Genomic DNA, 55322 nt, shown 5'->3' with positions numbered 1-55322 from the left:
CATTCTGTTTGGCGAGTTTTACGACAGCTACCACTCAACGGAAATGACGAGAGATTTTATCACCTTGGGAAGCTGGTTGGAAAGCATCGACGCCCGTATCCAGACGTTGAAGGAACATGGTCCGGAGCGCTTGCAAGCACTTGACGCCGAGTATGAATATAACTGGAGTCTGCTGGTGGAGAAATGGGAGGCCATTGATGACTTACGTGAGTCTTCCAGGCAGCAGGATGGACGGACGAACAGCCGCCTGGGCTTTTTGTCTATCGTCCAAAATTTTTTGCGAGAACAAGGTCTGATCGCGGATCTAGGGAACCAGGAGCTGACGCTCACGGAAAAAGCCAAGACGATTATTCAGCGCTACTACATGGACGTGGATTACAATCGGGGAATTCTGGACTTCATTTCCGGGCAGGAGAAGCAGAAGGAGGGAGCGTAAATGCCTGTCATTTCCAAAATTCGCTTTACCAATGTGATCTATGAGGGAGGAAGCAAGCGCTATAATGATGAGCTGTTCGTGTTTGACGGGCATAACGGCGCGATTTTGCTTGAAAATGGCGGAGGGAAAACCGTCTTCATCCAGACGGCCCTGCAAACCGTGCTGCCGCATCAAGAGCTGGCGGGACGCAAAATCAGGGAGACGTTATCGCTGGCAGGCACTCCTGCTCATATTGCTATTGAATGGATTATCAACGACTCTCCTCGCCGTTACGCTTTGACCGCTGTCACCTTGTTTTTGCACAACAACGACCTCGATTCGCTGCGCTATGTGTATGAATATGAAGAGGGGAATCCGCATGCGATCGATGAGCTTCCTTTTTCCAGAGAAGGGGCGTTTGGGAAAAAGCGACCGGCAGATAAAGGAGAAATGCAGGAATACTACACGCAGATGAGTTCTCGGCATATGAACGCGCGTACGTTTGCGACGATCAGGGAGTATCATGCCTATCTGGAAGAACACTTTCAGTTGATTCCCGCCGAATGGCGTAAAGTAGCGACGATAAACGGTGCGGAAGGCGGCGTGGAGATTTTTTTTGACGACTGCAAGACGACGGACCAATTGGTGTCGCAGTTGTTGATCCCTACGGTGGAAGAGGCAATCAGCGGCAACAATGGTCAGGCTTTTGCGGAAATTTTTGAAAAACAGCGAGAGCAGTTCAAGCAAAGCAAGCAGCTCCGCATGCAAATCCAGGAGTGTCAACTGCTGGAAAGGTCCGTGCAGCAGTATAAACAAGTGTTTGCCACGTATCAGGAATCGAGAGAGTTGCTGGAACGGGAAAAGGAATGGACGAAGGCACTGTTTCAGCACGCCCGGAACGAACTCTTGCTGGTAACAGCGGAAGCCGAGAAAATCGCAGGGCAACTTTCCGAATTGCAGAGAAAAAAGCATACTTTAAACTGGAAAAAGGCATCCCGGGATATTGCAGCCCAGGAAGCAGTCGTGAAGCAATACGGTGCCGAATGGCGCGAGGAATCGCGCAAGCTTGAAAAAATGACGCTGGAAGCCGAAAGGGCGGAACGCCACCAGTACACCCTGGAATATGCCAAATACCAGTCGCAAAAGCAAGTGGCCGAAGAAAAGCTGACATTGGCCGAATCCCAGATTGCGAGGCTGGATGAAGAACAGGACGTTTCCCAGATCAAAGAAGCGCTTGGGCGCACGAACAGAGAAATTCGCGGGTACTACGACCAGGCGGAAAAAGAATGGAAACAGCAGGAGAGCATGATCCGCAGCCAACTGGACAGTGTGCTCCAGCAAAAAAAGGCCAAACGAAACGAAAGCGAACAAGAGCGGGAACGTCTCGAGGCAAATAAGAACAAGCAAGCGGCCTTGCGAGAGCGGATGGAAGGTGCGTCCAAAGAGCAGCAGAGAATTGCCGGAAATATTTTGAGCAATCCACTTCGCGAAACGGTCGAAGAATTCATTCCTGTCTGGCAGGAAGAGCTGAGGAAAAATCAGGAGAACCAAAGCCTTTACCAACAGCACATCAAAGAGTGCGAGGAGCAGCAGGCCAAGCTGGAAAGCAGGCTGGAGGAAACTCGCAAGGAGCTTATGGCCTGGCAAGAGCAAGCGAACCAATGGATATTGCGGTGTACGGAAGCCGAGAAGCAGCAAAAAAGCGTCCTGACAAGCTTGATCGAGCACATCCCCAGGCTGTCCTACCTGGATTCGCTCTACACCAGACAGGAGAGCGTAACCCAAACGGTAATGGACAAGGTCGCGATTTTGGAGAAGGAAAAAGAAGAGGCATTTTCGCGGGAGCGACAAGTGACAAGGCTGAGCGATGAATACGCTGAAAGCGGCGTGTATGCGGCCGATCCCGAATTGGCCGCGCTCGTCGTCAGATGGAGTGAGTCGTTTCACTATTTGGAGACTGGACCGCAGTTTCTCCAAGAGGTGCTGCAACGTGGAGAGATCGCTCTGGAAGCGCTCACTGCCCGCTTCCCTTATTGGGCAGCAGCCTTGATTACTACCGAACAGGAAATCGAACAACTGGCAGCGAGGCTGCAAAAGCATGCCGACCAGCTCCGCAGTCCTGTCATCCTCCTTTCCTTGCAGGAAGCGCGCAAATGGCTGGAAGCAGGCGAAGAGTATGCATTCTCTTACCGCCAAATCGTCCCGAGCCATTGGCAGGACAATCTGGATCACGAACGGTTTGAGAAGTGGAAGCGGGAGTTGCAAGAAAAAGCGGCTGCAGTCATTCAAGCGCGCAAAGACAAGGAAACCGAGTACCAGAAGCTGTACCAGTTGAAAAGCGAGCTGCTCTGTTTTTACGCAGACTATCCGCAGGCACGGTACGCAGACTGGACGCGGCAGCGGGACGAATGCCAGGCGCAAAAAGAACGATGCCAGAAGGACATCGCGAATCATACGGAACAAATCAAGAAGATCGAACAAGAAAGGAAGCATTATACGGAGAAGCTGTCCGAAGAAAAAGGACTGGAGCAGACTTTGGGCTATCGTTTGCAAGAGGCGAACCAGTATATGCTGCAGAAAAAAGTATGGGAGGAGGCAAAAAGACAAGAGGATGAGCTCGTGCGCGAGGCGGAACTGCTGAAGCAAAACTTGCAGGCCCTGGACAGGGCGTTGAAAACGCTGGAGGCGCAAGAGCAAGAACTGCAGGAAGAGCGGGAAGAGAAGACCACGGCCCTGGCACATCTTCGCGGGGAATGGCTCTATGAACAGGTGAGAGAGTTCCCGCCGGCCACTCCCCGGTTCTCCTTCGAAAGGTTGCGTGCCGAGCGAGAGCAATTGACAGATAGGTTGCGGGAGCGGCAAGCGAGCCGGGCAGAATTAGAGAGGGAGGCCGAGCGTCTGGCGAAGGAGATCGAAGCGAATCAGCGCGGAATGAATCTGGTGCTGGCGAAGCTGGATCAGCCGCTGGAACATCCGGTCGTCTATCCGGTGGATGGAGACGTCCAGTACGAACGTATAGTCAGGAAGGTCGCAGAATTGAAAAAAGGGGTCGCGGCCCAGCGTATTGTGACGGAAGAGCGGAGCAATCGTTTGTCTGAGCAAAACGGCCGCCTTGTGACATTGATGGAGAAGTACGGAGAGCGATTTGGAGATGAGCCGCTGGAAAGGTTTGAAGGCGATCTCAACGACGCGCTGAAAAGGCTGAACCAGGAGGAAGCGGATACGGCAGCAAAACAAGAGTATTTGCTGACGCAGGAGCAGGGCTTCCGCCAAACAGTCAAAGAACTGGAGGACACGATCCGGGAGCTGGAGGCCAAGAACGAGGTTTACCGTTTTGCCGAAGCCGCCGTTACCGATGTCCCGGTACGGGAAGAAGAGTTGCTCGCTTTCCCTTACCAGCGCTTGGCCGTGGCGCGAAAACGAATCCGGGTGCTCTCCCAGAAACAGGAGACTGAACAGCAGGAATGGAGGAAGGTCATGGCTGAAAAGGACCGATTCAAGCAATTTTGCGAAAGGCAGATTCGGAATAACAAATTGCGGTACACAGCCATGGCCGGAATTCAGAACAAGCAGGAATTTTCCGAGGTACAGGAATGGGCAGACACCTTGACCAGGACGATCGCCACTAGTATCCGGGTATTGGAGGATAACTTGCAAGGGCGGGACAAAGAACTGCAAGATTTCATCACGATCGTGCACACCCACTTGCAGCGAATTGCCGTCGAACTGAAGACGATCCCGAAAAAAACGAGTGTCCAGGTAGAGAGCGGCAGGAAGGAAGTATACAGCTTCCACGTTCCGGAGTGGAAAGAGGAGATCGGAAAACAGCTACTCCGTCAGCACGTTGACTGGATGTTGAATCGGCTGGACGGGGACGAGTTTAAGGATGTGGAAGGGAAAGAAGACGCAGGAAAAATGAAGAAGTTTATCTACGCCTCCCTGCAGTCCAAATCGCTTCTCGGCATCGTCATGGGCAATGACAGCATTCGTGTAAAGTGTCGGAAGGTCAGCAAAGACGGACAAGTGAGCGGGGCGCTCTCGTCCTGGGAAGAGTCAAACAAGTGGTCTGGCGGAGAAAAGTGGAGCAAGAACATGACGCTCTTTTTGGGCATCCTCAACTACCTGGCGGAAAAGCGCCAGCGTATCCAGCAAACGGGCAAGCGTTATCGGACAGTCATCGTGGACAATCCGTTCGGGAAAGCATCCAGTGAACACGTGCTGGACCCTGTTTTCTTCATTGCCAACGAATTAGGCTTCCAGCTCATTGCCCTGACCGCTCATGCGGAGGGAAAATTCATTCGCGATTATTTTCCTGTTGTTTACAGTTGCCGTTTGCGCGCTTCTGCTAGTGGCGACGCTTTGATTATGACGAAGGAGCGGGAGATCAAACACGCTTATTTCCGTGATTATGATCCGTATTCATTGCTGCGGCTGAGTGAGCATGAACAGCTTACTTTATTTACGTGAGAGATTGGCAAGTCGCTGCCGAGGAACAGCTCGATGTACAGCCGAAGGGCTTCGACAACACCATCCGCTGGAATGTCGGTCACATGATCTATTGGATGGATCGGTACTCCACGCTCTGTTTTGATACTCCGTCCTTGATTCCGGATCAGTATGAAGGGCTGTTTGCCTCCGGTACAAAACCGTCTTCGTGGACGACAGAGCCCCCGAGCAAGGAAGAATTGCTCTCCTTGCTAACGTTGCAGCTTTCCCGCCTATCCGAGCTGACGCCTGAGAGGCTGGATGCACCATTGAAAGCGCCGTATGTCATGGGGCCTTTCCAATTCGATACCGCAGGCGAGCTGTTCAACTTTGCCCTGGTTCACGAAGGAATCCATCTTGGGACGATTTCCAGCCAGCGCAAGCTCATCCAGTGAAGATCTTGCACTCGGATGCAAAAAACGAAGCAGGGTCACATCATAAAAGGAGGGTGGTCAGGATGAAAACCCGTGAAGCGTTTGACGCCTTTAGATGTGCGCTGGAAACAGGATATACAGGTGATTTCCTTGACAAGGTGACGGATGACTTTCATTTCTTCGTTCCGCTCCCGTTGGATGGGTGGAATCAGAAGCAGGAGGGCCGAGAGCGGTTCGAGGAATTAGTCAGGTTTGAACGCTCTGTGTTTCAGATGAGCCTCGCTTCGCTGATCGAGCTGGAGAATGAGAACTACGGGATGGTCGTATTTCGCTCGGAAGGCTTGCTGAACGGCAAACCTTTCCGCAATGAGCTGTCCATCGTTTTTGAATTCGAGGGGGAGCGGATTCGCTCCTTCCGGGAATATGTAGGCATGCCGCTAAAAAACTACGAAAACCCGTAAAAAGCGTTCAAGCAAAAATGGCAGTCGGTTCGCGGGGAGCCGACTGCCTGTTTTTTGGCTGTTCCTGTCAGGGACGGCTTTCTCGCGTTCACGCCTCTCCGGCAGCGGACGGCTTTGTCGCGCTGCCTTTTGTTTTCCCGGAGGAGAACAAAAAACATCCGGCAATCACCATAATACCGCCCACTCCTTGCATCCACGTCAGTTGTTCCCCGAGGAATAGAAAGGCCAAAAGCGACGTGAAGATCGGATTGAAGTTGAGGAAAATGCCTGATGTAGTGGCGCCCAGCTTTTGCACCCCGATGTTCCACAGCACCATGCACACGACGGTGGAAATCACGCCGGTGTACAATAGGGAGCCGACGAAGGACGCATTCAGGTTGGATACGGTAAAGTCAGCCAGGTTAAAAGGCAGCAGGATCGCCAGCCCGAAAACAGCCGAATAGAGGATGGACATCATCGGACTCGTCTTGGTCATGGCCCATTTGCTGCAAATGGAATACAGTCCCCACACGCCAACGGCAGCGAGCATCCACAAATCGCCCGTGTTGAACTGCAAGGTGAGCAGGTAGTCCGCGTTGCCTTTTGACAACACAAGCAGCACGCCCGCGAGCAAAAACACCATGCAGCCGATCTGGAACAGGTTGATCTGCTCTTTTAAAAAGACAAAGGAAAACAGCGAGATCGACAGCATGTTCAACGTCGAAATCAGCCCGACATTCGTCGCGGTCGTCGTCTCCAGCGCGAGAAACTGGAACAAGTTGAAGAGGACGACGCCCGTAATGCCCATCAGCACCAAAGGCAGGATCGAGTCTTTGGCCGGCAACAGCTTTCGTTCCTTCCACCAGACCATCGGCAGCAGGCACAGAACCGCGATCAGCCAGCGCAGGCTGGTCAAGGTAAGCGGAGACGCGTGCCCCACGAGCGACTTGCCCAGGACAAAGTTTCCTCCCCACAAAAGACTGGTGAGCAGCAGCAAGACATAAGCTTTTGGCATAGCAGATAGCCCCTTTTTCGCGATAACGGAAGAATGGATAATCATCTTGTTAATGAACATAACATTTTCGTTAGACTTGCAAAATAAGATTCTGTATAATAGAAAAAATTCGAAATAAAAGCTTCATAAAGTGGATTTCGACAAAATTTCATCTGTTTTTCGCGAAAAAAACGTGCCGCTGTTCGAATAATCAAAAGAGGGGAAAATCAAATGGAAGCTTTTGTCAGTAAAGTGCTGGATCGGGTCGATCTGCACATTCTGGATCTGCTGCAAAAGGACGCGACGATCAGCAATGCCGAGCTGGCGCGGCGCGTGAATTTGTCGCCGCCTGCGACGCACACACGGGTAAAGCGTCTGGAGGCGGAAGGCTATATCAATCGGCAGGTGGCGATTCTCGACCAGGAAAAGCTCGGCTTTGATTTGTTGTGCTTTATTTTTATCAGCACGAACATTCACCAGGCAGAACAGTTGGAGACGCTGGAAAACGCCTTGCGCGCCATGCCGGAAGTGCTGGAGGGCCACTGCCTGACGGGCGAATACGATTACTTGCTGAAAGTCGCGATCAAGGATCGGAAGGGGCTGAACAGCTTTATTCGCCGGCTGAACCAGCTCGGCATTTCCCGGCTGCAAACGAACCTGTCCCTGCGAGAAGTGAAATATTCGACGGTTTTGCCGATCACAGAGGCAGAGCAGGCGCCGTCCGACAGTCGCTAACGGGATTTTTCCGATATCATGCCGACCGAGAATCCGGCTTTCTTTTCGCAGAAGTCTGTTGATAAAACAGAAGATTTCCGTAATCATAGAACAAGAGACAGATTACGAGGAGAAAAAGGGGAATCAGACTGATGGCAATCAAGGCGATTTTATTTGATTTGGACGATACGTTATTGTGGGATGAGCGCAGTGTCAAAGAGGCGTTTCAGGCAACCTGTAGAGAAGCCGCCAAGCATTACGAGGTGGATGCGGAGCAACTGGAAGCTGCGGTCCGCAAGGAAGCTCGGGCGATGTATGAAGCCTTCGAAGCATTCCCCTTTACGAAAATGATCGGAATTAATCCGTTTGAAGGACTGTGGGCGCAATTTGCGGAAGGAAAGCAGGAGGAGTTTCGCCAGTTGCAAGCGTTCGTTCCTACGTACCGGAAGGAAGCGTGGACGCGCGGCTTGCGCTCTCTTGGCATTGAGGACGCGGAGCTTGGGCAAAAGCTGGGAGAGATGTTCGTCGCGGAGCGGAAAAGCCGTCCGCTCGTCTATGAAGAAACGTTCGAGGTGCTCGATCAGCTCAAAGCCAAATACAAACTGCTGCTGCTCACAAACGGCTCGCCTGATCTGCAAAAACAAAAGCTGGCAGGGGTGCCGGAGCTTGCGGCTTACTTCGACCATATCGTGATCTCGGGAGATTTCGGCCGAGGCAAGCCGGCGGCGGAGATTTTCGAGCACGCCATGAGCCTTTTGGGCATCACGGCGGAGGAAGGCGTCATGATCGGGGACAAGCTGACGACCGACATCCAGGGCTCAAACGCGGTCGGCATGCGCAACATGTGGATCAACCGGCACGGCGCGAAGCTGGAGGGCGAGATTGTTCCGGCGCATGAGATTACGAGCTTGCGCGAGATTCAAACCGTGATTGATACATGGGAAAACTAGCAGACAGACAAAGGACAAGCCCGCCGGACGTTTCGGCGGGCTTTTTTCCTAGCGTCTTATACTTCCAAGTGGAAGGTTATTCGCAGCCTGCACGGTCACGTCACTGCGATGCCTGAAAGAGAGAGGCGGGAGGAGGGACCCGTGTGAAGCGTTATCAAACAGATGGAGAACGGCAGCTTAGTCAGTTGTTTTCCCGGGAACACGTTGTCCTGGGACAATATATGGAAAAATTGAAGAAGCTTGTCTATCAAAACCGAAGCAATCATTTGCTCTTGCTTTGCCTGCCCTTTTTGCCGCATGTCCCCGCGCTTGTCAGCGTCATCTTTTTGCCGGGAGTCGTCAAAATGGCGATTGCCGCCAAAGGGGTAAAGCTGCCTGTAAAAACAGTCGGGATCATGGAGATCGGCAATGTCCTCTGGTTTTGGGCGGGGGGATATGTGCTGCTTGCGGCGTGACTGCCCCCACGCGAAATATGATGTTTACAAACTGGTGAAGATTGGGAAAATAAGCTAAAGTCAGATCAACATTTGACGAAAACCAGACGTGGGGGAATGGTCAGTGTCTATGTTCGGCAGAAACGAGCCGTGTCCGTGCGGTTCGGGCAAAAAATACAAAATATGCTGTTTGCCTAAAGAGGAAGCAAAATGGTTGGCACTGTCCCAAAATCCTTCCCTTGCCGAAGTACAAGTGCAAAACGAATACTTCCAGCCCGCAACTACCTCGCACAACGCTTTGCAAGGAATGCGCGAATTTGCGTTGGCTGTCATGGACCAGATGGGAACGTATTTGAGACGGGAGCACAAGCGCGATGACATGATCCGCTTTCTGGCAACCGATCTGTTGAAGCTGGTGGATGAAGGCGAGCGCCATTATTTTGAGGCAGTCAGAGAGATACTGGAAATGAAAGGGTTGCCTCCAGCGGCGCGGAACCAGGTAAAGGCCGTACCTGCCTTGACCAGAGCGGAGCGCATTCTGGTCCGCAATGCAGCGCAGAGCATTTTGGCAGAGTATGCGTTTATGGGCGAACACGATACGGCCGATTACGGAGCGATGAAAGTCATCATGGAGTGCTGCTATCAGGCGGTTGCACGGGGCATCGAGGAACAGGCCGATTTGTGGAGCGTCAAGCTGTTTGTCGATACGGGCAACCAACTGGTCGATTGGGAATTGCAGTTCAGTGACGACATGGCGTTCGGGCTGGATCAGGAAGAGAGTGAGGTCATGATTTACTTTGACTGGCACTCGCTCGACGAGATTGAGAACGAATATGAATCCTACGCCCACACGCTCACCGGATTGCGCGAGGAGTCGTTGAAAACGTTGGCGACGGCTCTCGTCCAGGAATCGTCGACACCGCGCAAGTCAGCCGACAAAATCTCGTACACGGGACTGGCGATGAACTATTTCGGCTTGCTGGAGCAGGAGCTGCGGGATGTCATCTCTTTTCACGAAGGGGCGACCGCTCCGAAAAAACGGATGTGGCGAGAGCTGTGTGAATACTTGCAAAACGAGCACGTTCCGATCGTAAGCGACGGCATCGAGCTTTTGGGGGACAAGCTGAAAGCGTTGCACGGGCTGCGCAATCGGGCTGCACACGGGGAGTTCATTACGCATGAGGAATTTGCGGCAGTAAGAGCGCTGGCGCTCGACTCGAACTTGCTCGCGTACATCTCGCAGGCAAAATCGGCGTATGCCGAGCAGCGGGCTCAAGGCTAGGCCGGGCCAGAGTGCTGCTACCCGCCAGCCACGGAGACGTTTTGCACCAAAAAAATTGTCAGTAGCCACTATTTGCGAATAGTGGTTTTTCTGTTCGGCTCAGTGGTGCCGCGCCCCTCGCCTTGCCTGCTATAATAGACAAAAAATCGGTACAGACGATGAACTTTTGACCTGGACTGACCATGCTTTTCGCGGGAGGAACAGGCCAAAAGCGAATGCCAGAACGGCGGAACAAAAGGAGGTCATCATGTTCAAGATCACGCTGCCGCAGCTAGAATCCCATTTGTGGGAATGTGCCAATATTTTGCGCGGGAGCATTGACTCCGCTGACTATAAAAACTACATTTTCGGCTTGTTGTTTCTCAAGCGGCTGCACGATGTTTTCAGCGAAGCCGAGCAGCATCCCCCGGAGCGCGGAGATGGCGTCGGCGATGGCGACAAACACACTCGGGACGCTCACCTGTTTGTCGTCCCGGAAAACTCGCGCTGGCACAGACTGCAGGCGCTGACAGAAGGGATTGGAGCCGCGATCAACGAGGCGTTTGCCGCGCTCGAAGCGGAAAATCCCGTGCTGCGCGGCGTTCTGGCGACAATCGACTTCAGCGATACGGAAAGGCTGCCGGACAAGCTTTTGCAGCAGTTGATCCGGCATTTTTCCGCGATTGACCTCGGCAATGGCAACTTGTCGGAGCCGGATATTTTGGGACGAGCCTACGAATATTTGCTCAAGCAGTTTGCCGCTGATGCAGGGAAAAAGGGCGGAGAATTTTACACGCCGAGCAAAGTGGTGGAATTGATCGTGAGGCTCATCAAGCCGGAGGAAGGCATGCGCGTGTGCGACCCGACGGCAGGCTCCGGGGGGATGCTAATTCAGGCGGTGGACTACATCAAGGCAACAGGCGGCAATCCGCAGCGCATTACGCTGCACGGACAAGAGCGCAATTTGAAGACGTGGGCGATTTGCAAGATGAATTTGCTGTTGCACGGCCTTTGGGACCACCGGATCGAAAAAGGCGATACGATCCGCGAGCCGAAGCTGCTCGAAGATGGCGAGCTCATTTTGTACGACCGCGTCATTGCCAACCCGCCGTTTAGCCTGAGCAACTGGGGGCTGGAAGAAGCAAGGACGGACACGCTCGCCCGGTTTCGCTTCGGACTGCCGCCAAAAGACAAGGGCGATTTCGCTTTTGTGCAGCACATGGTGGCGACGCTTGCGCCAAACGGCAAGGCCGGGGTGGTCGTGCCAAACGGGGTGCTGTTTCGCAGCGGGGCGGAGGCGGCCATCCGCAGGGGGCTGCTGGAAGAAGACTTGATAGAAGCAGTGATTGGCTTGCCGCCCAACCTTTTTTACGGCACGGGGATTCCCGCTTGCATCCTGATTTTGAACCGCAACAAAGAGGCGGCGAAAAAGCGGAAAGTGTTTTTCCTGAATGGCGCAAGCGGCTATCAGGAAGGGAAAAACCAAAATTTCCTGCGCGACTCCGATGTGCAGGACATCGTGTCCGCCTATGAAAAGTGGGAAGCGGTCGACCAATACTGCCGGGTAGTCGAGCACAGCGAAATCCAGGCCAACGACTACAACCTGAACATGGCCCGCTACATCGACTTGTCCGAGCAGGAAGCGCAGATCGACGTAGGGGCAGCTCTGGCCAAGCTGCGCGCGCTGGAGGCAGAGCGTGGCGAGGTAGAGGGGAAAATGCTCCGTTTCCTGAAGGAGTTGGGGTACGATGCCTGAATGGAAAAAAGGGCCGCTCGGATGGGCCGTGCGCGTGCAAGGCGGCTATCCGTTTTCCTCGACCGCGTTTGTGGACAAAGGGGTTCCTGTCGTGCGGATGAGCAACATGAAAAACGGCCGCCTGGACTTGTCGCAGGCGAAATGCCTCGATAAAACCGCTCTTGAGAAGTTCAAGTCGTTCGTGCTCCAGCCAGGCGATCTGTTGCTCGGGATGTCTGGCAGTATTGAAAATTTCGCCGAAGTGCACGCAGACGATCTGCCCGCGCTGCTCAACCAGCGCGTCGGGAGATTGCAAGTCAAGGATGACGCGCTCGTGTGCAGAGAGTATTTGAAATTCGTGGTGACCTCCAAACGGTTTCGCGACCAGGTGCTGACCATGGCGGCGGGCGTGGCCCAGCTCAACATCAGCTCGAAACAACTGGAGTCCATCCCGATCTGCTACCCGCCCCTGCCGGAGCAGCAAAAAATAGCGGCCATTCTCGCCTCCGTCGATGCCGTCATCGAGAAGACCGACGCGATTATCGCCCAGGTGCAGGTTGTAAAAAAAGGGTTGACGCAGCAACTTTTTACGCAAGGAATCGGCCACACGGCGTTTGTCCAGACGAAAATGGGCACGATTCCAGAAGGCTGGTCGCTGGTCAGGCTCAAGGAGATCGCCAAGGTCAAGGGCGGAAAACGAGTGCCAAAAGGCAGCAGCCTGACAGACACCGTTACTCCTTATCCGTATATACGGGTATCCGACTTTGGCGAGCATACGGTGCGGATGGAGCAGCTCAAGTACGCAACCGAAGAGATTTACAGCAAAATCAAGCGCTACACCATCTCCAGACGCGATATTTACTTGTCGATCGCAGGCATTTATTTAGGCGTGGCGGGCAGAGTCCCGGACGCGCTCGACGGTGCGCTGTTGACGGAAAACGCGGCGAAAATTACGCCGACGAGCGACCAGGTTGATCTCGACTATTTGATGTTTGCCCTTGGCTCGGAATTTTGCCAGCGGCAGATTGCAGTGCTAAAAGGCGTGACAGGAGTGCCGAAGCTGGGCTTGAAGCGCGTGGAGACGATGCTCGTCCCCCTCCCCCCTCTGGAGGAACAGCAAAAAATCGTGGCCGGGATCAAAAGCGTCCTCTCCAAGCGCAACATCGAGGAAGCGAGGCTGCAGCAGTTGCGGGCGGTCAAAAAAGCGCTGATGCAGATGCTGTTGACAGGCAGCGTGCGCGTGTAGCCGGACGAAGCGGCGGGGAAGAGCCGCCCGGCTTCCGTGCCATCACGCGTTTGACGCACGGGGCCGAGGCGTGCTGTGTCCTTGAGCCGCCGCGCGTACACCAGACTCAATCGCGCCTTGAATCCAGCCGTGGTACTGGGGAGAAGTGTGCTCCCCGGCCAAAGGCACAGGGCCTTCCTGCGCGGTCAAAAACGCGGACAGCTCCGTCTCCTGCAGCGGTTTGAACAAGGCAAAACCTCCTGCGGCAAAAGGCTGTGTCGCCCAATTGTGGACCACGCCTGTCACAAACGTCCTGTACACTTGCGCGTCGAAGAGGATAGCCAACTGGCGCAGCACCTGCCTGATTTGCTCGTCGTGGGACATGCTGATCCACGGCAGCGCGTCGTCTTCCCACGTGTAGCTCGCCAGGATGGTCCCGCCAGGCTGCTGAAACCCGTGGCTCGGATAATAGGCAAAGCGCAAAGGCAGGTCGCAGATCGTCTGTCCGCCGTACAGCCCTTCTTCTTCCCAAAATCTGCGCGAAAACTGCAAGCCGATTTTGGTCGCGGAGACGTAGTGGAGCTGGTGAATCGCCTTCCATTTTCCAAACGAAAACAGGCTCGTCGGCTCGACATCGACAAATTGCAGGACGGAAAAGGGAACGGTAACGATCGCGACATCTCCTTTCAGTTGAAACGAGCGGGAAGAGGCGAGGTTGATTCCCGATATGGCGATTTTTGGCCCGCGCTGGCTGATCTTGGTCATCTTGTGATGGAACAAAACGTTTTCCTGCAATTCCGGCGCGAACGACTGGGGAAGCTGGTCAAACCCTCTGCTTATTTCATAGAAGAGAGTAGCGGGCGAGAAAAGGATGAAGTCGCGCAAAATTTCCAGAAAAGACAGCTCGGGAAAGCCTTCAAAGCCGCTCATGACCTTGATTTTGTCGACCGCCGCCGCTGACAGGGACGCACCGAGCGGATTGTGGCGCAAAAATAGCTCCATCGAATATTTATCGTATTCCTGGATGACAAGCGGCCAGTGTTGCTCCGGATTTTGCCGGATGAAATCGAGGAGCGACCCGATGGCCATGAGGGCAAGGGCGTCAGCCGACTTGCCTTTTTCGTGTGGCGCGTCGGGGAAGCGCAGCATGTCTGGCTGTTGCTCGTACAGCCAGCGCCGTGTTTTGATTCCGTTTACGTAAAGGAGATCGTTCGGCGTGCTGTTGATGAACTTGTTGAGAGGCAGCCCGAACTTGGCGATGTAGGCCATCGTGAGCTGGTGGGTGCTGGGGATGCGCATGGCGCCGGCTTCCAGGTAGTGGCCGTCTGTAAAAGGCGCGCGCAGCGTGAGCACTCTGCCGCCGAGGCGTTCCGACGCTTCCACAATCGTGACGCGGTGCCCGGCTCGCTTCAACAGCGACCCGGCGACCAGTCCAGCCATGCCAACGCCGAAAATGATGATCTTTTTGGGCTGGTTCGTCGGTGGCAGCCCGTCGCGGATGATGGTCAGCATTTGCGATTCAGTCAGGGAGGATGAAGTGATCTCCATTTCGTTTCTCCTTTGTGCACTTGTAAAAATAAGGTATTCTCGCATGGCGCAATGGTGTTTGCCAGATTCCATTTTCATCCAAGTCGTGGTAGACTGGAATGGTAGGGGAACAAATGATCGGGGGTCGAGTCATGCTGCCAACATACGTAATCTGGAAACCAAGCACGGGAGCGGGGTATGAGCATCTTGCCATCAGCGAAAGCGAGGAGCAGTTGACAGTCGACAGCTTCGTGATCGGGGAGAGCGAACCGGACAAGCTCGCGAGAATCCAGTATGAAATCGTGCTCGATCGTAGTTGGGCCACGAGAAAAGTTTCAATTCGGCATTGGGGAGGGCAAAAAGCGCTCTGTCTTTTGTCCGACGGAAACGGACAGTGGACGGACGAGGCGGGACAGCCGATTGCCGAGCTGGCAGGCTGCGTCGATATTGATCTTTCGTGTACGCCGTTCACGAACACGCTGCCGATCAGAAGACTGGCGTTTACTCCGAACGTGCCGCAGGAGATCGACGTCGCCTATTTTTCTGCCTACGAGCTGACCTGGCGGCGGGTGCGGCAGCAGTACACGCTGCTTGCGTCTGACGCCGATACTGCGGTGTTCGAATATCGCGCGGGCGCTTTTGTGCAAAACATCACAGTGGATGCAAACGGTCTTGTCCTTTTGTATCCCGAGCTTTTTGTTCGCGAGAGGCCGCTGGCCGCAAGCGGTATCGAAGTGGAAGCAGGCAAGTAGAAAGGGGCCGTTTTGTCATGGCGGAGCGTTTTCTGGCGGGGCTTTTGGCCAGCTTTTTGTTTACGTTTGGCGCGGCGATCTTCTATTTCCAAGATCGCTTCATGGTTCTGCCGACGGCTATGTTCACATTCCCGACCGTCTTTGTATTGGGGCTGCCGCAATCTGTCGCGATCGACTGGCTCCTGCGGCCTTTGCGCAGTAGAAAAAGGAGCAGAGTGGTCGTGCTGCTGGAGGCTTTGCTCTACGCCGTAGCCGGAATCGCGGCGACCGCCTTGTTACTCTGGCTCGTAACAGGAGAGTTGTTCAAGGGGATTTCTTCTTTTTACTGGCTGGGGATGACGGCTTCGTTGCTTTACTATGCGTGCTTGCTCGCCCTCAGAAGGCAGAGGAAAAAGCGGGACACGCCGCATGCCAAGGAAGCCGAGAACGAATGAAGCGAAGGAGACGGGTTGAGCACATTGGAAAAGGCAATTGCACTCGCGGCACAGGCGCACGCGGGGCAAACAGACAAAGGCGGGAATCCGTACATCCTCCATCCGTTGCGCGTGATGCTGAACATGCCAACGGACGAGACGAAAATCGCGGCTGTGCTGCATGACGTGCTGGAAGACACCGCTGTCACGGTGGCGGATTTGCAGGCGGCAGGCTTTTCCGAACCGGTCATTGCCGCAGTGATTGCTCTGACCCGGCGCGAAGGCGAAGCCTACGAGGACTTCATCCGCCGGGCGAAGCAGGATGCGATCGCCAGGCAGGTGAAGCTGGGCGATATCGAGGACAACATGGACTTGTCGCGGATTTTGGAACCGACTGAACAAGATTACGAAAGACGCAAGCGCTACGAGAAAGCTGCCCTGCTGCTGACTTCGCAAGGGCAATACGAGGGGAACGGCTAGCGGCGGCAGCTTTTCTTGACGGCGGCTGTTTTGGTGAGCTATAGTGGGAGTAACCTTATCAGGGGAGAGATGTTGATGTCGGCGGTTGTTCTTAACTAACGCAATTCCATACAAAAGGCTAGGAGCAAGTTCACGAAAATTTTGCACGTTTGGCAAAGTTTATTTGTGATGGTTACTTTCCGGCCTTGGAATTTGTTAAGAACAGCGGATATCATCCAATGCTCCAGGGGTTTTTCCCCCAATCATTGCGCCCAAATCCGTGCTGTTTTCAGCGCGGTTTTTTTGCGTCCTTTTGACGGCAGCCCAGCCACTTTTTCGTGAGCGGATTGCCGTTTGGAAGAGAGGCTGTTTGCGCGCGCTTGGTTTGGGGTCACCCACAAAAAGGGCGGAGAATGACGTTTGTTCATTCTTCGTCCGTTTTTTGTTGATGAGCAAAAAAAGATGCGAAAAAAGATGCGAAAAAAGGAGCGATTCACCTTGAACGAAAAAGCATGGCAACGCCTCGAATACGACAAGATCAAAGCTGCGCTCATGGAGTACGCGGTGTCGTACGTGGGGAAAAAGCACGTCGCGCACATGCAGCCGCTCGACTCGGCCAAAGTTCTGCGCAAAAAGCTCGACGAAACAGCGGAAGCAAAAGCATTGCTTGCGCATGGCGCGAGCGTCCCGATTCCTTCGCTTGCAGGAATCGAGCAAATGATGTCGCTGCTCGGGACCGGGTATGTGTTTACGGAAGCCGATTTTTCGCACCTGCACCAGTTTCTCGCAAGCTGCGCCCAGCTCTCGAAATACATGGCGAGCAAAGCGCAAATAGCGCCGCGTGTCAGCTCCTACGCGCTGACGATGTACACGCTGAGCCGCTTGCAGGCGGAGATCGAGCAGTGCATCCGGCACGGGCAGGTCGTGGATACGGCGAGCAAAGATTTGCTGAAAATCCGCAAGCGCATCGTCGTGATGGAAGAGCGGCTGAAGCGGCAGCTCGATTCGCTCACGAACAAATACCGCTCGATCATGCAGGAGAACGTCATAAGCAAGCGCAACGGCAAATATGTCCTGCCGATCAAAAAAGAGCATCGCAGGCAAGTGGCGGGCAGTGTCGTGGACGAATCCGCGAGCGGCCAAACTGTCTACATGGAGCCGGCAGAGCTTGGCGCGGTACAGTTCGAGCTGGCGGCGCTCAAGGCCGAGGAAGCGCGCGAGGTGACCAAGGTGCTGATGCAACTGTCCGCTGTCGCGGAGGAATTTTCGCAGGAGCTGCATGTAAATGTGGAGACGGTCGGCATGTACGATTTTTTGTTTGCCAAGGCCAAGTACGCGCTGGCATTGGGCGCAGTCAACGTGGAACTGAACGAGGACGGACTGATCGACGTGAAAGAAGCGCGGCATCCGCTGCTGGGCCGGCAGATGGTTCCGTTGGATTTTCAGATTGGAAAAAGCTACAAGTCGCTGGTCATTACCGGTCCGAATACGGGCGGGAAGACGTTGGCGCTCAAGACGGTCGGCCTGTTGACCGCGATGGTGCAGTCCGGCTTGCTGGTGCCTGTGAGAGAGGGCAGTCGCTTCGCTGTTTTCCGCAATATCGCGGTAGATATCGGCGATGGGCAGAGCATCGAGCACGCGCTGAGCACTTTTTCCGCCCATATTCATCATGTGATCGAAATCTTGCGGGTCACGGACAGCTCGACCCTCGTGCTGATCGATGAAATGGCGTCCGGCACCGATCCGGGCGAAGGGGTGGGCTTGTCGATTGCGATTTTGGAGGAGCTGCACCGAAGAGGCGCGACGGTGATCGCGACGACGCATTTTAACGAAATCAAAAATTTTGCCGCCGCGACAGACGGTTTCCAAAACGCGCGCATGGAGTTTGACGAAGAGACGCTGCAGCCGCTCTATCGCTTGCGCATCGGCGAAGCGGGCCAGAGCTACGCGTTCGTGATCGCCATGAAGCTGGGGATTCCGCCGGAGATGATTAAGCGCTCGCGGGAGATTACGCAAAGCGGCTTTGCTGGTGCGCGAAGGGGCGAGCAGGGGGCTTTGGCAGCGGCGCAAGTCAGCGAGAAGCAAGCAGTCACGATGCGAGAAGCTGAGGGGCAAGCAGCCGAGCAGCAATCGAACCAAGACCAACAGCCATTGCCGCCCACCCCCGAGATCGACGGAGAGCCACCCGCGACAAAGAAAAAGCCGTTCGCCATTGGGGATTGCGTTTTCGTGTCGTATCTGGGCAGAACGGGCATTGTTTTTTCCACCGCGGACGCCAAAGGCAACGTCGGCGTGATGATCCAAAACCAGAAATTCAAAATCAACCAGAAACGGCTCAACCTGCACATCGAGAGCAAGGAGCTGTACCCGGCGGACTACGACATGGACATCGTGTTTGAAACGAAAGAAAACCGGAAGAAACGAAAGCTGATGAGCCGCAAGCACGTAGAAGGGGTATCCATCGAAACGAAGCAGGAGGGATAAGGGCATACACAGCCAGCCGTTTTTCGAGCGGTACAGGCATTTGAATAAATGGCAAGGGGATCAAGCTGCGCGTTTGGCAGCGGCTTGAGAGGGCATGGCGTGGGCTAGCCAGCATGCTGGTTTTGCTCCCTTTGCTTTTTCCGCCTTTTTCATCCGATTTGATTCCACTTCCACCCGGCTTTCATTCGGTGAGTAAAAGGAAGGGAGAATACAGCTCAATGAAGAGGGACAGGCGGAAAAAGGAATATAGACAGGTCCGTTCTTTTACTTATGGTGAAAACTTACATCACGTTTTCAGATAAAGTGGTAAGATGCAGGCAGGCGATTGGGAAACGAGGCGGCGAGCACACAAGTGGCAAGGGCAAAGGGGGCCATGAACTTCGCCCGGTTTTTGCTCATGCTGACGTTACCCGTAAAAAGCGGTCGGAAAAAAGGCAATCAGCCAAAAAGCAGAAAGTGACCCGCACATATCCGCCCGGCAGCGAATGGAGCAATACGAGCTGTACGCCGAGGCCGTTTGCGATATTCAAGAGCCCTGTGCCACAAACCACTACCAACAGAAAAAAGAAAGAAGGTGAACAGCAATGAGTCGTACAAATCCATGGGATGCGGAATGGCAAGTGACGGAGGACCTGGCTCAAGCCTTGATCTACAGCCAGTTTCCCGCATTGTCCTTGAAACAGGTAAGGCGTCTCGGGGACGAATGGGACAATATCGTCTATGTAGTTGGCGAGGAATACGTTTTTCGCTTCCCGCGCAGAAAAATCGCTGTGGAGCTGATCGAGCTGGAAGGCAGGCTTTTGCCCAAGCTTGGCCCGTTTCTTACGCTCCCGTATGCAAAACCGCTTTTTTACGGGGAGGGCAGCGCAGCGTATCCATTGCCGTTTCTCGGCTATACGTACATCGCCGGGAATTTTCCGCTTGGGTTGCCAGAGGAGCAGCGCGCGGCGTCTGCGCTCGTGCTTGCCCGCTTTTTGAAAAACTTGCACGCATTCCCCGTCCAGGTGGCCAAAGAAAACGGTGCGCCCACTGACCAGCGCGGATTGCTGGATATTCGGGGACGGAAAGAAAAAATGCAGCAGTTTCTGGCTGACACGGACATTCCTTTTGCGGAAGCCGATCGCGCGCTGATTGCGGATTATTTGCAGGGGCTTGGCGTGGAGCAGATTCAGCCGAAGGAAGTGTTGATGCACGGCGACCTGCACTTTAAAAACATGCTGGTGGCTCCCGATGGAAAAATCGCGGGCATTATCGACTGGGGAGACATGAACATCGGTCATCCCGGCTGCGATCTGAGCATTGCCTACAGCTTTTTGCCGCCACAGGCAAGGGATGGCTTTTTCCGCGCATACGGCGAAGTCGATGAAGAGACGAAGCTGTTGGCGCGTCTGATTGCCGTCTACATCCCGATGCTGATTTACATGCAGGCAAAAGACACGGGCGACGACCGCGTAGCAGCGGAAGCGAGCGCGGTCATCAGGCGCGCCTTGGCAAATTAAATTCGTAGCGGGCCGTCGGGCGAGCTGTCTACAAGCATAGGCGAGGCGAAGCCGAAGCGTCACACATGGCTTTCGCTGCACGGCCCAATGGCAAGTTCGCTCATCTTGCGGTACAGCGTGCTGCGGGCGATGCCGAGCTTTTTCGCGGCGGCGCTGATGGAAGGGGCTTCGCGGATCGCTTGCTGGATCGTTTCCCGCTCCAACGTGCGCAACAGAGGCGAATGGTCTGCCTGCGCGTCCGCTTCGTTCTGCCCGAGCCATGTCCAATCAGGCGGGAGATGCTGAACCGAAATTTGCGGGTCGGGGAAGGCATGCAAAAAGGCGCGCTCCAGCACATTGCGCAACTCGCGCACATTTCCCGGCCAGGAATGGCGATGCAGGGCAGTCATGGCTGTTTCGCACAGTTGCGTGGGGCCGCCCTCGTATTGCTCGTGCAACTGGTGGAGAAACTGCTCTGCCAAAGAGGCGATGTCTTCCTTTCGCTCGCGCAGCGGCGGGATGCGAATTTGCAGCACATTCAAGCGGTAGTAAAGGTCCGCGCGAAACAGGCCGTTTTGCACATCGTCCTCCAGAAAGCGGTTTGTGGCGGCGATGATCCGCACGTCCAGCTCTTTTTCGGTGTGCGAGCCAAGCCGCGTAATTTTCCGTTCCTCCAGCACACGCAGCAGCAAGACTTGCAGCTCCAGCGTCATTTCCCCGATCTCATCGAGGAACAGTGTACCGTGGCTGGCGGCTTCAAATTTGCCGGGCTGCCCTCCTTTTTTGGCCCCGGTAAAAGCGCCGTCTGCGTAGCCAAACAGCTCGCTCGCAATCAAATCTTTGGGGAGAGAAGCGATATTGACTGCGACAAACGGCCCGTTTTTGCGCGGGCTGGCGTCGTGAATGGCTCTGGCCAGCACTTCTTTGCCGGAGCCTGTTTCGCCCAGGAGCAGCGTATGGGAGAGCGAGTGGGCGGCGATTCGCGCCGTCTGCAACTGTTTTTGGTACAGCGGGCTTTTCGTGGCGATGGCTGGGAAAAGTGTCGGTTGTTGCTGGGCGGGCGAGGAAGCAGGGCGTCGGCGAAGAAGATAAATCCACATAGGGGCAGCTCCTTCTGTTGTCTGTTCCTCGAAGGTCCAGTCTTTTCGCAGCGCATCTTGCCAATGTTCGTCCAGCGTCATCCCGGCGCGGATGCCGAATCGTTCGCCAGCAAGCCGGGTGGCAAACATGACTGTCCGGGACTCGTCGAGGGCGATGAGGTGCTCGTGACTTTTTTCTGCCCAAAAAAGCAAGAGCCTGCGCCAATCTGCCTCGGTCTGCGAGAGAGGGCGCGAAGAAGGCGTGGCAGGTTGCGATAGATTCAAAGAATCGGCAGGAGGCTTGGCGACAGCGAGAGGTTGAGAGGCAGCGCGATGTTGCGAACGGTCGATGACGGATGAAGCCCCGATAAACGAGAGTGGCACGTCGGCTTCGAGAATGGTACTCGCATCCCTTCTTGGTAAATGGTTTGTTTTCGTTGTCCGATCGCAGGACAAGTGTTCGAAAGTGAAACACGCAAACAATTTTTCCGTTAACCAATGAGGCAATACAAGCAGGACAGGGGAGACAACGAGAAAAGAAAGCCAGTAGCTGACCCGTTTTGCGACAGGCTTCTCTTCCCTATTATACAGGAAAATATAGGCAAAAGAAGCGTGATGGGTAAATTTTGTGAATTTTCCGTCTGTTGGCATGCACGTTGCTTCCAAGGAGAGGGAGCGACACTCATTCTTCAGCAAAAAAAGGAGGATGCAGCATGCCAGAAGTATTATTTCGCGTCGACCTGAACAAACCGATGGAGGAACAGGATACACCCGGCCACAACCGATGGCATCCTGACATTCCCGCTACGGTATCGGTCAATCCGGGGGCGGTATTCCGCATAGAGTGCAAGGATTGGACGGATGGACAAATCAAGAACAACGACGATCCGGTCATCCCATAGACGCCCGGCGTTTTTTTCGTGGGCGCTTAGTTGGCGCCACGCGCTTTCCAGGCCAGCGCCTTTTGCTCCAGAGACCAGGCCAGCTCATGCTTGCCTGCGACATAGCTGGCAGCGTCGTACGGGAACTGCTCTGCCAACTGCTCCTTCAGCTCCCCGTACAGCCGGGCACAGTCAGGATGGGCGCGCAAGTAATCGCGAAACGCCAGGTGGCGCCGAATCGCCGGATGGTCTTGCTCGTAAACGTGGACGTGATGGGTGCGCTCGTCGCCGCCTTTGGCAAAATACCGTCTGCCGGGCAAGCCGAACTCGCCTTTTGGCAAGTAGCCTAGCGAGCGCATCTGTTCGTTTGTCTCATCGACGCGCCCGATATCGCGCACGACTGGCAACAGGTCGATGATCGGCTTTGCTTTCAGCCCGGGCACGGCTGTACTGCCGATGTGATGAATCTGTATGAGGTTGTCCTGGAATACTTGGCGCAGCAGCTCGGCTTCCGCGGCAAACAAGGCTTGCCAGCGCGGATCGTAGGGGCGGACTTCGACTTTTCGCATGACAGACTCCTTCCTGTACGTGAGAGGGATCGCTTTTTGGCGTGAAAAGGCCCGGACATTTGGCAAGGCGAGCAATGTCCGGGCGCGTTTTGGTTCTTTTCTAGTTATGATTTTCGGTTCGGCGACCATTCGCTAGGAGCCGAACCGAAAACTTGGTTCGGCGGTCCAGCGACTTGCACGCGCGCCGGGTTTGTCACTTCCAGCGTAATCATCGAGCTGACGACGGCTTGCATGGTCACAACCAGATACGTTCAAAAAAAGATAGCTTTCCAAATGGGTGATTCCAACGAAAATCGTTTCTCCTTCTCATTTTCACGGTGTTTTCCAACAGAAAAATGGCAGAAACGATACGGTTACACGTGTTTCACACTCTCTTTCCTGATCTTGGCGATCGTGGCAAATGATCGCTGCTCTGGTTATATTGTAAGGCTTGCCTGGGCCGGGATGCAAAGCTGCCATTTCGGCATTTTGGACGGTTTTCGGGCAGGCTGGGGCCGTTTTGCCTGAGCAGGTCGCTCGCTCATCGCGTACGTAGCCAGCGCTCGGCGGCAATCGCGCGCGTGATTGTCAGTTGTCCTGCGCAATGCCGCGCGCGGCGGCGCGAAGTGCTTCCAGCGCAAACGAGCCTGGCGCGACCCCAAACAAGTTTTCAAAAATCGGCTGGATCGCCTGCAGACGCAGGCGGCGTTCTTCGGGCGTCCATTTGAACAGGGCCGAGTCCGCCCAATGGTGCAAGGTGCTGAGAAAAAACTCGGCAGCAAGCGCCGGGTTGGCGACGCGAAACCGCTGTTCACGGTTGCCCTGGACGATGATTTCCGTCAAGATCGGCGTGAACTTGCAAATGGTTTGGATGTACAGTTTTTGCCGGAGTACGGCGTTGTTGTCATGCTGCAAATATTTGAAGTTTTCCACATGCCCGGTCGGAGCGTCCAGCTCGTAGACGAACACCCAGGCGATTTTTTCGTAGGCGGTAAGGTGTGGGGCGCGGGCAATCCGCGCATAGTGCTCCCGGATTTGCTCCAGTTGCCGCGCGATCAGGGCGCTGGCGAGAGCGTCCTTGGATTCAAAGTAATAGTACAGCGTCCCCTGCGCGACCTGCATCGTTTTGGCAATGTCGATCGTGGATGTTTTTTCATAGCCAACCCGGTTGAACAAGGCTTCGGCAGTGTCGAGAATTTCATTGCGGCGGACGAGAGGATCTTTCGAAATTCTTGGCATCGGTCATATCACCTCCTGTTCATTAAAGCATCCGACAAGTTATCAGTCAAACCTGTCACCGTAATTAAATGGTAGTCAGTCAAAAAGAAAACTTCACCCGTTGCCCGCCTGTTTCAACGGACCGAATCGGGGAAACGAAGAGGCGGCCGCATCGGGGTTCAAGCAGCGCGCCTTTTCGTAAAAAGCGCCCGGACCGCTGGAAAAAAATGCGCACCCGAGCAAACTTTTATGGTTTAATCTACGGTATCAGACCACATTTTGCACGATGTGTCATTGGGTATCGGCAGAGAGGAAGGCGTCAACATGAACCAGGCCAAAATATTACTGATCGAAGACGAGAAAAAAATCGCCCGTCTCCTGAAGCTGGAGCTGGAGTACGAAGGCTATGAAGTGAAGACGGCCGAGGACGGGGCAACCGGACTGGAGTGGTTCAAAAGCGAGCCGTGGGATTTGGTCTTGCTGGACGTGATGATTCCGCAGCTCAGCGGGATGGAGGTGCTCAGGCGCATTCGCGCATCGGACAGCGTCACTCCGGTGATTCTGGTCACCGCCCGGGATTCGCTTCCCGACAAAGTGAGCGGCCTCGACTTGGGAGCCAACGACTACATTACGAAGCCGTTTGCCATCGAGGAGTTGTTGGCGAGAATCCGCGCCTGCCTGCGTGTGGCGGCGGGCGTCAGGAAAAAGGAAGAAGAAGAGGCGCCGCTCAAGGTCGGCGATCTTTTTATCGATGAAAAAAAGCGGATCGTCATGCGCGGGGAAACGGTGGTGGAGCTGACGCCGCGGGAGTTCGACCTGCTCGTCTACCTGGCCAGGCACGTCAATCAGGTGCTGGACAGGGAGCAAATTTTGACGGAGGTATGGGGCTATGACTACTACGGCGACACCAACGTCGTCGACGTGTACATCCGGTATTTGCGCAAAAAGCTGGACGATCCTGCCCATCCGCCGCTGATCCAGACGGTGCGCGGAATCGGCTACGCGTTGAAGGAGTAAAAAACGATGACGATTCGCAGCAAAATCCATCTGTTCTCGACGGTGTGGCTCGTGCTGACTTTATGTCTCATCAACACGTCGATTTACTGGCTGTTTTACAAACAAACGACCGACCTGGAATTGGAAAGACTGCAACTCCAGACCGAAAACATCGCCCAGCGGCTGCATGAAGCGGGCAGTCAGGCCGAGCCGGCCGAGCTGTTGCAGGCGTATTTGTCCCCGATCGACATGATCCGCATCGTAAACGCCGAGTCCCGCGCAGTGGTGACGGCGACGAAGGAGCTGGCCTACGGCAAGTGGCCGCCTGCGTTCAGCCCGCAAGAAACGTACCGGATCGAGGAAAAAGACGGCGTGCTCTACGCCATCGGGCAGATGCCGCTGATCGCGGGAGACGGCAGCGTCATGTCGATGGAGGTGACGACGGCCTTGCCGCAGGTGCAGGAGACGATGCAGGTGCTGCTCGTCGTGCTCTTGATCGCTTCGCTTGTCGTGCTCTTGCCTTCGTTTTGGGCGGGCAAAATGCTCGGCAACCTCATCGTCGGACCGATTAACTCGCTCATTCGCACGATGGAAGAAATCCAGCGCAAAGGCCAGTTCAAAAAGCTGGAGCTGCCGGCCAGATCAAACGACGAGCTGTACCAGATGGGAAACACGTTCAACAAAATGATGGACATTTTGCAGCAACATTTTGTCAAGCAGCAGCAATTTGTGCTGGACGCGTCCCACGAGTTGAAGACGCCGCTCACCGTGATCGAAGGCTATGCGACGATGCTGAAAAGATGGGGCATGAACAAGCCGGAGCTGCTGGAAGAATCCGTCGAGGCTATCTACTCGGAAGCTGTGCGGATGAAAAAGCTGACCCGGCAAATGCTGATGCTGGCGAACCCGGACGAGGAGTCGAATCTGGACGTGCAGGCGGTAGACGTGGAAAAGCTGTGCGAGGAGACGAGCAAATGGATGCGGCGCACCTACGAGCAGGAGATTCGCGTCGAGGCGCAAACGCCGGGGATTCACGTGCTCGCCGACGAGCAGCGGCTCAAGCAGTTGCTGGTCATTTTGCTCGACAATGCGCTGACCTACAGCACGGAGGCGATCCGGGTAGAGATTGCCGAGCAGGCGGACACGGTGACGCTGTCTGTGATCGATCAAGGGGTGGGCATCCCGCCGGAAGACCTTGCCCACATTTTCGACCGTTTTTACCGGGTGGACAAAGCGCGCGCACGCGATACAGGCGGCACAGGGCTCGGCCTGTCGATCGCCAAGCGGATTGTCGACGTGCACGGCGGCAGGCTGGATGTGCGCAGTGAGGTCGGGGTAGGCAGCGCGTTTACCGTGACATTGCCGAGTGCGACCCAAAAGAAAGCGGGGGAGAGCGAATGAAGCGAAACCATGCGATCGGGATGATCGGACTGGCGCTGGTGGCGGGAGCCGTGTTCGGCGTGTCGCAGCTTGCGGCAGGCGAGCAGGACAAGAAACGCACGAGCGAAGAAATCACGAAGTCGCTGGAAGCCAGATACGGCAAGGCGAAGACAGCTTTTGAGCTGACGACAGAGGACGGCAGGGAGGTCTACGCGGGGACAGTGGAAAATCAAACCGGAACGTATCGCGTGCAAGCGGATGCGCTCACCGGACAAGTCACCCACATTACGCTGCTGTCGGCAAAGCCCAGGCCGCAGCCTGCTTCCGCAGAAACAGCGCCGCAGACAGCGGAGGAAGGCGGCAGCCGCCCGGCTTCGCCAGCGCCAACTAGCGAGATTGCCAAAAGCGGCATTTCCCTCGACCGGGCGCGAGAAATCGCTTTGCAACAAGTAGCCGGGACGTTTGACGGCATCGAGGTGGAGCAGAAGGATGGGATGGCCGTCTACGAGGTAGAGGTCGTCACCGCCGAAAACCGGGAAGTGAAGGTCGCCGTCGACCCGCTCACCGGACAAGTGCTGTCGATCATGTGGGAGGACTAAAGGCTTTCTCATCAAATTTTAATCTTTCTCTCGCTTTCTGCTCATCTGCCTCTTGTACGATGAGGTCAGTAGAAAAAAAGGAGAGAGAAACATGAAGAGAAACGTCATTATGATAGCAGCAGGTGCAATCGTCGTGGGGAGCCTTGGCGCGTCAGCCATGGCGAAGACATACCAGCACAATCCTCAGCCGAACCAGCAGCCGACCAGCTTCAACTATTTGCACGTGGATGACGACGTTCCGTTCGGTTGGGAAAAGCAAATCCGCATCACGTCTGAGCAGGCGCAAAAACTGGCCCTGGGCGTCCAGCCTGGCGTCATCAAGGAATGGAAGCTGGACCGCGCGGGAAAAACGCTTGTGTACAAGGCGGAGATTTTCCACAACTACCGTGAGATCGACGTCTACGTCGACGCGGTAACGGGCGAGGTTTGGCGCGAGAACGATCCGGTGCGCAAGCAGAAAACGGTGAAGATCACTGTGGAGGAAGCGAAAAAAATCGCGTTGTCCAAAGTAAACGGAAGCATCAAAAAAATCAAGCTGGACGAAGACGACGGCTACTACATCTACGAGGTAGAGGTCCGCACAGGCAACAGACAGGAAGCCGAGATGGACATATCGGCTACGACTGGCGAGATTTTGAGCATGGAGTGGGACGACTAAGTTGTAACGCGCGAGCACAGTCCGCAGCAAACCGCAAACCGGCCTTTGTCCAGACGATAAGGCCGGTTTTTTCATTTTCTGGCAATTCCGTATTCCCATTCATCAGCGTAGAACCTATAATGTTACTTGGGATTACCCGCTAGATTGTGGTATAATTTTGACGCCAATATACGACTAAGGAGTATGGATGATGGAAAAAAAGCTAATCTTCGGTCATAAAAATCCAGATACGGATTCCATTTGCTCGGCGCTCGTCTACGCTGATCTGAAAACGAAGCTCGGCGCAAACGTAGAGCCAGTTCGCCTCGGTGTCATCAGCAGCGAGACGGCGTTCGTCCTGAACTACTTCCAGGTAAAAGAGCCTCGCCTCGTGGAAACCGTGGCGAACGAAGTCAACGAAGTAATCCTCGTGGACCACAACGAGCGTCAACAGAGCGCAAACGACATCGAGCAGGTGCAAGTAGTCGAGGTAATTGACCATCATCGCATCGCGAACTTCGAGACAAGCAATCCGCTGTACTTCCGCGCGGAGCCTGTCGGCTGCACCACGACCATCTTGAAAAAAATGTACAAAGAAAACGGCGTGGAGATTCCAAAAGACATCGCGGGTCTGATGCTGTCCGCGATCATTTCCGACACGCTGCTGCTGAAATCCCCGACCTGCACAGAGCAAGACGTAGCCGCTGCCCATGAACTGGCGGAAATCGCAGGTGTGGACCTGCAAGCGTACGGACTGGAAATGCTCAAGGCAGGCGCAGATTTGAGCGACAAAACCATCGCCCAACTGCTCTCCCTCGATGCCAAAGAATTTCAAATGGGCAACGCGAAAGTGGAAATCGCCCAAGTCAACGCAGTAGACGTCAATGACGTGCTGGCTCGCCAAGGCGAACTGGAAGCGGCTATTTCCGCCATCATCGCGGACAAAGGTCTAGACCTGTTCGTGTTCGTCGTAACCGACATCCTGAACAACGACTCTGTGGCGCTGGCGCTCGGTACGGCTACACAAGCGGTAGAAAAGGCGTACAACGTCACGCTGGTTGACAACAAAGCCGTTCTCAAAGGAGTCGTTTCCCGCAAGAAGCAGATCGTGCCTGTATTGACAGATACATTCCAGGCTCTCTAAAAATACGCTACCGAAATACCAAAAAACACAAAGGCTGCCCGCGAAATGTGGGCAGCCTTTTTTCCTATCAAATAAAAACGGATCAGATTCTCATCCAGGATAAGGGCAACCAAGGCTGCGCCAAGTCATCGGCACAGCCTTTGGTTTTCTCATGGCGCTCAAAACGGATTGTGGTTGTGATGACTCAGATGGTTCATCGTCTGCTGCGCATAGGCGTCATCGTCGTAATGCCGGATTGCGTGTTTGTCTCTTGCCCGCAGGCTGATCGAGCCTGTCAAAAAGTAGGCGGCGCCGAGAACAGCCAAAATAACAACGAGGGTATAGAGCATTCGAAAGTCCCCCTTTTTCCAGTGGCTTACCAATAGGTTAACATATTTTTCCTGACAGAACTACGGTTGACTTTGACGGTGCGTAAATGTGTACGATGAATTTGTCAGGAGGGATGGAAGATGGAATATACGGTGCAAAAGCTGGGTCTCCTGGCGGGCGTCAGTACCCGGACGCTCCGATACTACGATGAGATTGGCCTTCTCAAGCCGGCGAGAATCAATTCATCCGGGTATCGCATTTACGGGCAGGCAGAAGTGGATCGCTTGCAGCAAATCTTGTTCTACCGCGAGTTGGGTGTGAGCTTGGAGGAGATCAAGGAAATTGTCAGCTCGCCGACCTTCGACGCCGTCCAGGCACTGCGGGAGCACCGCGCGAAGCTGCTGGACAAACGGGCTCAGCTCGATCGGCTGATCGCCAATGTCGATCTAACCTTAGCGCAAAGAGAGGGGACGAAAACGATGACGGACAAACAAAAATTCGAAGGCTTCAAGCAGCAACTGATTGATGACAACGAGAAGCAGTACGGGCAAGAAATTCGCGCCAAATACGGCGACGAGCAGGTGGACCGTTCCAACCGGAAATTCAAGGAAATGACCGAGGAAGAGTACAACCGGCTTGAGCAGTTGAACGCAGAGTTGCACAAGACGCTGGAAGAGGCGTTTGCCACGGGAGATCCGGGCAGTGAGCTTGCGCAGAAAGCGGCCGACCTGCATCGCCAGTGGCTGACGTTTTACTGGGACAGTTACAGCAAGGAAGCGCACGCCGGGGTGGCGCAAATGTATGTGGACGACCCGCGCTTCACCGCCTACTACGATAAAACCCAGCCGGGACTGGCGGCGTTTCTCCGCGATGCGGTCGTGATTTATACGCAAGCGTAGACAGCCGATAGCGTCGAGAAAAACAAACCGCGCACCGCCCTGAATCAGATCGGAAAGCTTCGATCCGATTGGGGCGGTGTTTTTTCATGCCTGTTTCATGCCCAAGCTGGCCTGGCTCACGCCCCTTGGCTGGAACCGGAATTTTTTCGCTGATGAAAACTTTTGGCCCAAGGGAGTGAGCCATCCGTCCATCGAGGTCGAGTTTTTTCGCGCTGAACGCGTGTTACCGTGAACAGACAGCGGGCGAGCAGCAGGGAGCCGCCCAACCGCTTTTCTTTTCTGTTTGTTGCGTTATATAATCTGTTCGAGCTGGACCCGGGCGCGAGCTATCTCTCCATGCCGCACAATGACGGTGTTTACGAGTATATAAGCGTCAGCGCCGGACGGTTTGCCTTGAAAATCAAGGAAGAGACGTTTCGCCTCGGCGAAGGGGACGCGATTCGCTTCACGGGCAACGTCCCCCACGCGTACAGCAATGACGGCGAACAGCCGCTATGAAGTCATTTGGGCGGCGGCAGGGCATCCGAAAGCGGTGTTTCGACTGACTCCCGAGCAACTGGTGCAAATGACGAACGGACAGGTCGCCTGTATCGCTTCGTGCCGCTAGCGGCAAAGGGGTCTATCGCCTCGTTGTAGAATAGATGATAAAGTGGAAATATTCCTAAAACAACGAGGAGGGTATACATGAAAGCTACAGAACCGATTTTCCTGGGGCATCGCATCCATCTGATCGACGGGTTTGATATGGGCTGGGCGCAGCGGACGGGAACGTACGTCATCGCCGAGGACGAGCTGACCCTGGTCGAGACAGGGCCGAGTCCTTCTGTCCCGTACATACGGGAAGGGCTGCGCAGGCTCGGATTTTCCCCGGAGCAAGTGAAGTACATCATCGTGACGCACATTCACCTCGATCACGCGGGGGGAGCGGGACTTTTATTGCGCGAGTGCCCGCAGGCAAAAATCGTGGTGCATCCAAAAGGAGCGCGCCATCTGGTGGACCCGAGCCGGTTGATCGCGGGCGCCAGAGCGGTGTATCACGACGATTTTGACCGCCTGTTCGACCCGATTGTCGCCGTTCCCGAAGAGCGGATCATCGTGCGCGCCGACCAGGAGACGCTGCAAATTGGCGCCAACTCTGTCCTGGAATTTTGGGACACGCCGGGACATGCCAACCATCATTTCAGCATTTACGACCCGGTCAGCCGCGGCATGTTCACGGGAGATACAGCGGGTGTCTTCTATCTGCAGCTTCAACGGGACGGGATTCACTTCGTCCTGCCGTCCACCTCGCCGAACCAGTTTGACCCGCAGGCGATGCTGCGCTCCGTGGAACGCTTTGAACAGCGCGGGCTTGCGCGAATCTATTTCGGGCATTTCGGCATGACTGACGATGTTGCCGACGTCTATCGGCAGGTGCGCGAGTGGCTTCCTGTCTTTGTCGCGGAAGGGGAGGCGGTCGTAGCCGCCGGACTCGGCGATGGCGAACTGGCGGAGCGGCTGTTCGGGCGTGTACTGGCGCATCTGCAATCGTTCGGGATCGGCGACGGGCATGAGGTGCTGGACGTGCTGCGGCTCGATTTGCAAGTATGTGCGATGGGAATTGTCGACTATTTGCAAAAGCGCAGGAAATAGCGGGAGACGCCAGACAGCGGGTACGAGACGGGCAGCATGGGCTTACGTAGCCGTGGCAGCAGCGAAAAAGCATTCTTTTTTTGGCAAAGGAATGCTATCATGATGGATGAGTCTTAGCAGTTGTAGGCCATTGCAATTGAATACGCGCAAACAGGTGCCTTGGTCCTTGCCAAAGGACGAGGTGAAAAGGGAAGCCGGTGCAAGTCCGGCGCGGTCCCGCCACTGTAAAGCGGCTGTCGCAATAGCTGCCAAGCCAGGAGACCTGCCTGTTTGCCTGATGTGCCTGCGCCTTCGCGGAAAGGTTCGGCCCGTTCAGGACGTTTTTTTGCGTGAGCATGGATGAGCCTGACATGTCGACCCTTTGGTTCCGGTTGGAAGCGAAGGGTTTTTGTTTGCTAAGAATCAACCAGTCGCACAGAAAGGAAGTCATACATATGAAACGCGCATGGAAACTGCTCAGCCCGCTGGTGCTTGCTGCAAGTCTCGTCGGCTGCGGCGGCAACACCCAGACGGCACCTGCTCCGCAGGCAGAAGCACTGCAGACAGCGCCACAGGACGCGGCTGCCAAGCAGACCGTCTACCCGCTTACCGTCACAGACGCGACCGGAAAAGAAGTGACCGTGGCAAAAGAGCCGCAACGAATCGTCTCGACTTCCCCGGCAGAGACGGAAATCTTGTTCGCGCTCGGCTTGAACGAGCGGATTGTCGGTGTCTCCGACTTCGACGACTATCCGGCAGAAGCGAGCACGAAGCCAAAAGTGGGCGGAGTCGTCAAGCCGAGCGAAGAAGCGATTCTCGCCCAGTCGCCCGATCTGGTCATCGGCGGAATTTCGATGGAAAAGCCGGTTGCCGACAAGCTGAAATCGCTCGGCATGCCAGTGTACGTCACGCATCCGAAAAAAGTGGATGACATCCTGAACAACATTTTGACGATGGGGGTTATCACCAACCGACAGGAGCAGGCGGAAAAAGTCGTCGCCGCGATGAAGCAGGATATCGCCCGCGTACAGGAAGCCGTCAAAGCGGTGAAGCCGGAAGACAAGAAAAAAGTGTACCTGGAGTTTGCGCCAGGCTGGACCGTGGGCAAAGGGGAGTTTCTCGACGAGCTGGTGACGCTGGCAGGCGGGACGAACATTGCGGCCGACACAGAGGGCTGGAACCCGATCAGCGAGGAAAAGATTTTGAAAAGCGATCCCGACGTCATTTTGTACGCCAAAGGCATTACGGATGACAAGACGGGCACGAAGCTGGAAGAGATCATCGCAAAGCGCAACGGCTGGGATACGATGAAGGCGATCCGCGAGAAGCAAGTGTTCGGAATGGACCAAAACCTGCTGGCGCGCCCAGGCCCGCGCATTACACAAGGTTTGATCGAGGTAGCTAAAGCGATTTATCCTGACCTGGTGAAATAAAAATGAAAAAGCAATGGCTTATATGGGGAGGAGCGAGCAGCCTTGTGCTGCTCGTATCCGTGGTGGTCAGCATTTCGATGGGGGCGGCGTCGCTCTCTCTTTCGCAAGTATGGCTCATCCTCTTGCACCAGCTTCCCGGCATGTCGGAGTGGATTCCGGCGACATGGCCGGAGTCGTCCGAGCAGATCGTGATGAAGGTGCGTTTTCCGCGCGTCGTACTGGCCATTTTGATCGGAGCTTGCCTGTCGCTTGCGGGCGCGGGCTTTCAAGGCGTGCTGCGCAACCCGCTTGCGGACCCGTTCACGATGGGCGTAGCGTCCGGTTCGGCCGTCGGGGCGGCTTTTCTGATCCTGTTCGGCTTGCAGTTTGCTGTTCTTGGAGAGTGGAGCACGCCTGTCGTCGCCTTTTTGACGGGGCTTGTCAGCTTGTGGATTGTGCTTGCCCTCGCCAAGACGCAAGGCAAGCTGCAGACGGAGACGCTGATTTTGTCTGGCGTCGTCATTCAGGCGTTTCTCGGCTCGCTCGTGTCCTTCATGGTGTCGCTGTCGGATCAGACGGTGAACGAGATCGTTTTCTGGCTGATGGGAAGCCTGTCGTTTCGCGGCTGGGCCTTCACGTACGTCCTGGTCCCGTATTTGCTGATCGGCGTGCTCGTGCTGCTTGGCTATGCCCGCTCGTTGAACCTGTTTGCGCTCGGGGAGCGGCAGGCGGCGCATCTCGGAGTCAACGTCGACAAGACGAAGCTCATCATTTTGCTCGTCTCTACGCTCCTGACTGCAGCGGCGGTTTCGATTGCGGGCGTCATCGGGTTTGTCGGGCTGGTCGTGCCGCATCTGGTGCGGATGATGGTCGGGCCTGACTACCGCATTTTGCTGCCGATGGCGACCATCTGCGGCGGTGTGTACGTGCTGTGGGCGGATACGCTGGCGCGAATGCTGCTCGTGCCGACAGAAATCCCGCTCGGGGTCGTGACTGCGTTTTTGGGAGCGCCGTTTTTCGCCTATTTGCTGAAGCAAAACAAACGGATCGGAAGGAGGTAGTCGCGTCATGATCGAAGTGCGCGGGCTGCAAAAGTCTTACCAGGATGTGTCCGTCCTGCGCGAGATCGGGTTTACAGTCCAGCAGGGCGAGTTTTTTGGCATCATCGGCCCGAATGGGAGCGGAAAATCAACGCTTTTGAAAATGCTCTCCGGTGTGATTGCCGCTGATGCGGGAGAAATCACGCTCGCGGGCAAACCGGTTGGCCGCTATACGCGCAAGGAGCTGGCGCGGGTTCTCGCCGTACTCGAACAGGAGGGGCTGCCTCCGGTCGGCTTTCGCGTTCGCGAGGTGCTGGAAATGGGGCGCTACCCGTACCAAAACTGGCTGGGCGAGGAACAGACAGACGTCGGGCCGCTCATCGACGAGATCATGCAGCTTTTGGGCCTGACACCGCTTGCCGATCGCACGCTGGATCAACTGAGCGGAGGGGAAAAGCAGCGCGTCGCCTTGGGCAAGGCGCTCGTGCAAAAGCCGCAGGTGCTGCTTCTGGACGAACCGACGACTTATCTCGATATCGGCTACCAGATTCAACTGATGGACATTGTGCGCAAGTGGCAAAAGACGACGCAGGTGACCGTGGTCGCGGTGCTCCACGACCTGAATCTCGCTTCGCTCTATTGCGATCGCATCCTGATGCTGCACAAAGGCGAGCAGATCGGCGTAGGCACGCCAACAGACATGCTGCAAAGCGACCGGATCGAGGCGGTGTACGGGACGCGGCCGATCGTCATGGAGCATCCTGTCCACCGTTTGCCGCAAATCATGCTGCAATCCGGGTCGTAATGGGGGAATACAGATGATCGTACTCGTGACAGGCGGCGCTCGCAGCGGCAAGAGCACCTTCGCGGAAAAATACGCGGCCCATCTGGGGCAATCGGGCGTCTATATCGCCACCGCGCAAGCTTTTGACGAGGAGCTGCAGGAGCGCGTAGCCAGGCATCGCGAGCGCAGGCGAACGAGCGCGTTTTGCTGGGAGACGATCGAGGAGCCTTACGCCCTCGCAGACGTGATCCGCTCGCTTGGGCAACGGGACGAGCTGGCGCAAAAACAGGCGGTCGTCGTGGTCGATTGCCTGATCGTCTGGCTGTCCAACTGGCTGATTCGCCACGAGCAGGACGAGGCGTTCGCGCGCACGCTTGCGCAGGCAGACGAGCTGATTGCGGCTGTAGAGGACTTTCCCGGGACGATTTTGTTTGTCACAAATGAAGTCGGGGCCGGACTGGTGCCGGAGTATCCGTTAGGGCGCATGTTCCGCGATCTGGCAGGCTTGATGAATCAGCGGCTGGCGACGGTGGCCGACCAGGTGTTTCTGCTCACAGCAGGCATTCCGCTGGAACTCAAAAGCAGGGCGTTTCGCTTTTAGGCAGGGGAAAAGACGGTTTCGCGTCGTCTTTTTCCCTTTTTTGTGCTATACTATAAGAAAAGCAATGGAAAGGATCAGGATACCATGCGTCCCCATAGGACGATCTGGAAACGGTATGACCTCTCCTACATCTAGCTTCGTAGTAGTCGACCGTCACTTGGACGACTAGCCTACTACGAAAGCGAGGCCCTTTGTATGAGTAGCGACTTATACTTGCGATGTTCCTCCGTAGTCGGTTGGTCGTCTGTGCCAAAACCGACAAAAATGCGAGGAATCGATGATGAGGAGAGCGCTGCAATTTACTCGACGTTACGGTATGATTTTGTTTGGAGCATGTTTGCTTGCTTTTGCGTATTATCACATCAACTTTCAGAACCACTTGTCTGAGGGCGGCTTCGTCGGCCTGGGGTTACTGGCCAAATACGCCTTTGACCTGTCGCCAGCGATGATGATTTTACTCTTGGACATCCCGCTGTTTCTGGTTGCCTGGTTAGTGCGAGGGCGTCAGTTCATCTGGGACACGATCTTTGCCTCACTGGCGTTTACCGGGTTTTATGAACTGTTCGAACAGTTTTCCCCGATTGTGATGGATATGAGCAGAGTGATGCCGCTCGCTTCTGTGTTGTCCGGGGTATTGACCGGACTCGGCACCGGGCTGGTTCTGCGCTACGGAGCTGCGACAGGCGGCGACGATATTTTGTCCCTGTTGCTCAGCAAGTACACAGGATTGTCGATCGGTACGATTTTTCTGTTGCTGGACGCCATGGTGTTGGGCCTGTCGTTCTGGTATGTACCGATGAAAGAGATGCTCTACACCATTTTGGCCGTCGTCATCTCCAGCCAAGTGATTACCTGGACGGTGAATGCCGGCGGTGCAGGAATCGCTGTGGAGGAAGAGGCGCACGGACATGGCAACGTCTCGATGACACACCAATGATGAGAAATCCAGTTGAAAAACATGCCTATACAAAAGCGCGAAAAAGGCCAGGTCGGTTTACCAGTCGACTTGGCCTTTTCCCTGTTCCTGTACATAACGACACGGGGAAGTAGTGGATACTAACCCATACGTAAAGCTGTCTGACGGAAAGGACGGGGTCTGCATGAGCGATCGTTTTTTTGGCAACTACAAAGCGTTCGTGGTCATCCCGGAAAAAAAACAAAAGGCGGGGCCGAAAGCGTTTGATCCGAGCGACTACACCCGCCACTTCGTTCTCACATTTTCCTTGTATGATTCGCTGATTGCAAACTGGAAGGAAGCCGCCAAGTTCAAAGTCCAGCCGCGACAGGGCCTGGCGCGAGTCGTCGACGCCTTTAACCTCAAGCATGGCGGCGATGCTTACCTGCAAATTTTGGAAATGGAGGAGGACCAGTCCTACTTTGTGCTGGCGCTGTCCTGCAAAACAGCCAGCGATCAGGAGCAGGCGGTCATGAACCGGATCACCCATCTGCTGGAAAAAGATTTCGCGACGGACCTGTTGATCGGAGAAACGTGGTACCAGCTTATTGGCACCAAAGGCAAGTTCGAGCGCAAGCTGTTCTCCTACAGCATCCAGCCGTACCACTAGCCGCCGAAGTAGTCGGCAAGTCCGTCCACGATCGCTTGCGCTGCTTTTTCCTGGTAAGCGGCAGTGCGAACGAGCTGCTCGTCTTTCGGATTCGACAAAAAGCCAAGCTCAACAAGCACAGACGGCCTGTCGTTTTCGCGCAAAACGTGGTAGTCGCCGAAAGAAATGCCGTTGCTCTTCAAGCCGATCCCGCCTGCCAGACGAGTCTCGATGCTTCGCGCGAGGTCGTAATCTTTGTTTTGCGCGTAAAAAAACGTCAAGGTCCCGCTGTTCGGCTTCGTGGAGGAGTTGTAGTGAATACTGACAAAGGCGTCCGCCGCCTTCGCTTCGCTAATGGCTACCCGCTGGGCGAGAGAAGGCTTTTCCGCATCGCTCGTCCGGGTCAAAATCACCTGTGCCCCTCGCTGGCGCAGCTTGCTCGCCACCAGCAGCGAAGTTTGCCGATTCAGCGTCTTTTCTTCGGTACTCCATTTGGTTCCGAGCGTCCCCACGTCGCTTCCTCCGTGCCCCGGATCAATGACAATCACTTTTCCCCGCAATCCGCCTGACTTGTTGCTGCTGCTTACGACGCGGTTGCTTGTCCCCTCGCGGATGTACATGGACGATACCCAGCCTGTTTTTCCATCGGCGGTTCTGGTTTGCAGCCAGTCGGCCTGCTTTTTGAGTATCTCAACCTGTGTGCCCATGGCGAGCACATGAAGGATGTCGTGCTCCAGCCCAGGGCCTTTGCGCATGCGCAGGGCATCCGCCGCTACGGTCCCGGTCTTTTTGCTTGCCGACGCAGCAGGAGCGGGAGCAGGAGCTGGCGAGGCAGCAGTGCCTGCTTTGCCTTTTTGCAAATAATAGCCGGCTACCCAGCCGCTCGCCTGCTGGTATTTGATCTTGACCCAGCCATGGGAATCTTCCGAAACGACAGCCACAGTAGTGCCGTATTTCAGCGTGGCGACGACGGACGACTGGAGGGACGGTTCGCTGCGAACGTTCAGGGAAGTCGCGACGACTTTTGCCTGGGAAGAATTTGCTGTTGCTTGCGTCGGCTCCATGAGCGCGGGCCATGCCAAAAGCGCCGTCAGCAGGCCCGCTCCCAGGAGTGACGCTGTTTTTGCGGTTAGTTTCATGATGTGTACCTCTGGTCTCGATTGTCTGTCTCTCTTTGGACAATGATAAAGGGAAACGAAATCGTCCAGTAGTGCATTTTTTCCTGATTTTTCTTAGGAAATTAGTGAAGGGGAGGCGCGTAGCGGGCCAAAGCGTTTGCCGCCGACTCGGCCATGCGCCGTTTGAGCTGGTCGTTTTCCACTACTTTTACCCGCAAACCGAGAAAGCGGAGGCGCGACAAAATAAACTCCTGCTCGTCTTGCAAAAAACGGAGCGTAATCGTGTACTCCTGCGTGTCCGGGTCGTAGGCGACTTCTTTGTCGAAGCAGGAAAAGGCGTACAAAATGCGCTGCAGCTCCGGGTTGTAGCGGCGCACGACCTGAATTTTCGTCGTTTGTCGGCGCGCCGCGAGCATGTTTTCGATCACGGGCAAAAAACTGTCGTACCACGCGTCCTCGACGTAGATTTCCTTCGCGGAACGGATGAGCGACAGCGGCGTTGTGAGCAGATGCTCGGAATCGAAGGTCAGCCAGATGAGATACCAGTCTTTTTTGGCGAGCGAGTACTCCAGCTTGTACGGGACGCCGCGCTGGTTGCGGTAGGCCCGGCCGTTTCGGGTGCCCGCGTGGATCAGGATGTGGTTTTTGCCGAGAATGATCCGGCGCAGCTTGCGGACGAGCGGATGCCAGACGTTCCGGGTTCGCGCTCCGGCTTTTTCGATGAACAGCTCGCGTTCGTCAGCCGGCGCGTAGGCGGCTGTCAGTTGTTGCAGCTTGGACAGCGTCCCGGCTTCGAAAAAGCTTTGCGCCGCCGGGTGCTTGAGCATCATGGCGAGCCACGCCTTTTCGTGCGACGTCACCGGGTACAAGCCAGCCTCGTCCAGCCGGGTGACGAGCTGATAGTTGTGGATTTTGTCAAACAGATTCATAGTAAGCGAGCAGCTCCTTCCATTCCTTTTGAAATTGCCTGCGCAAAAAGAGCGGCTCCAGCACCTCGCAACTGGAACCGAAGCTGCGAATCCACGGCGTGATCTCCAGCGTGCTGTTGACCGTAATTTCGTAGAGGAAGCTTTCCCTCGTCTCTTCCGTAATCACGCCCCACTGGCCCTGGGCCTCGACCCGTTCCTTGATGAACGAGTGCGGCGTCCCTTTGGGCTGGAAAAATTTCAGCCGGATCGTCACAGGCTCCCCCGTATCAATCAGCCAACTGTGTTGAATGCGCTCGTCTACGCGCGTCTGCATGCGCGAAAAAACGTCCGGCGCAGCCTGTCGGCCGAGAGCAAGCTGGGTGATCCCTTCCACCCGGTACTTTCGCAGCGGTCTTTTTTCGCTTTCCTGGGCGAGCAAATACCAGCGTCCGTACTGATGGTCAAACACGACCCGCAGCGGATATACATTCTGCGGCTTGCCCGAGGAGTCGCGCAGGAAGGCGGGGTTCGTGTTTTGCGAATCGTAAAATTTGCGCCGTTTGGGCGTGAAGTAGCAAAATTCCACCATTCTTTGCTCGGCGATCGCAGTGGCGAGCAGCAGCGCCTGATGCTCGTCGAGGATGCGGGACACAAAGTGGTACTTGTACAAAAAGACGGCCCAGTCCTCGCGCTCGAGCCGGGTGTCCAGGCAGCGCTTGACTTTATGGCGCAAAAGGTAGCCGGGCACAGCGGGGAGCTGGGTGTTGGCCATGACGTCGATAAAGTCATGCAGGTCCAACAGCTCGTCATCGGCGAGCGAATTCCACAGCTCCTGGTCAAAATGATAAACATAAGGCCGCGCGTCGCCGCTCTTTTTGATGACGGCCAGCTCTTCCAAGTATTTCAAGTCCTGGCGCAACGTTTTTTCGTCCGGCACTTCGCCCGTCGGAGTCGCGAGAAACGCGTCCAGCAGCTCCTTGATCGAGCGCGGCTGCTGGCTGAGCTGCTCGAGGATGCGGGACAGCCGCTCTACCTCCGATTCCTTGAGCGATTTGGCGTGGTAGAGGAACATCAAAAAATTGTCTGTCACAGCAAAGTAGTTGTAGCGAAGCTGCGCGTAGTAGCCTTTTTTCTCGCTATCTGTCACGTGCTGGTAGAGGGTGGACTGAATCTCCCTGAGCTTTTTCACGGTTTTGTCCAGCGTATGGACGGAAATGCCCAGCCGCTCCGCCAACTGCTGGCGGTTGTACGCCCCTGCGGTCAAAAACATCAGGCGCAGCAACTGCAATTCTTTGTCAAAGCCTTCTTTTGCCATCCGCATTCATCCTTATCTGTGCGGTAATTTCCAAATTAGTCCTCATATTACGAAAGCGGGGGAGCACAAGTCAAGACGTGGCGACGATTTTGCCAAAAATAGCGGGTCGTAATACTTTTGCCATGTTCAGCCATGGAAAAATCAGCGAAGATAGCAGCAAGAGAAAGCCGTCGCGTTGTCTGCTGGCGCGGCTCGGCAAGGAGAGGAGCAACAACGAAAATGAAAACGATCGATCACGGGAATTGCCATCGGGAAGTGCAGCTTGGCGCTGGCTCCGTTCACGTGTTTGCCAATGACGAAGTGTTTGCCACATTTGGGCAGCGCGTGTTCGAGATGGCGGAACATAACTTGCGCATCCCTCGCAATGTGTACTTTTCCTATACGCCGGATGCCCATGTCGGAATCGGGACGTGCATCGGGACGACGGCCGTCTGGAATATGCATGACGGGTTTGTGTCGCCCTCGATTGTCGGCTCGGATATCGGCTGCGGCATGCGCGTGCACCTGACGCCGCTGCATCGGGATGAGCTGAAAGACAAGCAATTGAAGCGCGAGCTGATTCAGGCGATTGAAACGTACGTGCCGACGACGGAGCGCGGGCAAACGAGCTACACCGATATTTCCCTCGAAGAAGTGGTGAAGCATGGCCTGAACGGCCTGCCTGCCGCGTATTTGGCGGAGCCGGCGGGCGAGCCGGGCGGGGTGAGCCGCTCCTTGACTCATGTGGAAAAGCATACATTTGCCTTCGATCACGCGGCGCTTGCGCACATCCCGGCCAAGTCGTGGCAAAGAGCGTGGGGACAGCTCGGCACGCTCGGCGGCGGGAATCATTTTATCGAAATCCAGTCGCTCGAAATCGCGGAGGACAACCGGGAGATCGCACAGGAATGGGGCTTGTTCGACGGGCAGGTCGTCATCATGATTCACTCCGGCTCCCGCGCCTGGGGCGCCATGCTCGGACGGGATTACACGAAAAGCTTCAAGGAAGCGATGTTCAAGTGGGGGATTGAAAATCCGGAGCCGAGCCTGGTCTACGCCCCGATTGATACAGAGGAAGGCAAGCGATATTTGAACCTGATGTACTCGGCCTTGAATTACGCGGTGGTGAACCGCCATCTGATCGGCTATGCGGTCGAGCGGGCTTTCCGGGACGTGCTGGGAAAAGACTTTTCCACGCCGGTCCTGTACGATTTGATGCACAATTACGCCTTGCAGGAATATCACCGCAACACGCCGATGCTCGTCCATCGCAAAGGGGCGACCAAAGCGCTTCCGGCTGGCCACTTCCAAAATCCGAAGGCGTACAAAGACGTGGATCAGATTATTGATTCCGTCGTGGGGGCAAAGCTGGCGACAGTCGTAGCCAAGTGCAAGCCGCTCGTCGCGATCAAAGGAGTATGAGCCGAGATGGTTTCCGCTGCCGGGCGGGAGCCATCTTTTGCTTTCCTTTTGGCAAAATAGGTTCGAATGTAACATAAATTGCACCGCTTCCCCAACCGATATGAGAAAAGAGACCAAATAGGGGAGATAGGGGAACAGCTATGGCTACATACTACTACTTCACCTGCCAAAAGTGCCGGACCCGGGGGGGAGTTTTCGGCGAACAACCTTGGGGGTGGGGGAACTTTGACATGATCGAGTCCTTTAAGTTCCTGGCTCATCACATTCGCACGTGCGGGGAGGAGCACATCCGCGTCATCTCGGAGGAAGTGGACGAATACATCGATCAGCTTCACGGAGAGTACAACACGTTCCTGGAGCAGACGAAGCATATTTTTCCGCACTCGAAGGATTGGGAGTTTCTCGACCGCTGGAAGTCGCTAAAAGTTGAGGAATTAAAGGAAAAATGGGTAGAGGAAAACCGGATTGCCCACCCGGATGACCGCTTGAAGATTTACGGCACGCTTGTGGAAGTGGAAGTTTTGCAAAGAAGGGCCGGACGCGTTTCCTTCCTGGCGACCGTGACGGACCGTGAGAAAACAGCGTGGAGGCTTTCTGCCACCATGCCCGAATTGCCTGCGCTCGAGCAATCCTATATCATCATAGGAGTAAGACAGGATCATCCGGAGCTGGGGGAGATTGTGGAAGTGTTCAAGATGATTCCCCAGTCTGCAGATACGAAAGAGAGGGATCGCTAGGATGAAGCTTGAGTCCATCGGCAAACTGCTGGAAACAGTACGAAAGCGCAATCCGCTGGTGCACAACATCACAAACGTCGTCGTGACCAACTTCACGGCCAACGGCTTGCTCGCCCTCGGCGCGTCACCTGTCATGGCTTACGCCGAGCAGGAAGTCGCTGATATGGCGAAAATCGCAGGGGCACTCGTCCTGAACATGGGAACGTTGAACGAACGCGAAGTAGAAGCGATGCTGATCGCCGGAAGCTCGGCCAACTGCCACCAGGTCCCGGTGCTGTTTGACCCGGTAGGCGCAGGCGCAACCCCGTACCGCACGGAAACCGCGCAAAAAATCGTGCGCGAGCTGGACGTGACCCTCATTCGCGGAAACGCGGCAGAGATTGCCAACGTCATCGGAGAGGCGTGGGAGATCAAAGGCGTGGACGCAGGCGAGGCGGGCGGAGACGTCGCAACGCTGGCAAAAGCGGCGGCGCAAAAGCTGAAAACGGTCGTGGCGATTACCGGAAAGGTCGACGTCATTGCCGACGGCAGCCGGGTGTACGCCATCCATAACGGCCATCCGATCTTGACCAAAGTGACAGGCACGGGCTGCTTGCTGACTTCCGTGATGGGCGCATTTGCCGCTGTGGAAAAAGACACGCTGTTAGCCGGAGCCGCCGCACTCGTCACATACGGTGTCGCCGCCCAGCTCGCCGCGCAAAAGACGGCCGACGAAGGGCCGGGCAGCTTCCAGATTCAGTTTTTGAATGCCCTGTCCGTCGTGACCGCCGACGATGTGCACCGCCTGGGGGTTATCGAGCAGGTGGGGCTGTAGGCGAAAAGCGTGTAGGCGTGCAGGCATCTGTCCGTGCGATTTGCGGCAGCCTGTCGTTGTTGGGGGAGAGGGGATTCCTCCTGTTTCCGTTAAAATTTCTTCGTATTTAAGAAGAAAGCGGAACTAGCAGGCTTTTGTACAGAGCGGCCCGCTACTCGCAAGCCGCCACTCCGTTGCTTCGCTTTGCCATGCGCGGTTTGCATGGCTTTTTTGTACCGTAAAAAATCCCCTGGTTGCCCAGGGGACGAAAATGATCGTGGCTATATGGCTAGGATTAGGATAGGTAAGTTAGGGCGTAGCTGTAGTTTCGCAGCGTATAGGATAACAGCTTCTTCTGGTGCTCCGAGAGCGCGAGGAATACAAATTCTACTTGATCATTTTCAAACGGGCGGACATAAAAGCAGGAAATTCCATGACAAATAATTTCTTTCTTTAACGTCAGTGCTGCACTGGCATCGGTTCGTATATGCACTTCCACGGCCTTGTACCCTCCTTGGACATTCACTAGAGTACCAAAAAAAGCCAAAGGAAAAACACGGGAGTTATGGCAGATTCATGTCCAAGGTGTTACCATTTTTTGTATGAAGAATGACAATCGTGACAATTCGCAAAACAGCCTATTTCAAGTCGTCCGGAATGCATTTGGAGCGGGAAAAATAGGCGGAAATCATCGCGGCCACCCTGCCCTTTTCCGTGTTCATGTCGATTTTGTTTTGCAAGCAGCGCAAAAGCTCCTGGTCGCAGCTACAGGAAAAATAGCCGCGCTTTTGATAGCAGCGGTCGTGCTTTTTGCAGCAGCGGTCGATATCGTCAATCGGGGCGCCCGGCCCCGAACAGCCCGGGCCGCACCAGTTTCCGTACAAACAAGGAATCCGACCTGCCCGCCGTCTTCTTCTGCCCACCAGCCATCACTCCGCATCGTCAATGATTATTGGTAGCATATTGGAAAAGCGGGGAAGTTGCTTTAGGCAATTTCCACGAAAATTGACGCAAAAACTTGCGAAGCAGAGCGGAGAGAGGGTGGTGTCATGGCGGTCGCTGCCAGGACGAGAACGCCAGCGGGGAGCCGCTTCGTTTTCACAGATTTGCACGCAGAAAAACTTTTAAAATACTCCTTGAAATCGGTTGTTAGATATGATAGATTAGTTCTTGCCCGAGCGATATGCGAACAGGGCAAGCGGAAAATTTGGATGGATGTCCGAGCGGCCGAAGGAGCACGATTGGAAATCGTGTAGGCGGGGTCGACCCGTCTCGTGGGTTCAAATCCCACTCCATCCGCCATCATGGCCCGTTGGTGAAGCGGTTTAACACAGCAGCCTTTCACGCTGTCATACAGGGGTTCGAATCCCCTACGGGTCACCTAGTTCCCCCACAAAGCGAAGTGGATGCGTTGTAACAACGCCGAGTACTTTGCGGGGCCCCAACAACTGGTTGGAACCCGACTTTTGTCGGGGAAGAGTGGAGGCTTAGCTCAGCCGGGAGAGCATCTGCCTTACAAGCAGAGGGTCGGCGGTTCGATCCCGTCAGCCTCCACCATTTTCATATTTGCGGTCGTGGCGGAATTGGCAGACGCGCTAGATTCAGGTTCTAGTGGTGGCAACACCGTGGAGGTTCAAGTCCTCTCGACCGCACCATATCGTAAACGACAGGTTCCAGTCTGCTTTTGTGGCAGGCAGGGGCCTTTTTTGTTAGGCGTTCGCGCTCTCTCCGCTGGCGCTGCCATATTCGGCGCGGCCGTTTCGGAATGGCCGAAGCGTACGGCAAACACCAACGGCTTAGGCATGGACAAAGCGACCCGCGAGACTTGTTGATTGTACAAGGCGTCTCGCGGGTTGTTCGTTTCTTCTCCTTGAAGCGGCTCCCCCTGCCATGCCAGCACCTTGTCCCCAAAAACGTGGCCCCAACAGGTCGCTTGGGCAAGATATGGTATAACTAAACTAAAAAGAAAGAGAACGCAGGAAAGAGGTTGCATGCATGGACTCGGTTCTTCACGTTTTAAAAGAGTGCAGTCTCCTGGCGTGGGAAAAAGGGAAGCCGTCCCTGGAAGTGGCGTTCTCGTCCCCGACGATGCTCGCCCCGCTGTCAGGGCGAATGCGCATGCAGGACGGCAAGCGGACGGTTTGGCTGGGCCCGGAACAAATCGTGCTTTTGCGTCCGGGCCACTCGGTGACGATCTGCGCCGACAAAAACGAGAGCCCGCCTGTTTGCCGCCTGTCCTTCGAGAGCTATCGGCTGGCGGAGCACGACGATGAGCAGCTCGTCTACCGCAACGACCGCAGTTGTTTGCCTGCGAGCGGCTGGGTCACGAATCGACTGCCGTATCGGGCAAATGTGCTGCTGAACGAGCTTTCGCACGCGTGCCAGCAAGCGTCCGCCCACGGCCAGACGGCAGAGCAAAAGCAGCACCAGCGCTTGTTCAAAGAGCTGATGGAGCTTGCCCTTCAGTACGAAATTACGCCTGAACTGGATTGGGAGCCGTCGATCCAGAAAGCGATAACCTATATCGAGGAAAACTACCGAAGCCCTATTACCCGCCCCGAGCTGGCGCGGCTGGCCGGATTTCATACAAGCTATTTTTCGACCTTGTTTGCGAAAAAGCTGGGGTGGGGCTATTCCGAATATTTGAATCGCGTGCGGATCGACCGCGCCAAAGAGCATTTGCTGACGTCGGCCATGACGGTCAACGGCGCATACGACGACGAGCAGCTCGCCAACCTGAAAGCGGATCTCGTCCTGGCTCCGACCTACTTTTATTACACGCCTGGCAGGATGAAGCGACTGCAAAACATCGCCCCGGTGCTGGCGCTGGAATGGGACAAGCTGGACCCGCTCGCGGAGCTTCGGCTGGTCGGCAAGCTGATTGGCAGAGAGCGGGAAGCGGAGCGATGGATCGAGCGCTATCAGGCACAGGTCGAAACCGCGAGAAAACAACTGCAAAAGCTGATCGACAGAGGGGACACGGCCGCCGTCTACGAGCTGCGCCACGATGGCGTCTTCATCTGGAACAAAACGGCGAGAGGGGCGTACAACCTGTACGACGCCCTTGGCTTCCGTCCGCCGGAGAGCGTGCACAGGGACGTGCTCGTGCCTGGACGGCATCTCTGGATTGCAGCAGACAGGCTGCCCGAATACGCCGCAGACCATATGTTTGTCATTGATGCCCGCGATGACCATGGTGCGGGTGTGCATGGCCTGAGCTTGCCAGCCTTCGAAAAGGCTCCCGGACAGGTGTATGCGCTGGAGCTGAACGAATTTTGGAGCAGTGACGGCTTGGCGCTAGAGCGCCAGTTGCACATCCAGACAAATTGCTTGCTCCGCGGCGGCGCAGAGTGAACATTTGTCCAGAAAAAACGGCAACTTTATGAAATAGACGGTGTATGGAAAAGCTTGCTATGATGGGTACGGATTTTATTGATAAGGTCGTTTCCCATTTTTAGCAAGAAGGAGCTGTACAGGATGAAAAGAAACAAGGTTGGAGCACACAGAGCGCCTGGCATGCTGAGCGCCTTACTATTGGCGATGGCGGTATTGCTTGCGGCTTGCGGTGGAGCCGGAGGGGGCAGCGGGGCCTCGCAGGAAAACGCAGTAGAGGGGCAAACAGCGGCAACGGCTGCGACGAGCGGAGAGGCCAAGCCGTCTACCCGTAAAGTAAAGACGGTCAACGGAGAAATTGAAATTCCGGCCGAGCCAAAGCGCATTGTCGCCCAAGGATATTTGGCTACCTTCCTGGCACTCGGGATCAAGCCTGTCGGGGCACCGTTCTGGGATATCGACTCCCCGCATATCAAGGCACAGACAGAGGGCATCGAAGACATCGGCACGATTGACGCCAGCAGTGTGGAGAAAATTTTGGCCCTGAATCCCGACCTGATCGTCACGCTGAGCGACGACCCCAAGCTCTATGAGCAGTTGAGCAAAATCGCGCCCACACTCGTTTTCGTCCATACGACATTCAAAGACTCGCGCGAGCAAATCCGCACGTTCGGGGAGATTCTCGGCAAGGAAAAAGAAGCGGAAGCCTGGATTGCCTCTTTCAACGAAACGGTAGAGAAAGCAAAGCAGCGTATCAAGGGAGTCGTCGGCGAAAACGCGACGGCTGCGATCATGGGCGACTTCGACAAGCAACTGGTGGTGTACGCCGACGGCCTTTGGCGGGGAGCCGAAGCCATGTACAAGCATCTTGGGCTGAAGCGACCGCCGCTGGTGCAAAAAAGCGTAGACGAGGGCAAAGAGCATGTGACCATCTCGTTAGAGCAGGTCAACGAATTTTCCGGCGACTACCTTTTTGTGGAGTCGGGCAAGCAGGCGGGACTTGATCCGAGCAATCCGATCTGGAACACGCTGGACGCAGTCAAAAACGGCCGCGTTTACCAGATGGATACCGACTATTTTTGGCCGTACGACCCGATTGCCGTAAAAGCACAAGTCGATCTGATTGCCGACATGCTGGTCGAGGGCAAGCATCAGTTTTGACAGCGGAATATTTCCTCCTGCCATCTGGATACATGCTGAAATCAGCCCTCGAGCCAGCTTACGTGTACGAAGGCGATGAACCTGCCCGGCTGGTTGCGCTCGTAGAGGCGGGAATCGGCATCGCCTTTATCCCTTGCACGGGAAGGAGCTTGCACGAGCAGGTCCACTATTTGCGGGTAGAGGGCTGCAATTTGGCGCGCGAGATCGCTTTGCTCTGGCACAAGAGCCGGTACATTTCCCGCGCTGCCCGGGAGTTTCGCGAGATCGTGGAGGAATACTTTGCGGACGTCACGAGCAATGCGCTGCTGTCCTTTTGCAAACCGGATGCTTTCCGCTTGGAGCGTGGAAAATGACAGGCAGACGGGCGGCCACGACAGCCAGGTCAGAGCCAGTCTGCTGCTGTTTGCCACACAAGAAAGAATACGAAAACCCACCTTTACGAGCGGGCCGCAACATCTGGCGCGGCGTGGTCGCTCCACTCGTAAAGGTGGGTTGTTCTGTCTCGCGTTACGGGGCGAGTTCCAGGTCAGGTGCGGACTGGGCGTTTTCTGCCGAAGACTCGCCGCTGCTCGATTCATCTGCATTGCGGGGAGGGGCAGCGGTGCTGAAAGATTCGGCTTCGGCAAAATTCGTCTGCTCGCTGAGCTGTGCTGTCAGCGCCTTAAACTTTTCTCCCATCTGCTCATCGAGCCTGCCCATCGTCTGTTCCAGTGCGGCCACTTGCTCGCGTTTGGCTGTTGCCGTTTGGCCTGACAAAGCCCGGCTTTCGTCCAGCTTGATCTCCTGATTCAACACCCGGATGCCGCGGGCGATTTTATGTTTCTGGGCAGAAAGCTGTTCGAGCTGCTCCAAGTTACCGGACAACGCCATGAAATGCTGGAAGGCAGGTTCTTCGGCAGTCTGGTTGCCAGCGTCAGCGGGTTTTTCAGGAGTCGGCTGTTTGCTGTCTGCATCCTGGACGAACGTCTTCTGCATTTCATCCAGCTTGATTTGGCTGATTTGTTCATCCAGAGCGCGAATTTGCTCATCGAGCGCCTTGATCTGCTCCTGGATGCCCTGGGCTTGCCCGCCCGATTTCAATGCTGACTCATATAATTTGCTTTTGCTCTCTTGCAGCTTTTCCCGTTGGGGCTGCAACGATTGCATCAGGTCATTTTTTTTCGACTGGTTGTTTTTCGCAAAAAGGCTGCGAGCCTGGGAACTGACAGTGACGGAATCGGCTTGTTTTTTTTGCTGCCTGTCCGCTACTGCCTGATTTTCAGCCCCGTTGCTTAAGCGAAGGGGGCTTTGGGGGTGCAGGGCGTGCGACATGGAAATTTTCACATGGGTTCCTCTTTTCCAATCAGCGGTAATGCTGCTTCTCCTGTTACCATCGGCTATATTTTTCCATTTGTGTATAGGAATTGCGGACAATGGTTAAAGTTTTTTTGAACGGAGAAGGCCGCAAAAAACAGCCTGCCTATCATGAACTAGGGCGAATTTCCGCGAACGGCTCGGAGGAAGCAGGATGTTTTTCTTCTATATAATATACAAAGGACAGCCCGCGCCGTCGCGGACGGACAAGTTTGTGCTTGTCGACCCGAGCCTATACACAACGGCTTTATATGGCGTCACTTTCCATATCCTTGACTTTTTTTTCACATATGTTACAATTACGCTTGTAAAAGAGGTCCGAAAACCACTTTTCAGCAATGCGAACCTGGCAAGCGACAGCTTGCGCAAAAGGGGACAGCATTTGTTTTGCGGGTGTAGTTCAATGGTAGAACTCCAGCCTTCCAAGCTGGTCGCGTGGGTTCGATTCCCATCACCCGCTCCATAGCGTTTGGCGGTGTAGCTCAGATGGTCAGAGCGTTCGGTTCATACCCGAAAGGTCGGGGGTTCGACTCCCTCCGCCGCTACCTGATTGATTCCACACATGGCGGTCGTGGCGAAGGGGTTAACGCACCGGATTGTGGCTCCGGCATTCGTGGGTTCGAGTCCCATCGATCGCCCCATAGTAGAAACAGCAAAAGCCCAGCGAGATTCCTGCACGGATCTGGCTGGGCTTTTTGTATGCGCATTTTCAGGACGAGTTTCTCGCTCGCTACATGTTGCGGTGCAGCATGGCAGTGGTCCGAGCATAGGCACACATGCGATCGACCGCCCCGCCTTCATGCGGCGAAACATGCAGGCGGTGCGAAAAAAGCATACAAGCGCGCGCACGAGAAAGGTTCGCGGCGGGGCGACACAGTTCCTTACGCGGCCAAGAAGCTGCCAGCGGGAGCTTGTTTTTGCCTGCTTACGGAAAAGGATGCGGCTGAAAAAAGTGAATCCGGTTGCCAAACGGGTCTGTCACGCACACCTCGCGCGTTCCCCATGGCGTTTTTTCCAGACCGGGCCGGGCGTATTTGTACGACTTGCCGGTAAGCGTCTGGTGCAGCAGCTCGATGTCCTCGACCTGCACGCGGACAGCCGCGCCCGGACAGGCGTCTCCGTGATGTTCGGTTAAGTGCAGCACGCACTCGGGCGACGAGACTTGCATGTACAGCGGAAAATGGTCCTCGTAGCGATGCTCCCAATCGACCTGAAATCCGAGAAAATCGACGTAAAACTCCTTCGCTTTTGCTTCGTCAAAAATGCGGAAGACAGGCGTGACGGCAAGAGTCATCTGTTCACAAACCTCCTTAATGCAGTAATCGTGGACAAATGCAGCCCTTCGTGAAAAATCGTCCGCACCAGCACCTGGGCGATGGTGTGCATGCCAGATTCGGTGGCAGGAAATGGTTCCTCCAGCCGCTCCCCATAGGCGGAGCGAATTTGCTGAGGCTGTTCTTCCAGCAAGGCGAGGATGGTTTGCAGGGGAGGGGGAGGAGATTGCCAGTCTGCCGGTTTGGTCCCGTAGCCGAACCATTCGCGGAAGCCGGGCGGAATCGGAGCCTCCTCTTTCGTCAAGTGCTGCAGCCATAAGTATTGATCCAGATAGATGTGTCCCAAGTTCCACAAAATATTGTTGGAAAAGCCCGCCGGGACGATGAGCGCTTCTTCCTCTGACAAGCCGTTTACCGCCTCCAGCACTTCCTTTCGATAATCTTCCAACTGCTGAAAGAGGACAATATGCCGTTTTTCCATACCTCTGTTCCCTCCTGATTTCGCTTCTTCTTACCATTCCATGCCATCGCCGCTTTCTCCTATCCGCGAGAAGGGAAAGGCACAGAAAAAAAAGCGTGCCGGGTCCCCGGTGGACCGACACGCTTGATTCAATTACATGCCTTTTTTCTCCAAGACATGGGCGGGCGCGAAAAGCCTGCGCCATTTGATTTGCGGCACGCAGATGGCCGCGAGGATCATCAGAACGCCGCCCCATTGGGAAAGCGTCACGTTTTCTTGGAGGACAAAGCAGGACAAAAGCACGACGGTTGGCAACTCGACGGCACTCAAGATCGTGGCGAGGCCGTTGCCGATGCGGGGGACGCCTACCGCCAGGCAAAAAATCGGGATGACCGAGCCGAATACGGCAACGAGCAAGCCGAGCGGAAGCAGTCCGTCCATCAGCCGTCCATTGAGCAAAAAAGTAGGCGGGTAGACGATGGAGAGCATCACGGCTGCCATGCTGATCGTAATCGCGCTGCGCAAATAAGGATTCATGCCCGGAAGGACGCGCCCGCTGAAGAAAATGACCAGCGCGAACGTTGCCCCCGACAACAGGCCGCAGACCAGACCCGTGATGCTGACGTTTTGCAGCCCGCCTTCGCTAAGACCGCTGGCCAGCACCGTCCCGCCGCCGAGCATGAGCAGCGATACCCATTTTTCTGCTGTCGGCCATTTGCGGTCGACGAGCGATTCGAGCAGGACACCGATCCAGGTGAACTGGAACAACAGCACGATGGCGAGCGAAGCAGACACGCGACTGACAGCCTGATGGTAAAAAATACTGGTGGAAGCCATCATCAGGCTGACTGGCGCCAAAATCAGCAAATATTTCCAATGAAACCGTTCCCGCGAGAAGAACAAGGCCGCAATCGACATAATCAAGCCGCCGAAAATCAGTTGGCTCCCGCTCATTTCAAAAGGAGTGAAGCCAAGGGCGAACGCGTGCTTCATGAACAGGGACAGCACCCCGTAGCTGCATGCGCCGAGCAAGACTAACAAAACAGAACGCCAGTATGTCATAGGTAAAAATTCCTTTCTTATGACTAAACTCGGTTGAATAATGCCTATTGTACACCAGCGTTAAAAATGGTACAATGAAAAATTTGATCTCACTTCATTGTGTTACTGAGGTAATCAGATGTCTTGTTACATCGCTGCCATGGTAGCGAATGAAAGTGTCTCGAGCGCTTATATTGGTGATGAATACATAGCCGATTGGCGACAATTCCGTTACACTACTCTATAGGATGGGCACATGGCAAAATCAGTGGAGGAAGAAAAATGAAACAGGGGATACTTTACGCGTTTGCCGCGTATTTTGCATGGGGGATGCTCCCGCTGTACTGGAAGCTGTTCCAGTCGATGGGCGCATGGGAGATTTTGGCGCATCGCATCGTCTGGTCTGTTCTTTTTGTCGCAATCATTATTCAGGTAACGAAACGCTGGCGCGCGATGTGGGGATCGGTATCCGGAGGCAAAATAGCCGCGGCGCTTGCCATCTGCTCCCTGCTCATCAGTGCGAACTGGCTGATCTACATTTGGGCGGTAAACAACAACCAGGTCATGCAAACGAGCCTTGGCTACTATATGAATCCGCTGTTTACGGTGCTGCTCGGCGTGATCTTTTTAAAAGAAAAAATGCATGCCGGACAGTGGGTAGCGCTGATTCTGGCTGCCTGCGGCGTCCTGTTCATCACCGTGCAATACGGCGAGTTTCCGTGGATTGCCCTCTCGCTGGCGCTCACGTTTGCGTTTTACGGCCTGGCGAAAAAGGTGGTGAAGATGGAGGCGATGATCGGGCTTGCGTGGGAGACGCTGTTCGTCGCGCCAATCGCGCTCGGCTATCTGATTATGCTCCAGGCCAACGGGACAGAGACCGTGACGACTTTGGCATGGTGGCAGATGTTGTTGCTGGCGCTGGCCGGAGTCGCGACGGCGATGCCGTTGTACTGGTTTGCGCAAGCCGCGAAGCGCTTGCCGCTCTCGATCGTCGGCTTCATCCAGTACGTCTCGCCGACGATTACGCTGCTTACCGCTGTGTTTTTGTTCGGAGAGCCGTTTACGACGACGCATCTCATCAGCTTTTCGTGCATCTGGTCGGCGCTCGTCATCTTTACCGTAAGCTCGATGCGCAAAAAGCCGGCGACGGTTCCGCTCAAGCCGGAAGTGGCGATCAAAAAGCAAGCGTGAGATTAGAGAAAAAAACTCCTGACCGATTCCGGGACGATGCTCTCGGCGGGTCAGGAGTTTTTGTTTGCGAACCGCTGGCCTTAGCCTTGGTGCTTGCGGCGGTATGCGCCGTGGTTGGTTGGGCCGACGTATTGGTTGAGGGCAAAGGAGTGGCGAATCGCTTCTGTAATAAATTCCTTCGCGACTTCGACGGCTCCGCGCACGGAATTGCCTTTTGCCAGCTCAGCGCAGATCGCAGCAGAGAAGGTGCAGCCTGCTCCGTGCGTGAATGTAGTGTCAAAGCGCTCGGATTCGAGCACTTCGATGTTTTGCCCGTCGTAGAAAACGTCGACAGCATTGCCGCTTTGCAGCTTGGTGCCGCCTTTTACCACGACGTAAGAAGTGCCGAAGTCATGAATGCGTTTTGCCGCTTCTTTCATGTCTTCTACGCTTGTCAGCGCGCCCATTTCGCTGAGGATGCCCGCTTCGAACAAGTTTGGCGTGGCAACCGTCGCACGCGGGAGCAGCACTTCACGCAGGCTGATGGCGATTTCCGGATGGAGCGCTTCAGCGCCTTTACAGATCATCACCGGGTCTACGACGACATTTTTCAATTGGTATTGCTCTATTTTGCGGGCAGCGAGGTCAACCAGCTCGGTGGTGCCAAGCATCCCGGTTTTGACTGCATCGACGCCGATTCCGGCGAGCACCGTTTCGATCTGTTTTTCCAGAATAGCCACATCGATCGGGAACACTTCATGGAACCAGTCATTGTGCGGGTCTTGGGCCACGATAACAGTAAGGGCTGTCATTCCGAAGACGCCAAGCTCCTGAAACGTTTTGAGGTCTGCCTGTTGTCCAGCACCGCCGCTGGTATCGGAGCCTGCAATGGTAAGCGCTTTTTTCATTGTCATTTTGATTATCTCCCTCTTGTGCAGCAGCGAAGTGAATGCAGAGCTTTACTGTCATGCACTGTAATGTCTCCCTCTATATTAAGAGGAAAAAAACAGCGGTGTCAATAATATCCCCATAAATAAAAAACCGCTTCCCGGGATGAGAAACGGTTTTCATTATGTAGATCATGTTAGCGGGAGGCAGCGTGATGAAAAGAAAAGCTGATCGGCGTAGACAGGGAGCGGGAGCGTTTGGTCGCGAGCTGTTTGGCCTGTTTGGCTGCTTCGAACATGCTCGGCGCCTTGATGATTTCTACCCATCTGCGAGTTGCGGTTTCAAATAAAAAGCGATAGATTGTCATCGGTCATCGCCCTTTCGTGTTTTCTTCACACTCATATTGTAGTACGTATTTGGCAGCAGTTGGTTACGCGTTTGTTACATGATTTTGAAAAAGCTGTTGCATTTGTGTGAAGGCGAAATAGTTTTTGTCAAGTCCGTTACGTTTTTCGACTTTTTACGTCTTTAGTATGAGAAAAGAACGAATGAGGTGCTGTAAAGATGGCCAACACAACGGGAGAGCTGACAGTAACCGGAGTCAATCACAGCTACGGAACGGGGAAGATCAAGGTTCCGGTGCTGTTTGATATCAACCTGCACGTCAACCGGGGCGAGTTTGTCGCCTTGTGCGGTTCGTCCGGTTCAGGGAAGTCGACGCTGCTGAATTTGCTCGCTGGTTTGACCAAGCCGGAGGAAGGCAGCGTGATGGTGAGCGGCGAGGAAATCTCCAAGTTTAACGAAAATGAATTGTGCCTGTTTCGCCGCAAGCACATGGGCTTCATTTTCCAGTCGTACAACCTTTTGCCTAACTTGACGGCGCTGGAAAACGTGGAGCTGCCGTTGATCTTCGCGGGCGAAAGCGTCAAGAAGCGGCGGGCGAAAGCAAAAGAGATTTTGCATCGGGTCGGACTGGAAGGACGGATCGACCACCGGCCGAACGAGCTTAGCGGTGGGCAGCAGCAGCGCGTCAGTATTGCGCGGGCGCTCGTCAACCAGCCAGGCATCATTTTGGCTGACGAACCGACGGGGAACCTGGACTCGAAGACCGAACAGGAAATTCTCCATCTCATGAGAGAAATGAACAGGGAAAATGGGACTACGTTCATCATCGTTACCCATGAACAGGAAGTAGCAGAGCAGTCCGACCGCGTCATTTATTTGCAGGACGGCCGGGTTGTACAAAAAAGGACAAGGCCAGCGTAGGCGAGGGGTATGAGGTGAACATATTGTGAAGGTAATGGATTCGTTTCGCATCGTCTGGAGAAACTTGTGGCGGATGAAGCTGCGGACCGCCCTGACATCGGTCGGTGTCATGATCGGCACGGCTGCCATCGTCGCGATGATGGCGCTGAGTTTGGGGCTGAAGGAAAACGCAGTGAAAAGCCTGGAAAACTTCGGGAACTTGACAGAGATGGACGTCGAACCGATGTACTACGACCAGGAAAAGGGCGAGATGATCCCGGACGATCAACGCAAGCGGCTGAA

56 protein-coding genes, 7 tRNA genes, 2 pseudogenes and 1 riboswitch (2 of these 66 running past the window's edge) are annotated in these 55322 nt (G+C 55.1%); of the genes and pseudogenes, 47 read left to right on the top strand and 18 right to left on the bottom strand.

Annotated elements, in window-relative coordinates; translation table 11 throughout:
- The 4 genes from AC3WJN_RS02940 to AC3WJN_RS02925 form a co-directional block, all read left to right on the top strand.
- On the top strand, positions 1-436 hold the 3' portion of the coding sequence (locus tag AC3WJN_RS02940; RefSeq protein WP_005829158.1) for a DUF6063 family protein. Its footprint begins 296 nt before the window's first position; only the last 436 of its 732 coding nucleotides appear in the window; its start codon lies beyond the left edge, outside the window; its stop codon occupies positions 434-436.
- On the top strand, positions 437-4882 hold the full coding sequence (locus tag AC3WJN_RS02935; protein ID WP_007784727.1) for a coiled-coil domain-containing protein: 4446 nt from the start codon (positions 437-439) through the stop codon (positions 4880-4882).
- Positions 4879-5295: a DinB family protein gene (locus AC3WJN_RS02930; protein ID WP_007784725.1), complete on the top strand. Its 417-nt coding sequence runs from the start codon at positions 4879-4881 to the stop codon at positions 5293-5295. Before AC3WJN_RS02935 ends, AC3WJN_RS02930 begins: the two co-directional genes overlap by 4 nt.
- A gap of 62 nt (positions 5296-5357) precedes the next feature.
- Complete coding sequence (locus tag AC3WJN_RS02925; protein WP_007784723.1) at positions 5358-5735, top strand: nuclear transport factor 2 family protein; 378 nt, start codon at positions 5358-5360, stop codon at positions 5733-5735.
- Positions 5736-5823: 88 nt separating this feature from the next.
- On the opposite strand, the gene AC3WJN_RS02920 is transcribed toward AC3WJN_RS02925, so the two are convergent.
- Positions 5824-6729, bottom strand: coding sequence for a DMT family transporter (locus tag AC3WJN_RS02920; protein ID WP_035317401.1), 906 nt, complete (start codon positions 6727-6729; stop codon positions 5824-5826).
- 210 nt (positions 6730-6939) lie between these two features.
- On the opposite strand from AC3WJN_RS02920, the gene AC3WJN_RS02915 reads away from it, so the two are divergent.
- The 6 genes from AC3WJN_RS02915 (at position 6940) to AC3WJN_RS02890 (ending at position 13048) form a co-directional block, all read left to right on the top strand.
- On the top strand, positions 6940-7443 hold the full coding sequence (locus AC3WJN_RS02915; RefSeq protein WP_005829150.1) for an Lrp/AsnC family transcriptional regulator: 504 nt from the start codon (positions 6940-6942) through the stop codon (positions 7441-7443).
- Positions 7444-7574: 131 nt separating this feature from the next.
- Complete coding sequence (locus AC3WJN_RS02910; RefSeq protein ID WP_007784720.1) at positions 7575-8372, top strand: HAD family hydrolase; 798 nt, start codon at positions 7575-7577, stop codon at positions 8370-8372.
- A 143-nt stretch (positions 8373-8515) separates the two neighbouring features.
- Positions 8516-8827 carry a hypothetical protein gene (locus tag AC3WJN_RS02905; RefSeq protein ID WP_492329223.1) on the top strand — a complete coding sequence of 104 codons (312 nt, stop codon included), beginning with the start codon at positions 8516-8518 and terminating at the stop codon, positions 8825-8827.
- A 109-nt stretch (positions 8828-8936) separates the two neighbouring features.
- Positions 8937-10088 carry an SEC-C domain-containing protein gene (locus AC3WJN_RS02900; protein WP_005829144.1) on the top strand — a complete coding sequence of 384 codons (1152 nt, stop codon included), beginning with the start codon at positions 8937-8939 and terminating at the stop codon, positions 10086-10088.
- 247 nt (positions 10089-10335) lie between these two features.
- Positions 10336-11823: a type I restriction-modification system subunit M gene (locus AC3WJN_RS02895; protein ID WP_005829142.1), complete on the top strand. Its 1488-nt coding sequence runs from the start codon at positions 10336-10338 to the stop codon at positions 11821-11823.
- Entirely contained in the window at positions 11816-13048 is a 1233-nt protein-coding gene (locus AC3WJN_RS02890) for a restriction endonuclease subunit S (protein ID WP_005829141.1), read from the top strand. Before AC3WJN_RS02895 ends, AC3WJN_RS02890 begins: the two co-directional genes overlap by 8 nt.
- A gap of 42 nt (positions 13049-13090) precedes the next feature.
- Here the strand turns inward: AC3WJN_RS02890 and AC3WJN_RS02885 are convergent, their stop codons facing one another.
- Positions 13091-14575, bottom strand: coding sequence for a flavin monoamine oxidase family protein (locus AC3WJN_RS02885; RefSeq protein ID WP_492329222.1), 1485 nt, complete (start codon positions 14573-14575; stop codon positions 13091-13093).
- 131 nt (positions 14576-14706) lie between these two features.
- On the opposite strand from AC3WJN_RS02885, the gene AC3WJN_RS02880 reads away from it, so the two are divergent.
- The 5 genes from AC3WJN_RS02880 (at position 14707) to AC3WJN_RS02860 (ending at position 20161) form a co-directional block, all read left to right on the top strand.
- A complete protein-coding gene (locus tag AC3WJN_RS02880) occupies positions 14707-15306 on the top strand; it encodes a putative glycolipid-binding domain-containing protein (protein ID WP_005829137.1) in 600 nt (199 codons plus the stop codon).
- A 17-nt stretch (positions 15307-15323) separates the two neighbouring features.
- A complete protein-coding gene (locus tag AC3WJN_RS02875; protein WP_005829135.1) occupies positions 15324-15740 on the top strand; it encodes a hypothetical protein in 417 nt (138 codons plus the stop codon).
- A 15-nt stretch (positions 15741-15755) separates the two neighbouring features.
- A complete protein-coding gene (locus AC3WJN_RS02870) occupies positions 15756-16199 on the top strand; it encodes an HD domain-containing protein (protein WP_007784707.1) in 444 nt (147 codons plus the stop codon).
- Positions 16200-16676: 477 nt separating this feature from the next.
- Positions 16677-18662 (top strand): endonuclease MutS2, encoded by a 1986-nt coding sequence (locus tag AC3WJN_RS02865; protein WP_492329221.1) that lies wholly within the window; start codon positions 16677-16679, stop codon positions 18660-18662.
- 584 nt (positions 18663-19246) lie between these two features.
- Positions 19247-20161, top strand: coding sequence for a phosphotransferase (locus AC3WJN_RS02860; protein WP_492329220.1), 915 nt, complete (start codon positions 19247-19249; stop codon positions 20159-20161).
- Between the two features lie 59 nt (positions 20162-20220).
- Here the strand turns inward: AC3WJN_RS02860 and AC3WJN_RS02855 are convergent, their stop codons facing one another.
- Entirely contained in the window at positions 20221-21432 is a 1212-nt protein-coding gene (locus AC3WJN_RS02855) for a sigma-54 interaction domain-containing protein (RefSeq protein WP_492329219.1), read from the bottom strand.
- Positions 21433-21932: 500 nt separating this feature from the next.
- On the opposite strand from AC3WJN_RS02855, the pseudogene AC3WJN_RS02850 reads away from it, so the two are divergent.
- Positions 21933-22109, top strand: a pseudogene (locus AC3WJN_RS02850) (acetamidase/formamidase family protein); the annotation flags it as partial.
- Positions 22110-22147: 38 nt separating this feature from the next.
- Here AC3WJN_RS02850 and AC3WJN_RS02845 read toward each other — a convergent pair.
- The 3 genes from AC3WJN_RS02845 to AC3WJN_RS02835 all read right to left on the bottom strand — a co-directional run bounded on the left by AC3WJN_RS02845 (position 22148) and on the right by AC3WJN_RS02835 (position 23887).
- On the bottom strand, positions 22148-22669 hold the full coding sequence (locus AC3WJN_RS02845) for a GrpB family protein (protein ID WP_005829123.1): 522 nt from the start codon (positions 22667-22669) through the stop codon (positions 22148-22150).
- 104 nt (positions 22670-22773) lie between these two features.
- Positions 22774-22902 carry a hypothetical protein gene (locus AC3WJN_RS02840; RefSeq protein ID WP_431809893.1) on the bottom strand — a complete coding sequence of 43 codons (129 nt, stop codon included), beginning with the start codon at positions 22900-22902 and terminating at the stop codon, positions 22774-22776.
- Positions 22903-23236: 334 nt separating this feature from the next.
- On the bottom strand, positions 23237-23887 hold the full coding sequence (locus AC3WJN_RS02835; RefSeq protein WP_327921368.1) for a TetR/AcrR family transcriptional regulator: 651 nt from the start codon (positions 23885-23887) through the stop codon (positions 23237-23239).
- A gap of 303 nt (positions 23888-24190) precedes the next feature.
- Between AC3WJN_RS02835 and AC3WJN_RS02830 the strand changes: the two genes are divergently transcribed.
- The 5 genes from AC3WJN_RS02830 (at position 24191) to AC3WJN_RS02810 (ending at position 28622) form a co-directional block, all read left to right on the top strand.
- On the top strand, positions 24191-24883 hold the full coding sequence (locus AC3WJN_RS02830; protein ID WP_005829119.1) for a response regulator transcription factor: 693 nt from the start codon (positions 24191-24193) through the stop codon (positions 24881-24883).
- A gap of 6 nt (positions 24884-24889) precedes the next feature.
- On the top strand, positions 24890-26263 hold the full coding sequence (locus AC3WJN_RS02825) for a sensor histidine kinase (protein WP_005829117.1): 1374 nt from the start codon (positions 24890-24892) through the stop codon (positions 26261-26263).
- Positions 26260-26841 (top strand): PepSY domain-containing protein, encoded by a 582-nt coding sequence (locus AC3WJN_RS02820; RefSeq protein ID WP_005829116.1) that lies wholly within the window; start codon positions 26260-26262, stop codon positions 26839-26841. Before AC3WJN_RS02825 ends, AC3WJN_RS02820 begins: the two co-directional genes overlap by 4 nt.
- A gap of 91 nt (positions 26842-26932) precedes the next feature.
- The gene (locus AC3WJN_RS02815; protein ID WP_005829114.1) at positions 26933-27499 is read left to right on the top strand and encodes a PepSY domain-containing protein; all 567 of its coding nucleotides are present in this window, start codon (positions 26933-26935) and stop codon (positions 27497-27499) included.
- 190 nt (positions 27500-27689) lie between these two features.
- On the top strand, positions 27690-28622 hold the full coding sequence (locus AC3WJN_RS02810) for a manganese-dependent inorganic pyrophosphatase (RefSeq protein ID WP_005829112.1): 933 nt from the start codon (positions 27690-27692) through the stop codon (positions 28620-28622).
- 158 nt (positions 28623-28780) lie between these two features.
- Here the strand turns inward: AC3WJN_RS02810 and AC3WJN_RS02805 are convergent, their stop codons facing one another.
- Complete coding sequence (locus tag AC3WJN_RS02805) at positions 28781-28951, bottom strand: hypothetical protein (RefSeq protein WP_005829110.1); 171 nt, start codon at positions 28949-28951, stop codon at positions 28781-28783.
- A 120-nt stretch (positions 28952-29071) separates the two neighbouring features.
- Between AC3WJN_RS02805 and AC3WJN_RS02800 the strand changes: the two genes are divergently transcribed.
- From AC3WJN_RS02800 to AC3WJN_RS02755, 10 genes are all read left to right on the top strand, one after another.
- A complete protein-coding gene (locus AC3WJN_RS02800) occupies positions 29072-29830 on the top strand; it encodes a MerR family transcriptional regulator (protein ID WP_122953226.1) in 759 nt (252 codons plus the stop codon).
- A 228-nt stretch (positions 29831-30058) separates the two neighbouring features.
- The gene (locus tag AC3WJN_RS02795) at positions 30059-30328 is read left to right on the top strand and encodes a cupin domain-containing protein (RefSeq protein WP_007784689.1); all 270 of its coding nucleotides are present in this window, start codon (positions 30059-30061) and stop codon (positions 30326-30328) included.
- Positions 30306-30437, top strand: coding sequence for a YbaK/EbsC family protein (locus AC3WJN_RS02790; protein WP_005829104.1), 132 nt, complete (start codon positions 30306-30308; stop codon positions 30435-30437). Before AC3WJN_RS02795 ends, AC3WJN_RS02790 begins: the two co-directional genes overlap by 23 nt.
- 77 nt (positions 30438-30514) lie before the next feature.
- Positions 30515-31462, top strand: a complete 948-nt coding sequence (locus AC3WJN_RS02785; RefSeq protein WP_492329218.1) for an MBL fold metallo-hydrolase — start codon at positions 30515-30517, stop codon at positions 31460-31462.
- Between the two features lie 135 nt (positions 31463-31597).
- A riboswitch (cobalamin riboswitch) is annotated at positions 31598-31746 on the top strand.
- A 150-nt stretch (positions 31747-31896) separates the two neighbouring features.
- Complete coding sequence (locus AC3WJN_RS02780) at positions 31897-32874, top strand: ABC transporter substrate-binding protein (protein ID WP_492329217.1); 978 nt, start codon at positions 31897-31899, stop codon at positions 32872-32874.
- Between the two features lie 2 nt (positions 32875-32876).
- Positions 32877-33914 carry a FecCD family ABC transporter permease gene (locus AC3WJN_RS02775; RefSeq protein ID WP_122952936.1) on the top strand — a complete coding sequence of 346 codons (1038 nt, stop codon included), beginning with the start codon at positions 32877-32879 and terminating at the stop codon, positions 33912-33914.
- Positions 33915-33921: 7 nt separating this feature from the next.
- Positions 33922-34698, top strand: coding sequence for an ABC transporter ATP-binding protein (locus AC3WJN_RS02770; protein WP_005829098.1), 777 nt, complete (start codon positions 33922-33924; stop codon positions 34696-34698).
- Positions 34699-34711: 13 nt separating this feature from the next.
- Positions 34712-35278 (top strand): bifunctional adenosylcobinamide kinase/adenosylcobinamide-phosphate guanylyltransferase, encoded by a 567-nt coding sequence (gene cobU, locus AC3WJN_RS02765; protein WP_122952935.1) that lies wholly within the window; start codon positions 34712-34714, stop codon positions 35276-35278.
- A 277-nt stretch (positions 35279-35555) separates the two neighbouring features.
- Positions 35556-36215, top strand: coding sequence for a YitT family protein (locus tag AC3WJN_RS02760; RefSeq protein WP_007784680.1), 660 nt, complete (start codon positions 35556-35558; stop codon positions 36213-36215).
- Between the two features lie 163 nt (positions 36216-36378).
- Positions 36379-36843, top strand: a complete 465-nt coding sequence (locus tag AC3WJN_RS02755; RefSeq protein WP_035987238.1) for a hypothetical protein — start codon at positions 36379-36381, stop codon at positions 36841-36843.
- Here the strand turns inward: AC3WJN_RS02755 and AC3WJN_RS02750 are convergent.
- From AC3WJN_RS02750 to AC3WJN_RS02740, 3 genes are all read right to left on the bottom strand, one after another.
- Positions 36840-37961, bottom strand: a complete 1122-nt coding sequence (locus AC3WJN_RS02750) for an N-acetylmuramoyl-L-alanine amidase family protein (protein WP_238504304.1) — start codon at positions 37959-37961, stop codon at positions 36840-36842. The genes AC3WJN_RS02755 and AC3WJN_RS02750 overlap by 4 nt on opposite strands.
- Before the next feature lie 101 nt (positions 37962-38062).
- The gene (locus tag AC3WJN_RS02745) at positions 38063-38869 is read right to left on the bottom strand and encodes a WYL domain-containing protein (RefSeq protein WP_492329216.1); all 807 of its coding nucleotides are present in this window, start codon (positions 38867-38869) and stop codon (positions 38063-38065) included.
- Complete coding sequence (locus AC3WJN_RS02740; RefSeq protein ID WP_492329215.1) at positions 38856-40163, bottom strand: helix-turn-helix transcriptional regulator; 1308 nt, start codon at positions 40161-40163, stop codon at positions 38856-38858. The genes AC3WJN_RS02745 and AC3WJN_RS02740 overlap by 14 nt, the downstream gene beginning before the upstream one ends.
- 219 nt (positions 40164-40382) lie before the next feature.
- Between AC3WJN_RS02740 and AC3WJN_RS02735 the strand changes: the two genes are divergently transcribed.
- The 3 genes from AC3WJN_RS02735 to thiM all read left to right on the top strand — a co-directional run bounded on the left by AC3WJN_RS02735 (position 40383) and on the right by thiM (position 43115).
- Positions 40383-41564 (top strand): RtcB family protein, encoded by a 1182-nt coding sequence (locus AC3WJN_RS02735; RefSeq protein WP_007784671.1) that lies wholly within the window; start codon positions 40383-40385, stop codon positions 41562-41564.
- Positions 41565-41794: 230 nt separating this feature from the next.
- Entirely contained in the window at positions 41795-42301 is a 507-nt protein-coding gene (locus tag AC3WJN_RS02730; RefSeq protein ID WP_237716657.1) for a hypothetical protein, read from the top strand.
- Between the two features lies 1 nt (position 42302).
- Positions 42303-43115: a hydroxyethylthiazole kinase gene (gene thiM, locus AC3WJN_RS02725; protein WP_005829082.1), complete on the top strand. Its 813-nt coding sequence runs from the start codon at positions 42303-42305 to the stop codon at positions 43113-43115.
- 274 nt (positions 43116-43389) lie between these two features.
- On the opposite strand, the gene AC3WJN_RS02720 is transcribed toward thiM, so the two are convergent.
- Both AC3WJN_RS02720 and AC3WJN_RS02715 read right to left on the bottom strand, forming a co-directional pair.
- Positions 43390-43593, bottom strand: coding sequence for a hypothetical protein (locus tag AC3WJN_RS02720; protein ID WP_005829080.1), 204 nt, complete (start codon positions 43591-43593; stop codon positions 43390-43392).
- A 139-nt stretch (positions 43594-43732) separates the two neighbouring features.
- Positions 43733-44017, bottom strand: a complete 285-nt coding sequence (locus tag AC3WJN_RS02715) for a phospholipase A2 family protein (RefSeq protein WP_007784666.1) — start codon at positions 44015-44017, stop codon at positions 43733-43735.
- A gap of 286 nt (positions 44018-44303) precedes the next feature.
- Between AC3WJN_RS02715 and AC3WJN_RS02710 the strand changes: the two genes are divergently transcribed.
- The 7 genes and pseudogenes from AC3WJN_RS02710 to AC3WJN_RS02680 all read left to right on the top strand — a co-directional run.
- Positions 44304-44396, top strand: a tRNA-Ser gene (locus AC3WJN_RS02710).
- A 4-nt stretch (positions 44397-44400) separates the two neighbouring features.
- Positions 44401-44474: transfer RNA gene (locus AC3WJN_RS02705), tRNA-Glu, on the top strand.
- 101 nt (positions 44475-44575) lie between these two features.
- Positions 44576-44651, top strand: a tRNA-Val gene (locus AC3WJN_RS02700).
- 11 nt (positions 44652-44662) lie between these two features.
- Positions 44663-44749: transfer RNA gene (locus AC3WJN_RS02695), tRNA-Leu, on the top strand.
- Between the two features lie 340 nt (positions 44750-45089).
- Positions 45090-46448: an ABC transporter substrate-binding protein gene (locus tag AC3WJN_RS02690; RefSeq protein WP_492329214.1), complete on the top strand. Its 1359-nt coding sequence runs from the start codon at positions 45090-45092 to the stop codon at positions 46446-46448.
- A 123-nt stretch (positions 46449-46571) separates the two neighbouring features.
- Positions 46572-47588, top strand: a complete 1017-nt coding sequence (locus AC3WJN_RS02685; protein WP_290426261.1) for an ABC transporter substrate-binding protein — start codon at positions 46572-46574, stop codon at positions 47586-47588.
- A pseudogene (locus tag AC3WJN_RS02680) lies at positions 47561-47941 on the top strand (LysR family transcriptional regulator substrate-binding protein); the annotation flags it as partial. The gene AC3WJN_RS02685 and the pseudogene AC3WJN_RS02680, both read left to right, overlap by 28 nt.
- A 154-nt stretch (positions 47942-48095) precedes the next feature.
- Here AC3WJN_RS02680 and AC3WJN_RS02675 read toward each other — a convergent pair.
- Positions 48096-48911 carry a hypothetical protein gene (locus AC3WJN_RS02675; protein WP_492329213.1) on the bottom strand — a complete coding sequence of 272 codons (816 nt, stop codon included), beginning with the start codon at positions 48909-48911 and terminating at the stop codon, positions 48096-48098.
- A 419-nt stretch (positions 48912-49330) separates the two neighbouring features.
- Here AC3WJN_RS02675 and AC3WJN_RS02670 point away from each other — a divergent pair.
- The 3 genes from AC3WJN_RS02670 (at position 49331) to AC3WJN_RS02660 (ending at position 49582) form a co-directional block, all read left to right on the top strand.
- Positions 49331-49404, top strand: a tRNA-Gly gene (locus AC3WJN_RS02670).
- An 8-nt stretch (positions 49405-49412) separates the two neighbouring features.
- Positions 49413-49486, top strand: a tRNA-Met gene (locus AC3WJN_RS02665).
- A 20-nt stretch (positions 49487-49506) separates the two neighbouring features.
- Positions 49507-49582, top strand: a tRNA-His gene (locus tag AC3WJN_RS02660).
- Between the two features lie 284 nt (positions 49583-49866).
- Here the strand turns inward: AC3WJN_RS02660 and AC3WJN_RS02655 are convergent.
- The 3 genes from AC3WJN_RS02655 to AC3WJN_RS02645 form a co-directional block, all read right to left on the bottom strand.
- Positions 49867-50235 carry a glyoxalase superfamily protein gene (locus AC3WJN_RS02655; RefSeq protein WP_005832832.1) on the bottom strand — a complete coding sequence of 123 codons (369 nt, stop codon included), beginning with the start codon at positions 50233-50235 and terminating at the stop codon, positions 49867-49869.
- Entirely contained in the window at positions 50232-50696 is a 465-nt protein-coding gene (locus AC3WJN_RS02650; protein WP_005832830.1) for a DinB family protein, read from the bottom strand. The genes AC3WJN_RS02655 and AC3WJN_RS02650 overlap by 4 nt, the downstream gene beginning before the upstream one ends.
- A 132-nt stretch (positions 50697-50828) precedes the next feature.
- Positions 50829-51737: an EamA family transporter gene (locus tag AC3WJN_RS02645; RefSeq protein WP_026557402.1), complete on the bottom strand. Its 909-nt coding sequence runs from the start codon at positions 51735-51737 to the stop codon at positions 50829-50831.
- Between the two features lie 261 nt (positions 51738-51998).
- Here AC3WJN_RS02645 and rarD point away from each other — a divergent pair, with 261 nt between their 5' ends.
- A complete protein-coding gene (gene rarD / locus AC3WJN_RS02640) occupies positions 51999-52907 on the top strand; it encodes an EamA family transporter RarD (protein WP_005832826.1) in 909 nt (302 codons plus the stop codon).
- A gap of 80 nt (positions 52908-52987) precedes the next feature.
- On the opposite strand, the gene pdxK is transcribed toward rarD, so the two are convergent.
- Positions 52988-53800 (bottom strand): pyridoxine/pyridoxal/pyridoxamine kinase, encoded by an 813-nt coding sequence (gene pdxK, locus AC3WJN_RS02635; RefSeq protein ID WP_005832824.1) that lies wholly within the window; start codon positions 53798-53800, stop codon positions 52988-52990.
- Between the two features lie 170 nt (positions 53801-53970).
- Complete coding sequence (locus tag AC3WJN_RS02630; protein WP_005832822.1) at positions 53971-54141, bottom strand: hypothetical protein; 171 nt, start codon at positions 54139-54141, stop codon at positions 53971-53973.
- 197 nt (positions 54142-54338) lie between these two features.
- Here AC3WJN_RS02630 and AC3WJN_RS02625 point away from each other — a divergent pair, with 197 nt between their 5' ends.
- Entirely contained in the window at positions 54339-55040 is a 702-nt protein-coding gene (locus AC3WJN_RS02625; protein ID WP_005832820.1) for an ABC transporter ATP-binding protein, read from the top strand.
- A gap of 25 nt (positions 55041-55065) precedes the next feature.
- Positions 55066-55322, top strand: partial view of an ABC transporter permease gene (locus AC3WJN_RS02620; protein WP_007784106.1) — the start only. It continues 1195 nt past the right edge of the window; 257 of the gene's 1452 nt are visible here — the first part of the coding sequence; it begins with the start codon at positions 55066-55068; its stop codon lies off the right edge, out of view.

The sequence above is a fragment of the Brevibacillus sp. FW306-2-1A-C05A genome (assembly GCF_058781555.1).
Note: the sequence above shows the minus strand (reverse complement) of the source record. Positions and strands in the feature narration are given on the sequence as shown.

Excerpts from the sequence above, each read along its gene's own strand:
- AC3WJN_RS02860 (WP_492329220.1), top strand. The coding sequence starts at position 19,247 with ATGAGTCGTACAAATCCATGGGATGCGGAATGGCAAGTGACGGAGGAC.
- AC3WJN_RS02760 (WP_007784680.1), top strand. The coding sequence starts at position 35,556 with ATGATGAGGAGAGCGCTGCAATTTACTCGACGTTACGGTATGATTTTG.
- AC3WJN_RS02830 (WP_005829119.1), top strand. The coding sequence starts at position 24,191 with ATGAACCAGGCCAAAATATTACTGATCGAAGACGAGAAAAAAATCGCC.
- AC3WJN_RS02650 (WP_005832830.1), bottom strand. The coding sequence starts at position 50,696 with ATGGAAAAACGGCATATTGTCCTCTTTCAGCAGTTGGAAGATTATCGA.
- AC3WJN_RS02785 (WP_492329218.1), top strand. The coding sequence starts at position 30,515 with ATGAAAGCTACAGAACCGATTTTCCTGGGGCATCGCATCCATCTGATC.
- AC3WJN_RS02790 (WP_005829104.1), top strand. The coding sequence starts at position 30,306 with ATGACGGCGAACAGCCGCTATGAAGTCATTTGGGCGGCGGCAGGGCAT.
- AC3WJN_RS02730 (WP_237716657.1), top strand. The coding sequence starts at position 41,795 with ATGATCGAGTCCTTTAAGTTCCTGGCTCATCACATTCGCACGTGCGGG.
- AC3WJN_RS02935 (WP_007784727.1), top strand. The coding sequence starts at position 437 with ATGCCTGTCATTTCCAAAATTCGCTTTACCAATGTGATCTATGAGGGA.
- AC3WJN_RS02630 (WP_005832822.1), bottom strand. The coding sequence starts at position 54,141 with ATGACAATCTATCGCTTTTTATTTGAAACCGCAACTCGCAGATGGGTA.
- AC3WJN_RS02805 (WP_005829110.1), bottom strand. The coding sequence starts at position 28,951 with ATGCTCTATACCCTCGTTGTTATTTTGGCTGTTCTCGGCGCCGCCTAC.
- AC3WJN_RS02745 (WP_492329216.1), bottom strand. The coding sequence starts at position 38,869 with ATGAATCTGTTTGACAAAATCCACAACTATCAGCTCGTCACCCGGCTG.
- AC3WJN_RS02770 (WP_005829098.1), top strand. The coding sequence starts at position 33,922 with ATGATCGAAGTGCGCGGGCTGCAAAAGTCTTACCAGGATGTGTCCGTC.
- AC3WJN_RS02910 (WP_007784720.1), top strand. The coding sequence starts at position 7,575 with ATGGCAATCAAGGCGATTTTATTTGATTTGGACGATACGTTATTGTGG.
- AC3WJN_RS02890 (WP_005829141.1), top strand. The coding sequence starts at position 11,816 with ATGCCTGAATGGAAAAAAGGGCCGCTCGGATGGGCCGTGCGCGTGCAA.
- AC3WJN_RS02915 (WP_005829150.1), top strand. The coding sequence starts at position 6,940 with ATGGAAGCTTTTGTCAGTAAAGTGCTGGATCGGGTCGATCTGCACATT.
- AC3WJN_RS02690 (WP_492329214.1), top strand. The coding sequence starts at position 45,090 with ATGGACTCGGTTCTTCACGTTTTAAAAGAGTGCAGTCTCCTGGCGTGG.
- AC3WJN_RS02685 (WP_290426261.1), top strand. The coding sequence starts at position 46,572 with ATGAAAAGAAACAAGGTTGGAGCACACAGAGCGCCTGGCATGCTGAGC.
- AC3WJN_RS02810 (WP_005829112.1), top strand. The coding sequence starts at position 27,690 with ATGGAAAAAAAGCTAATCTTCGGTCATAAAAATCCAGATACGGATTCC.
- AC3WJN_RS02885 (WP_492329222.1), bottom strand. The coding sequence starts at position 14,575 with ATGGAGATCACTTCATCCTCCCTGACTGAATCGCAAATGCTGACCATC.
- AC3WJN_RS02895 (WP_005829142.1), top strand. The coding sequence starts at position 10,336 with ATGTTCAAGATCACGCTGCCGCAGCTAGAATCCCATTTGTGGGAATGT.
- AC3WJN_RS02735 (WP_007784671.1), top strand. The coding sequence starts at position 40,383 with ATGAAAACGATCGATCACGGGAATTGCCATCGGGAAGTGCAGCTTGGC.
- AC3WJN_RS02925 (WP_007784723.1), top strand. The coding sequence starts at position 5,358 with ATGAAAACCCGTGAAGCGTTTGACGCCTTTAGATGTGCGCTGGAAACA.
- AC3WJN_RS02840 (WP_431809893.1), bottom strand. The coding sequence starts at position 22,902 with ATGCAAGCCGTCGTCAGCTCGATGATTACGCTGGAAGTGACAAACCCG.
- pdxK (WP_005832824.1), bottom strand. The coding sequence starts at position 53,800 with ATGACAATGAAAAAAGCGCTTACCATTGCAGGCTCCGATACCAGCGGC.
- AC3WJN_RS02820 (WP_005829116.1), top strand. The coding sequence starts at position 26,260 with ATGAAGCGAAACCATGCGATCGGGATGATCGGACTGGCGCTGGTGGCG.
- AC3WJN_RS02875 (WP_005829135.1), top strand. The coding sequence starts at position 15,324 with ATGGCGGAGCGTTTTCTGGCGGGGCTTTTGGCCAGCTTTTTGTTTACG.
- AC3WJN_RS02920 (WP_035317401.1), bottom strand. The coding sequence starts at position 6,729 with ATGCCAAAAGCTTATGTCTTGCTGCTGCTCACCAGTCTTTTGTGGGGA.
- AC3WJN_RS02645 (WP_026557402.1), bottom strand. The coding sequence starts at position 51,737 with ATGACATACTGGCGTTCTGTTTTGTTAGTCTTGCTCGGCGCATGCAGC.
- AC3WJN_RS02800 (WP_122953226.1), top strand. The coding sequence starts at position 29,072 with ATGGAATATACGGTGCAAAAGCTGGGTCTCCTGGCGGGCGTCAGTACC.
- AC3WJN_RS02835 (WP_327921368.1), bottom strand. The coding sequence starts at position 23,887 with ATGCCAAGAATTTCGAAAGATCCTCTCGTCCGCCGCAATGAAATTCTC.
- AC3WJN_RS02825 (WP_005829117.1), top strand. The coding sequence starts at position 24,890 with ATGACGATTCGCAGCAAAATCCATCTGTTCTCGACGGTGTGGCTCGTG.
- AC3WJN_RS02655 (WP_005832832.1), bottom strand. The coding sequence starts at position 50,235 with ATGACTCTTGCCGTCACGCCTGTCTTCCGCATTTTTGACGAAGCAAAA.
- AC3WJN_RS02750 (WP_238504304.1), bottom strand. The coding sequence starts at position 37,961 with ATGAAACTAACCGCAAAAACAGCGTCACTCCTGGGAGCGGGCCTGCTG.
- AC3WJN_RS02880 (WP_005829137.1), top strand. The coding sequence starts at position 14,707 with ATGCTGCCAACATACGTAATCTGGAAACCAAGCACGGGAGCGGGGTAT.
- AC3WJN_RS02740 (WP_492329215.1), bottom strand. The coding sequence starts at position 40,163 with ATGGCAAAAGAAGGCTTTGACAAAGAATTGCAGTTGCTGCGCCTGATG.
- AC3WJN_RS02815 (WP_005829114.1), top strand. The coding sequence starts at position 26,933 with ATGAAGAGAAACGTCATTATGATAGCAGCAGGTGCAATCGTCGTGGGG.
- AC3WJN_RS02845 (WP_005829123.1), bottom strand. The coding sequence starts at position 22,669 with ATGCGAAAAGTCGAAGTCCGCCCCTACGATCCGCGCTGGCAAGCCTTG.
- thiM (WP_005829082.1), top strand. The coding sequence starts at position 42,303 with ATGAAGCTTGAGTCCATCGGCAAACTGCTGGAAACAGTACGAAAGCGC.
- AC3WJN_RS02775 (WP_122952936.1), top strand. The coding sequence starts at position 32,877 with ATGAAAAAGCAATGGCTTATATGGGGAGGAGCGAGCAGCCTTGTGCTG.
- AC3WJN_RS02780 (WP_492329217.1), top strand. The coding sequence starts at position 31,897 with ATGAAACGCGCATGGAAACTGCTCAGCCCGCTGGTGCTTGCTGCAAGT.
- AC3WJN_RS02755 (WP_035987238.1), top strand. The coding sequence starts at position 36,379 with ATGAGCGATCGTTTTTTTGGCAACTACAAAGCGTTCGTGGTCATCCCG.
- rarD (WP_005832826.1), top strand. The coding sequence starts at position 51,999 with ATGAAACAGGGGATACTTTACGCGTTTGCCGCGTATTTTGCATGGGGG.
- AC3WJN_RS02900 (WP_005829144.1), top strand. The coding sequence starts at position 8,937 with ATGTTCGGCAGAAACGAGCCGTGTCCGTGCGGTTCGGGCAAAAAATAC.
- cobU (WP_122952935.1), top strand. The coding sequence starts at position 34,712 with ATGATCGTACTCGTGACAGGCGGCGCTCGCAGCGGCAAGAGCACCTTC.
- AC3WJN_RS02625 (WP_005832820.1), top strand. The coding sequence starts at position 54,339 with ATGGCCAACACAACGGGAGAGCTGACAGTAACCGGAGTCAATCACAGC.